Raw genomic sequence first — 57671 nt, 5'->3', positions numbered from 1 at the left:
CCAGAATATACAGTGTTTTGCCTGTGTCCTTCTTGGAGAGTTCTGTTGCCAACTTTACGCGCTGCGCTTCTCCACCTGATAAAGTGGTAGCCTGCTGACCGAGTGTAATATATCCCAAGCCAACGTCATTCAGGGTCTGTATTTTGCGGAGTATGCGCGGCTGGCTCTCAAAAAAGTCTACAGCTTGCTCTACCGTCATATCCAGCACGTCGGTTATACTTTTGCCTTTAAAGCGAACTTCCAATGTTTCGCGGTTGTAGCGTTTGCCTTTGCACACTTCGCATGGCACATACACATCCGGCAGGAAATTCATTTCAATGGTACGCATACCAGCACCCTCACATGCTTCGCAGCGTCCACCCTTCACGTTAAATGAGAAGCGGCCCGGTGAGTAGCCTCTGATCTTGGCCTCCGGCAATTGCGCAAACAACGTACGGATATCTGTAAACACTCCGGTATAAGTAGCCGGGTTAGAGCGAGGAGTACGGCCAATCGGCGACTGGTCCACTTCTATTACTTTGTCCAGGTGCTCTAGGCCTTCTATACTTTTATAAGGTAATGGCTCACGCTTGGCTCTGAAGAAGTGTGTGTTAAGTATAGGGTACAGCGTATCGTGTATCAGCGACGACTTGCCACTACCCGACACACCCGTTACACAGATCATCTTACCTAATGGCAGCTCCAGCTTCACGTTTTTCAGGTTATGGCCGGTTGCGCCTTTGAGTACAAGCTTTTCGCCGTTGCCCTCGCGCTTTTTACGCGGTACAGGTATGCCTCTGCGGTTGCTCAGGAAGTCTGCAGTAGTCGTTCCGGCTTTCATCATCTGCTCAGGTGTGCCTGCTGTAACTACCTGGCCTCCATGTATACCTGCTCCCGGGCCAATATCCACGACATAATCCGACTGCATGATCATATCTTTGTCGTGCTCCACTACAATAATGGAGTTACCCAGATCGCGGAGATCTTGTAAGGCTTTTATCAGACGTTCGTTGTCGCGCTGGTGCAGGCCTATACTTGGCTCGTCCATGATATAAAGCACACCAACCAGCTGCGTACCAATCTGGGTAGCTAAACGGATACGCTGGCTCTCGCCACCCGAAAGCGTTTTTACAGGGCGGTGCAGGCTCAAATAATCTAAACCAACATCCAGCAAAAAGCCGATACGCTTACGAATTTCCTTTAGCAGCTCCCGCGCAATTACGTTCTGGCGTTCACTCAGTCTTTCCTCCAGTCCCTCAAACCAAGCGGCTAGTTTAGTGATATCCAATACAGAAAGCTCACCGATGTTCTTGCCGTCAATCTTAAAGTGCAGCGATTCTTTTTTGAGCCTGTGGCCATTACATTCTGGGCAAACGCTGTTCTGCGTAAAATCTTCAACCCAAGAACGAATGTTGTCAGAGTCGGAGTCCATCTGGTTTTTGAGGAAATTGATGATGCCCTCAAACTCCACGATGTAGCTGCCCTTCTTGGTATTCACTTCCAGGTCCTCCTCTAAACCATACAGTAGCACCTTCAGCATATCCTCCGGCAGGTCTTTTATAGGCGTAGAAACAGAAATCTTGAAGTGCTTAAACAGCGCCTCTATTTGCTTGAAAATCCAGATGTCGCGGTACTCGCCCAACGGCGCTATACCACCCCGGCGTATACTTAAGTTCTTGTCAGGTATAACTGATTCTTCGGTAATCTCCTGTATCTCTCCCAAGCCGTTACACACTGGGCAGGCACCGTAAGGCGAGTTAAACGAAAAGGAGTTTGGAGCCGGGTCGTCGTAGGCAATGCCAGTGGCAGGGTCCATGAGGTGGCGTGAGAAGAAATGCGTTTTATCAGCATCCACATCAAGTATAAGCACCGTGCCTTTGCCGTGCGTCAGGGCATTCTGGATAGAGCTGGACAGCCGGAAGCGATCTTCTTCCTTCACCACGATCTTGTCCACCACAATTTCGATGTCATGGATCTTGTAGCGATCAACCTGCATCTTTGGCGTTATTTCTACCAGTTCGCCGTCTACGCGGGCACGAATAAAGCCCATTTTGCGGATCTGCTGGAACAACTCGCGGTAGTGACCTTTACGGCCTTTTACCACCGGCGCCAGCACCACAATACGTTTGCTGTCAAAGTTCTCCAAGATGTGGTTTACAATTTGATCATCGCTCTGGCGCACCATTTTATCGCCGGTTACATAACTGAATGCCTCTGCAGTACGTGCCCACAGTAGTCGCATAAAGTCATAAATCTCGGTGATGGTGCCTACGGTAGAGCGTGGGTTGCGGCTGGTAGTTTTCTGCTCAATGGAAATTACCGGCGAAAGCCCCTCTATTTTATCAACGTTCGGCCTCTCAAGTCCGCCCATAAATGAGCGGGCATAGGCCGAGAAGGTTTCCATGTAGCGGCGCTGCCCTTCGGCATAAATCGTATCAAAGGCCAGGGAAGACTTGCCCGAGCCACTGATACCGGTAAACACTACCAGTTGATAGCGCGGTAGCTTAATGGAGATATTTTTCAGATTATGTTCACGGGCACCGTATACTTCTATCTGTTGCGCATCGCCGTTTATACTTGGGGTTTGTGCGCTGGTTGCTGTGCCTGTTAAAGCAGTTTGTTGCTCTTGGTTGAAATCCATTCAGGATAAGTGGTTTTAAATCGCAATTTACAAAAATGCAAGGGTTTTACAGCAGCAAAACCCTAACCACTCTTAACAGAAAACAGAGGTAATTGGTTTACCATTCTGCAGGTAAAGTAGCAGGAGATGCTTAATCTATGTTGCCGTAGCTGCTTGCTTCCTTTTCGTGAATCTCGGCGTGGTGATGGCTGGTTTTGGAGTAATGCTGGTGGTGGTTGAGAATAGTTTTCTGTTTCAGGCGGTAACGGTAAAAGCCATATACTCCAAGCGCTAAGCCTAAAGGAAGCAGTATAAAACCGGCAACTTTCAGGTACAGGTCGTTGGCAAACTTAACAGCCACGATGCTGGCACCTATAATGGCTATGGCCGTGCGTACATAAGCCATAAAAGTACGCTCATTAGCAAAAACAGTGCGTTCCAGAGCCATTTGGTCCCTGATTTCGCTGTTCTTCTTCTCCTGTACTTTCAGCTTTTTCTTCAGCCGCTTTATTTCGTCTTTGTCATGCATGGTTTTGCCGCCTTTAAAAATATACGGCCATAGTAGCGTTAAGTATATTGAACATTACAGCTACTATACTTAGGCTCGGCAATAGCTAAAAGACTACCTCCAGCGATCCCTTATATGTTCTGCCTGTGGCTGGGTGTGTAAGATGATAGAAGTATACACCAGTACCTGCTGCGGCAGGCGGTGCCCAGTCGTTTTTATAATTGTTGGCGCGGTATACTTCCTTTCCCCAGCGGCTATAGATCTTCAGCTCCCAGTTATCTTCCATAAGGCCATGCACAAAGAACACATCGTTTAAGCCATCGCCATTAGGAGTGATGATATTTGGTACAAACAAGCCGCCAACACAATCTTTAAATTTAATCCGTATCTCGTCGTTGGCTTCGCAGTGCTGGTTGTAGGCGCTAAGCTTATATACTCCAGGTTTGGTAACTGTAAGCTTTGCCTCAGTGCTGCCGTCCTGCCATTTATACTTTACGCCTCCTGGTAGTTCCCTGCCTATCACTAGTGTGTCGCCGTAGCAAAGGGTGGTGTCGTTGCCCAGGAAAATGGTAGGGCGTACCAGATAAGGCACCCAAATCTGATCGCGTACAGTGCAGCCAAACTCATTGGTTACATCTACCCAATAGGTACCGCTTTCTTTTACAGTAAAGGTTGGGCTGGTAGAGCCATCCTGCCACAGATAGGTAGAGTTAGGAAAGGTAGCATTAAGCAGCAGTGTTTCGCCGGTGCAAAGGGTCGTATCTCGGCCAAGGTTTACTACAGGTAGAGGCAAATGGTTAATGTTGATGGAGCCAGTAGCACTGCAGCCTTTGCTGTTGGTAAGCGTTACCGAATACTTGCCCGGGGCCCTTACAGTGAAAGTAGGAGCCGTGCTGCCATCCTGCCACCTGTAGGTCATGCCGGATTGAGTGGCATCAAGCGTAATGGTGGTATTGGCGCAGATATCCTTGTCCGGCCCCAGGTTAACAACAGGCAAATCGTTATACTTGATGTTGATTTCGTCGACTACTGTACAGCCTTCTGCATTAGTTACCTCTACACGATATGTGCCGGGGCTCGTAACTCTAAAGGTAGCATCGGTAGAGCCATCTTGCCAACGGTAAGTGGTGCCTTGGTTAAATGCGTTTAATCCTAACACATCTCCTTGGCATAACTCTTTATCCGGACCTAAATTTACAACAGGTAAAGGCAAATGCGACACTTTAACAGTGGCGCGAGTGGTACAGTTGCCAACTTTCACATCCACCCAATATGTACCAGGAGTGGAGGTAGTGATGGTAGGGGAAGTAGCGCCAGTACTCCAGGTATAGTTTGCATTAGCTATAGTAGCACCTAATGTAACTGAAGCGCCCGGACATATTTTTCGCTCAGGACCCAAGTCTACTACCGGCGGAGCTTGAATTTGAAAGGTAATAGCATAGGTTTCAGTTTTGTTGTTGATGTGGCGGGTAAAAGTAACTGTATAGGTACCAGGGGCGCTGAAGTTATGGCTGGCGCTAAGATTGCTGGAGGTATTGTTTGCCCCGGATGCCGGGTCGCCAAAATCCCACTGCATAAAGGTAGGCTGCTCCCATGGCGGTGCGTCAAAAGAGAAGTGGCTGGGTTGGCCAAAGCAGTTAAGTGTATACTTTACATCATATGAATAACTGAAGTAGCTTTGTATAAACGCCGGTAAGCCCATTTGGCTTTTCCTGCCGCCTAAATCAACGCCATTGTCTACGTAGTTGATGGCAGCGCCTGCTGCATTGGGGTTATTAATGACGCCAATATGTGTGTTAGTAACTTTTGCAACGTAAATTTTTCCATCAGGGCCCAACTGAAGACTGTTTCCGACATAGCGAGTGCTGGAATTAAGGTTAATTTGAGCTACTTCTCTGCGGGAAGCGATTATTGTAGCTTCTAAATTAGAGCTAAGGTCGTACTGGATCAGCCTTGTGCCCGCATCTACCGTAACGTAAAGCTTCGTGTTGTCCGGCGAAAACTCAACTCCATAGGGTGAGGTGCCCACAGGCAAACTAACGCTGGAAGAGAGAGAAGGCAGTGACAACAGCATGCCGGTAGTTTTATCAAATGCGAATATCTGCACACTGTTACCTATAAAATTAGTGACTGCTATTTTGCTACCGTCAGGGGATATTTTCATGCACCCAATAGCAGATACGCCGTTTAGGTCAGAAGGAATAGTATTGCCGATACTGCTTTTAGTGGCAACAGTCTTGATGCCATTTTCAGTAACCAAGTAGGAATAGTAAGTGTTGGAACCATACTCGTGCGATACCACCCAGATATCCTTTTTGTTTTGATGCAGTGTGGCTGTAAGCTTTTCTGCTGTAGGGGTGTAAAGAAGTATGTTTTTCTCTGTTACTTCACCTAAACCACCTGCTCTGGACATATCAATGGTGCTGTAGCGTAAGCCATTGGAGCGACCGTTATTGTCGGTTGTAAAAAGGTAGTAGATAGTTTTGCTACCGGGTTTAGGTACTATAAGGCAGGATTGCGCTGAGCTTGAGTGGCCCAGTAAGCCGCTGCCATTGGCCATTACCTGGTGCTGCTTGTTCCAAACAGTGGTGCCATCAGAGTAAAAAAGCAAGTTGCCCTGATCATCAGCAATAGAAGCAGTACCTTCGAAAGCGTCCATGGCGCTGTTAGTAAGTGGAACTGGTTTGCCGCTGTTAAAGTCGAGGCCAGCAGTGCCAAAGTACCAGATGTTGGTGTGCTTTTGATCTTGGAACTGTGCCTGTGCCGTTAGCTGAGTTATGCAGCAAAGCAGTAGCATTAATGGCCATTTACACCACGTACGAAAACTGTTACCAAGAGCCATACTATTTTTTTGAGCTGATTTGTCCAATATGCTGTAAATATAGCTGTTGGATTGTAATGGTAAAGAGGTTGTTGCAGATATTTTAGTAAACAAAAGTAAACAAAAAGCCCTTGCCGAAGCGGCAAGGGCTGTACTCAAAAAATCAATCAAACATTTTATTTTATACTAATTCCTGTCATGTCTTCAAACCGTCCCATAATACCCCAACCATTAGCCCTAGACGACAAAGCGACAAGTATGGTATTACTACCTCTTCTAAGCGGGAGGTAAAGAGCGTTGGTGCGGAGATTTTTGTCTATTTCGCCCCTAAAGATCATGTTTTTGGCTCTGAAGCTGTTGTCGCCGAAGAAAATAGGCTGTCCGTTTACCAGCACGTGCGCTTTGTTGCTGTACTCAAAGTATAGCTTCTTTGTCTGCTCCTTATCTGATTTAAGTTCCAGCTTCACCCACACCATATCATCGGTGTTGCTCTCAAACGCTTCCGCTTCCTGCTTGCTGCGGTACTGAGCGATATTTAGTAACCCTTGTGCATCGGTAGGTAACGTCTCCCACTTTAGCTGCTGCAGGTTCGGCCATGATTCGGGCTGTACATCCTTTACCAGAAACGGCTGCGATACTTGCCATCTTTGTATAGCATTGGCCGGCAAATCTGTACTAACTGTTGTGGTAGGTGCTGAGGCGGGATTTAGAGGCGTAAAGTTGAAGTTGCTGAAGTGCGCCCCATTCAAAGTCCAGAGGCCAAACTTGCCGCCTTTGCTGCCGTGAAGCAAGTTAGGTATGACCATAGCCGGTGTGTCGGAGTGGTCGAGGTATACTTTTGCCAGAGCGCCCTGTACGTGTATCTTTAAGTGGATCCACTCACCCGGTTTAAACACCTGCCTTGACTGGTGCTCGGCGTACAGCTGCCACGAACTGCTTCCGTTGAACACAGGTGTGTACTGCAGCGCGTCCGGCTGCCCCGACTTGCCTTGGCGAATGTAAATTTCTTCGTAGTTGTTTTTGCCGTCGTGCCGGAAGATGATGCCAGCCATACCGCGTGCCGGATCTGGCGCAATGTCTACCTCCAGAATTCCATCCTGCATCTCAGCCTCCTGGTAAAGCAAGTGCCCGCGCTGCAGGTACAGGCTTTCCTGCCCCAGGTGCTTTTCTACTTTTGTTTTTTCCCCATCAGCGGCCCAGTTACCTGAGTTAAATGAAAATTTACCTTCACTGGCCATAGCGGTTGCGCTTATGACTAAACTCCACAGAAAAACGAATAGCTTTTTCATAGTCTTACTTTGTACTGTTAATTAAAGCAGTTTTTGCTCGAACTGCATAGTACAAAGGTCGGCTAAAGTATGGCGCTGCAACAGGTCGTTTTGCAGGTTGTTATGGTCAATTTATACTTGGCTGCGATAGATCTTCGGCGACTGCCCCACCTGTGTGCGGAAGAAGCGGTTGAAGTTGGCGGTATCGGAGAAGTTGAGGCTGTAGGCAATCTCAGCTACGGTTTTGGAAGTATACAGCAGTTGCCGTTTCGCCTCCAGTAGCAGGCGGTTTTTGATAAGCGTAGAGGCAGTGGCCCCGAAGTACCGCTGGGTAATACTGTTTAGATGCGCAGGAGTAGTATGCAGCAACTGCGCGTACTCCTGCACCTGGTGCTTTTGCTGGTAATGTTGCTCCAGCAGCTTCCGGAAAGTATAAACAACGTGGTTGCCCTCGGTATCGGCGTTGGTGCTGTGCTGCTGGGCATATAAGCGGTTTAGGCTAATGAGCAACTGGTACAGCAAAGCGCGCAGCATATGAGGGCTGTCGTTCTGCAGTTGCTTTATCTCCTGTTCAATGGCCTGTATGGTTTGCTGGTGCTGCTGGAAACCAGAAGCAGGTGCGAGTATACCGGAAGGTTGCCCTGCATTGTTAAAGAACTGAAACCGGCTCAGGAAAAGCGGATCATTAAAAAAGCTGGTGATAAAATCCTCCTCAAAAAATAAAGTATAGCCAGCCACTTCGCCTTTTGCATTCCACTGACGTACCTGCCCCGGCGAGGTAAATACTATCCTTCCCGGTTCCAAAGTATAAGCCACTCCGTCTAAGCTAAAGGTGCCGCTGCCGTGCTCCAGGAACATGATGTCGTAAAACGAAAGCACATGCGGTGTGTCCGAAAGCACAAAGTTCTGCAGCGATTCCATACGCCCCACATCCAGTAGCAGCTCTTGGCCATACTTATTCCGAAGAAAATCGAAGTGCAGGATGTTTTGTTTGGGCATGGGTGGTTAAAGCAGAATAAGTGATTGTGTGTATGAGATAAAGTTGTCATCTCGAACATCGTGAGAGATCTTTTTAGGATTCTCTTATACAAGTTTTATAGAAATCTCTGACGTTGTTCGATATGACAAATCGTTAAGGCCTTAGTAATGAAAGTTTCTGTATACTTCCCTAACAAATATAGTATAAAAGCGAAAGCCCGCTACCAGGGCAGCGGGCTTTCGTGTAAGTATAAAACCTCTTTCTCTTAGAAGTTTGGAGACAGCAGGTATTTGCTGTAGAAATCGTCAATCACTTTTACAGCTTCCGACGGGTCATCTACGATGTGTACCAGATCCAAATCTTCTGGGCTGATGTTACTTTCCACTTTCAGCATCACATCCTCTACCCACTGCATTAGGCCACTCCAGTACTCACGGCCTACCAGCACGATTGGGAATGCACCGATCTTCTTGGTCTGGATCAGCGTGATCGCCTCGAACAACTCATCAAGCGTACCAAAGCCACCTGGCATAACCACGAAGCCCTGCGCATACTTCACAAACATTACTTTACGCACAAAGAAGTAATCAAAATTGATCAACTTATCTGAGTCGATATAAATATTGTTGAACTGCTCGAACGGCAGGTGGATGTTAAGACCCACAGATTTGCCGCCTTCTGAGTGAGCACCTTTGTTGCCGGCCTCCATAATGCCTGGGCCTCCGCCTGTAATTACACCGTAACCGTGGCGCACCAACTTAGCGGCAATCTCCTCGGCCATAATGTAATACTTGTGTGTGTTTTTAGTACGGGCAGAGCCGAAGATAGAAACGCATGGGCCAATTTTAGCCAGTTTCTCAAATCCTTCCACAAACTCCGACATTACTTTAAATATCTGCCACGAGTCTGCGATCTTTATCTCATTCCAATCTTTGTCTACAAATGCCTGGCGAATCTTTTTGTCCTCTGGCGAGGCAGGAGGCGCAGTAACCTGGCCGCTTTCGCGCAAATCAGTTACTGATCTTGCCTTGTTCTCGTTTACATCCGGCTTCAGGATAGTTTGCCCGCTGCCTGTGTTCAGCTCCTGATCCTGGAGCTTTGTTTTGCTTGTCTTTCTAAGCTTTGTCATAATTTTTCGTCATCTTCATCATAGAGGCACGCGTGCCTCCAGGCGCCAGCATATGTCGGCGCACATCATCTCTATAAAATAAAATTTAAGGGTGTTTTGCATCAAGTGAGGAAGCACTGCAAATCAACCAAGGGTGTAAATATATCTATTTGGAGCGTATTGCAATAACAGGATCCAAATTTGAGGCTAAAACAGCTGGAATTATCCCTGAGAGCATACCTATCACCGCCGATACGCCAAGCCCAAGTATAATGTTGCCCACCGACAAAGATACCTCCATCATATCCTGCGGGATGAGCGTGAGCAGGAAAACAAGCAAAATGCCTATGCCTCCGCCAATTAAGCTCAGGAATACTGACTCGAACAGGAACTGGAAAAGTATGAAATAATTTTTAGCTCCCAATGATTTCTGTATTCCGATAATGTTGGTGCGCTCTTTCACAGACACGAACATGATGTTAGCGATGCCAAAGCCGCCCACAAGTATGGCAAAACCACCGATTACCCAACCCGCCAGACCTACTACCTCAAAGAAACCGCCAATTGCCTGTGTAGCCATCTCTGGCCGGTTCAGAGCAAAATTATCTTCATCGCGCGGCCGCAGGCCACGTATGTTTCGCATCAAACCACGTATTTCGTACTCTAACTCCAGCAGGCCAGCATCCTCTTCGCGGCCTTTTACAGAAATAGTAGATCCGAGCCCATCTGGGCCAACATCAAACATTTTAGCGAAGGCACCATACGGAATAATACCCATTTGGTCGTAGTTAGGCAAACCAAACATGCTTTCGCCCTGCTTTTCCATTACCCCGATTACAACAAGCTTTTGCCCTGCCACCTTTACCTGCTGCCCCAATGGCTCTGTGTAGGGGAAAAGCGCGGTGGCCATTTCGCTGCCGATAATTACTACATTACGCCCTCCGTCAACTTCCTGAGGTATGAAATAGCGGCCGGTTTCGATCGGAATTTCAGCTACTTTGTTATACTCAAAGGTTACTCCCATTAAGTTGGCGTCAGAGAAGCTGTTGCTGCCCTGCTTAAAAGTGTTGTTTCCTTTGTCTACAAAAATAGCTGCTCCGGCATCATTTGTAAGGTTGCGCTCCAGCAGCCTGAACTCACGCATATTAGGCTCAGGTCGCTGAAAATACTTCCACCACGGATAGTTGCCCCCAAAAGACCAAGGCCACTTTTGCACATAAATTACCTTATCACCTATAAAGCTCATGCTATCGCGCACATTCTTCTCAAGCGAATCTACCAGCGTAAAAACTGAGATGATGGCAAATATACCTATGGTAACCCCTAGTAATGATAGAATAGTACGCAGCAGGTTAGAGCGCAGCGCTTGCCATGCAAAACGGAAGCTCTCAGCTATCAAGCGCAGGTATATCATAGTTTTCTGGTAATATTATCTGGTTGGGCAGAAGTAATTTTCTTAAAAGTAAGAATAATTCGGGCAAACTAAGTAAATTTGCGGCTCGATTTTTTGTTTTTTTGCTGGGTTAAGCTTGTTAAACCCCGGTGGGGTATTTGCCTGTTTTATAGCCAGACACATTTACTTAAAGTTTAATACCGTAATATTAAATTTATGAAATTATCAGAATTTAAGTTTGACCTCCCTGAGAACCTGTTAGCAACGCACCCAAGCGAAAACCGCGATGAGTCGCGCATGATGGTAGTGCACCGCGACACAGGCAAAATAGAGCACCGCATTTTTAAAGACATCCTGGAGTACTTCGATGATGGCGATGTGATGGTGGTAAATGACACGAAGGTGTTCCCAGCCCGCCTGTATGGCAACAAAGAGAAAACAGGTGCCAAAATTGAGGTTTTCCTGCTGCGCGAGCTAAACAAAGATATTCACCTGTGGGATGTGCTGGTAGATCCGGCGCGTAAGATACGAGTAGGTAATAAGTTATACTTTGGCGACAGCGACCTGGTAGCCGAGGTAATTGACAATACAACATCGCGTGGGCGTACCATCAAGTTCTTGTTTGATGGTACTGACGAGGAGTTCTATAAAACCATTAACGATTTGGGCGAAACGCCGCTTCCGAAATACATTAAGCGTGAGGCTGAGCCGGAAGACAGAGATCGTTACCAGACAGTTTACGCTAAAAACGTAGGTGCTGTGGCTGCTCCAACGGCAGGTTTGCACTTTACAAAAGAGGTAATGAAGCGCCTGGAGATCAAAGGCGTTGACATGGCTCCAATAACACTGCACGTAGGCTTGGGTACTTTCCGTCCGGTAGATGTGGAAGACCTGACCAAGCACAAAATGGACTCAGAGAACTTTATGGTTCCTGCCGATACTGCTGAGCTTGTAAACAAAGCACTGGATAACAAGAAGCGTGTTTGCGCCATTGGTACTACTACTATGCGTGCACTGGAGTCTTCGGTATCAGCGAACAACCGCCTGAAGCCGAACGAAGGCTGGACAGATCGTTTTATCTTCCCTCCATATGACTTTAAGATTGCGAACGCCCTGGTAACTAACTTCCATATGCCTGAGAGCACGCTCCTGATGATGGCTGCTGCCTTTGGTGGCTATGAACTGATCATGAAAGCTTACGGAGAGGCGGTAAAAGAGAAATATCGTTTCTTTAGCTACGGCGACGTAATGCTTATCCTGTAACTTTATTCGTTACCTAAAATATAGATGCCCCAACCTGACTGGTTGGGGCATTTTTTATACTTTTAGTTCTGACAAAAACCATAAAACTATGACTGGACCAGATCCAACTATCACTTACCCGCTGCCGCACTACAAAAAGCTGGTTTTCTTGAAAAACATCATCCAGAACCCTAACATTGAAGTAGGAGATTATACTTACTACGACGACCTGGAGGACCCAAGCAACTTTGAAAAGAACGTGCTCTACCACTTCGATTTTATCGGGGATAAGCTGCTGATCGGTAAATTCTGTGCCATTGCATCCGGTGTAAAGTTTATCATGAACGGCGGTAACCACGAAACCAAGCCTATTTCCAGCTACCCGTTTCAGATCTTCGGGAGTGGCTGGGAAAGTATATCAAATCGTGTGGCCTATCCTATGAAAGGAGACACTGTGGTGGAAAATGATGTGTGGATAGGCACCGAAGCAGTGATCATGCCGGGCGTTAGAATAGGCAACGGAGCAATAGTGGCAACTAAGGCAGTTGTAACCAAAGACGTACCAGACTATGCCATAGTAGCCGGGAACCCTGCCGTGGTGGTAAAAATGCGCTTCACGGAGGATCAAGTCCAGCAGTTGCTAAATATAGGCTGGTGGAACTGGAATGTGGAAAAGATAACCCGTAACCTGCACCTGATCCATGCTACAGACGTGGAGGCACTTGCAACCTGTGAGTAAAGTATAGCCAGAACTCATCATTCGGAACTCGGCACTGTAAAACTTATCTTTGTTGTATGGCTCAACTCCCGGAATATGCAATTATTGTAGCTGGCGGCACCGGTGCCCGCATGCAGCACGACCTTCCCAAGCAGTTTATAGAAGTGGCTGGTAAACCTATACTTATGCACACGATAGAGCGCTTCTATAAGTATAACCCTGCTATCAGGTTGATAGTGGTACTGCCGCAGGAGCAGTTAACTACTTGGCGTGAATTGTGCCGCAAGCATAACTTTAAGCTTTTCCATATGACAGTGGCCGGAGGCACAACACGTTTTGGCTCGGTAAAAAATGGACTAGGTGCCGTAATGGGAGATGGTTTGATTGCTGTGCATGACGGTGTGCGCCCATTTGTAGAGGTTGAGACAATACAGGCAGCCTATGTAGCCGCGACAAAGTATGGCAGCGCTGTGGTAGCCGTTTCACCAAAAGACTCCATCAGGGAACTGACAGAAGAAGGAAGCCGCGCAGTGCCGCGCACAAAGTATAAACTGGTGCAAACGCCGCAGGTTTTCCAGGCAAGTATACTTCGCAAAGCCTACGAGCAGCCAGAGCAGGAGTACTTCACCGACGACGCCTCGGTAGTGGAAAGTATAGGCGAGAGTATAACTTTAGTAGAAGGCAGCTATCGCAACATCAAAATCACCACACCAGAAGATTTGATCTTGGCAGAATCTTTCGCGAGTGGTAATTAAGGAGGATTGGGTTGATTACTAGGAGTGATTTGTAAAAAGGATTCCAACCCCTAACCCCTCCTTATCCAAGGCAGGGAACTCTCGCATTACTCCAGTAAAAGTATAGGCATAGTAGCTTCTGCTTGACCTCCTTTAAACTGCGTTCCCCGGAACAAGTCTGGGATGTGCCACTTGCAGGATGACAAATGAAAAACAATTGCTATTATGATTGCAAGTAGTAAGTAAAATTCCCTGCCTTGGATAAGAAGGGGTTAGGGGTGGTTGGCCCGGTACTGCAATACAATCCTCCTGATCCTATAATCCTGAAAATCCTGATTCAGACAGGCTATGAAATTACCTGCCGCCCAGCCTCCAGAAAAACTTGATTCTCCTGAACAACCTCAGCTGAAATAGGTTCAAGTATAGGTTCAGGCTTAGAAAGGTTTAGCAGGTAGCCCTGCAGAGGGACCAGGTTACTCAAGTCGTGTGTGATGCAAAGTATGGTTTTGCCCTTTGTTATCGCCCAATCCTGCAGCAGGCTAAATACCTTATTTTTATAGTATACATCCAACTGTTGGGTCGGCTCATCTAAAAATATGATCTCAGCGTCCTGCAGCATCAGTTGTGCCAGCCATACTAGCTGTTGCTCTCCTCCGGATAAAGTCGTGAAGTCGTGGTCGATGAGGTGGGAGAGTTGCAATTGCTCTAATATTTGAGCTGCCTGTGTATAATCTGCGGTATCGTAATTCTCAAAAAATCGCTTCTTCCGGAATAAGCCCATCACTACCAGGTCGTGCACCTTTATCGGGAAGTTTATTACGTTTTTCTGCGGGAGGTAAGAGAGCAGGCCTTTTTCAGCAGGATTGGAAAGTTGCTTCAGGTCTTGGTTATGTAGCAGCAGTTGCCCTTCATAATCGATTTTCTGCTGAAAAGCTTTGAAAAAGGTTGTTTTGCCTGCACCGTTATGGCCAATAATTGCCACAAAGGCAGGAGAGGGTACAGAAAAAGAAAGGTTGCGAATCAGGACCCTATGGCCATAACCCGCAACCAAGTTTTTTACTTCAACGATCAAGATCAGATTAATTAAAAATTAGAGATTCAAAATTAGAAATGTGAGTATCCTTTAAGAGCAATTTCTAATTCCTAATTCGTAATTTCTAATTAGCCTTAGTACTCGTCTTCGTTAAACATGAAATCCTCTTTCGTAGGATAATCAGGCCAGATCTCTTCGATGTTCTCGTAAGGCTGTCCGTCGTCTTCCAGGGCTTGTAGGTTTTCTACAACTTCCATTGGGGCACCTGAGCGAATTGAAAAGTCGATTAACTCGTCTTTTGTTGCTGGCCAGGGTGCATCTTCCAGGTATGAGGCTAATTCAAGTGTCCAGTACATAGTATTTTCTCCTTTAACTTATTGGCTGTTTTGAATGGATTGCAAAAGTATGAATAAATATAAAAACTAAAATTTTTTACTCAAATAAATTGCTTTTTTGTCTGTTTTTAACAACACAACGCAAATAAGGCACAAATGTTCAAAAACGCACATATTTTTTCGTGCAATTCTAACAAGAGGTGAAGTGCTTGTGTTTGAGCAAAAAAAAACGCCTGCTACAGCTGTAGCAGGCGCTTCTATACTATGTTTGCAATTACTTAGTTATGGCGCTCAACTGGCCCTGAAACATCTCGATTAGTTCCTGCTTGGTGTTGATCTTGCGGTTAAAGTTACGGATTTTACCCTTCAACATGTTGCGGAACGAGTCGTTGCCAGGCGCATCACTCAACTTGCCTAAGTTGTCTTCTAAAAGGCTCAGCTCGTTTTTGTCGGATTTGATGAAATCCCTTAGTGCGTTGATGCGTGCCTGTAAACCGTCTGTTTCAGTAAAGGTTTCGTTTCCGGCTTGCTGGCGCTTACGGATGTAATGCTCTAGGCTGCTCATCTCAAATACCCTGTCGCAGGCTTTGATAAAGCGTTCCCAGATCATATCTGACACACTTGGGTGCACAGGTCCTACCTTTTTCCACTCGGCCTGCAGTTCTTTAGCGCCTTTAACGGCATCATTCAGGCTGTTTTGCTGCAGCAGCTTTTCGGCTTGTATAGCCAATTCTTTCTTGCGCTCGAAGTTAACCTCGTAGTACTTCTCCCTCGACTCGTTCTTCTCGTTGTTTATTTTCTGCTTCAGGCGGTCAAAGAAATGGTTGTGTGCCTTGCGGAACTCCGTCCACAGGTTAGTGGTGGTTTTGCGTGGCAGGTTGCCGCCTACTTCTTTCCACTGGTTTTGGAGTTGCTTTAGTTTGGCTGTAGTGCCTTCCCAGTCCTCTGAGTTCTGTAAAGCCACCGATTGCCTGATAAGGTCTCTGTACCGCTCGTATGTGCGGTTGAGCATGCGCTTCTTGTCCTCGAAGTAGTTTTTCTTACGCTCAAAAAACTTATCGATGGCATTCCGGAAACGCTCTTCTATTTCGTCGGTCAGTTCTTTTTCTACAGGGCCGGTTTTGATCCAGGTGCTGCGCAGGTCTTTCAGCTTTTCAGTGGCTTCTTTCCACTCAATGCTGTTGCTGTGTGCCTCTGCTTCCTGTATCAGGGCAATTTTTGTAGAGAGATTTTTTTCGCGATTCTGTTTTATGGTTTCGTTGATGTCTTCCTCTGCCTTGGTAAGCGTATGGTAGACCTGCTCAAAATCGCCAAGAGCATCATAGTTGCCTACCTGCTCTTTCATGTGCAGCACCTTCATCAAAAAGGAGCCTTTGTTTTCGGAGGTTGCGATACGCTCCAGCAGGCTGTTTACCTTGCCTTGGAACATTTCGAAACGCTTAGCGAAGTATACCAGCGAATCATCTTCTGACTCTTTTACCTCACCCACCTGTCTGGCTGGGTAATTCATAAAGGGCTTTAACCACACTTGCTGGTCTTGAATAAAGCCATATTTTTTGGCTTCTTCCAATAGGTTGTTGTTTTCCATGTTACTGGATTGGGTTATGGATCGAAAAAAGGGTAAGGCGTTTAGTTTAAACTAACTGTAACATACGCAGGTTGGCTATCAGCGTTCTCTAAATTCTGCTTGTAGTGCAGCAGCCATAGGAACAAGATAAAGCCGGGCCTGGTGCTAAAGTAAGTTTGGGCACACTTTACCCATACAGTTTTTACAAGTTTAATCATTTCAAATCAATTTTGTGAAGCACAAAGACATGATTTTTTGCGATATTTGTGATTCAGTACGAAATATTTAGGGAAATTTTAGTGAATGTGGTGCCCTCGCGTATAACCACGTCCAACAGCAGCAAAAAATAAGCAAACAATCATAAAGCTAAAGTATGAGTAACGAAACCATTATTTTCTCGATGGCTGGGGTAAGCAAAATCTACCCGCCTCAGAAACAAGTGCTTAAAAATATTTACCTGTCTTTTTTCTACGGCGCTAAGATTGGCGTGCTGGGCCTGAACGGTTCTGGTAAGTCGAGCTTGTTGAAAATCATTGCCGGAGTTGATAAGCAGATTCAGGGTGAAGTAGTCTGGAGTCCAGGATACAGTGTTGGCTACCTGGAGCAGGAGCCGCAGCTAGACCCAACCAAAACAGTGCGTGAGGTTGTAGAAGAAGGCGTAAGCGAAGTGGTGGCTTTGTTGAAGGAGTTCGACGAGATAAACATGAAGTTTGCCGAGGAGATGACCGACGATGAGATGAACAAGCTTATTCAGCGCCAGGGTGAGGTGCAGGAGAAACTTGACCACTATAACGCCTGGGAATTGGATAACCGCCTGGAGCGTGCCATGGATGCCTTGCGCACACCACCGGAAGATGCTATCATCGGTAACCTGTCGGGTGGTGAGAAGCGCCGCGTGGCCCTTTGCCGCCTGTTGTTGCAGGAGCCAGACGTGCTATTGCTGGACGAGCCTACCAACCACCTGGACGCTGAGTCTGTTGACTGGTTGGAGCAGCACCTGCAGCAGTACAAAGGTACTGTTATCGCCGTAACCCACGACCGTTACTTCCTGGACAACGTGGCCGGATGGATTCTGGAACTGGACCGTGGCGAAGGTATTCCGTGGAAAGGCAACTATAGCAGCTGGTTAGAGCAGAAGGCTGCCCGCCTTGCCAAAGAGGAGAAAACCGAAAGCAAGCGCCAGAAAACATTACAGCGCGAGTTGGAGTGGGTGCGTATGGCCCCGAAAGCCCGTCATGCCAAATCTAAGGCGCGTATTAGCCAATATGATAAACTAGCCAGCGAAGATGCATCCAAGAAAGAAGAGAAACTGGAGCTTTTCATACCTGATGGCCCACGTTTGGGTAGCCAGGTCGTAGAGGCGCACCATGTAAGCAAAGCCTACGGCGATAAGCTGCTGTTCGAAGACCTTAACTTTGCCCTTCCGCAAGGTGGTATCGTGGGTATCATCGGCCCGAACGGCGCCGGTAAAACTACTCTGTTTAAGCTGATAACTGGCCAGGAAAAGCCGGATGCAGGCAACTTTGAGGTGGGCTCTACGGTGCAGACTTCTTACGTAGATCAGGAGCACGTTAACCTTGACTCGACTAAGTCGGTGTTTGAGGTGATCTCAGGTGGTACGGAGCATATGATGATGGCCGGACGCCAGGTTAACTCACGTGCCTATGTTAGCAAGTTCAACTTCTCGGGTGGTGACCAGGAGAAGAAGGTAGAGAAGCTGTCGGGTGGTGAGCGTAACCGCGTGCACCTGGCCATGACGCTGAAAGAAGGCGGCAACTTACTATTACTCGATGAGCCAACCAACGACCTGGACGTGAACGCGATCCGTGCGCTGGAAGACGCGCTTGAGAACTTCGCCGGTTGCGCCGTTATCATCTCTCACGACCGTTGGTTCCTGGACCGTATCTGTACGCACATCCTTGCTTTTGAAGGCGACTCGCAGGTATACTGGTTTGAGGGTAACTACACTGAGTACGAAGAGAATAAGAAGAAGCGTATGGGCGACATTGAGCCGAAGCGAATCCGCTATAAGAAGCTTGCTTAAGCTTATTTTAAGCTATAATGTAAAAGGAAAGGCCCCTGCTAAATAGCAGGGGCCTTTCCTTTTACTGCAGGTGCAGGCGTTGATCAAACTCCAAGATGGGAAATAAAGCTACCTCACAATTTTGTTTGATAGAGCTTGAGCGAAGATGTTGCGAATCTACTGTAGAGGGAAAAGAGGATGCGCTCTTAATAATGTCCTATTAATTAAGTCGGTTGGTTGTCCGTGGGTGTTCAGAAAGTAGTTACTGTAAATTATTGATTTACAGTATTATATATTTTTAAAAATATAGTTTTGTATCTATGTTATATGTTGTACATGTTTCTGAAAAGAAATGTGGTGCATTGGAATAAACATATCTTTTGTTATAGCCGTATACTATTAATACTAAAGCACTTAGGTGTTTTAACATTAATGTATTATTCAAATATAAAATTGAACGGTTATGAAAAAAGTTTACCCAACCAGTAGTGAAGCAATAGCTTACTGGGTAATAGCAGGATGGCTAGCTGCTATAAGCGTGGTAGCAGCAATTGCAGTTTAAGTTTTAAAGACTTTGCTGCAGGGCCCGTAAGCCCTGCAGCAAAGTATAAACTCATGTTATCGTTGAGCAGAAGCTCCAGCCGGTACTCTTACAAACTCAAGTTCATCAAAGTGAAAATCAGGGTTGTTTGAGTCAAGGCGCATTTGTGCTATACTTCCATCTTCTCCCACCAGAAAGCGCACCTTTGTCGGATGCAGCAGGGCAAAGTCATTTCTCCAGTCTAAATCAAAGATCTCGTGCTGCCAGAAATTTAATGTGCCCCCTAAGGCAGGTGCCGGCAACAACTGTAACTCCAGCTTTCCGTTTTTAAGTGTTATAGTGGCGTCGCCGTACAACTGGCTGCGGTAAGTGCCTACATAGTCATTCAAATCACGCGTTGGCTTACCGGCTTTCTTCTTCTCTTTTGGTTTATTCTCTTCAGCTTTTGCCTGTGCTTTTTTGGCCTGTGCTGCGGCATCCAGGTTAAAACGGCTCCAGTCACGCCCATTGTTAATTCCTAAAAACTGATCGATGGTATAGTTGGCAAGCGGCGCCATAATGCTGCTCATGCTGTTGGTAAGTATAACGATGCCTAGTTTTTCCTCAGGCACCAGTACAGTGCGGCTGTTCATGCCTTCGTGGCCACCGCCGTGGTAAATCAGCTTACGTCCCTCATAGTCGCTCACGAACCAACCTAAGGCTGCAGCGGCAAAGTGTGTGGAAGGCGTTATTTCCTCGGCTCTTTTAGAAATAGGCATCGGGTTGTGCGGAGCCCACATGTTGCGGCTGGCGTTCTCACTGAAAATGCGCTTGCCTTTGTAGGTGCCCCTGTTTAGCTGCAGGCGCATCCACTGTGCCTGTTGGTTAACGCTGGTAAAGATACCTGCAGCAGGGTTCCAGTTATCCCAGGCAACCTGTGTGGTAGCATAGGGCTTGCTATTCTCGTCAAAGCCATGCGGAGAGGCCACGTTGTTAACACCCTTCAGATCATTAACAGAAGTATAGGTGCGGCTCATGCCCAGCGGCTGCAGGAAAGTTTCTTTGATGTAGTTCTCCCAGCTTTTGCCGCTTACGTTCTCAATTACCTGGCCAGCTGTTATAAACATGAGGTTCGAGTAGCCGTAACCGTCGCGGAAATTGTAGGTCGGTTTCAGGTAGCGCATGCGGTGGATGATCTCTTCGCGGCTGTAGGTGGTGTTGTACCAGAGTAAATCGCCGCTGTAGGTCTTAAATCCAACTCTGTGGCTCAACAAATCTTCTATGGTCAGGTTTTCGGTAACGAAAGGATCATAAAGCTGCAGGTTAGGTACATATTTCTTCACCTTGTCTTTCCAACTGATTTTGCCGGCATCTACGAGAGTAGCAAGCGCAGCAGCAGTGTAGGCTTTGGAGTTAGAGGCTATTCCGAAAACCGTATTGGCATCTACCTGGCCACCTTTCTTATTATCTAGCACACCGTAGCCTTTTGCAAAAATCACAGAGTCGTCTTTTACGATGGCAATGGCCATGCCCGGCACATCCCAATCCTTGAGGGCTTTCTGGTAATAGGCATCCAGTTTATTCAGGTCAGCTTTTGTTTGCGCCTGCGCCTGTGGCAGCACAAGTATAGCGCAAAGCAGCAACAGCACTTTAAGCCTTAAAAGGCTTGTATAGGTTAGTATCATGGGTTGTTTTGCTTAAATGAATGCAGCAAGTTACTCATTTTTAAAGAACAGCGGAAATGGTGTGCTGTAGCATAATACTATACTTTGTATCTTGCTGTAACCAAACAAGCCTATAAGGAAAATGTGGAGGCAAACAGTAGACCCCGGACTTGGAGAAAAGTATAATAGCCGGACCAAACGCCTGATAAATAAGGATGGTACGTTTAACATTGTGAAACGAGGCAGTGAACCACGCCTGTATGATGCTTATCAGTATTTGAGTAATGTGTCTGTGGGAAAACTCCTACTCATCATACTGAGTTTTTATCTTCTGATCAATGTTATGTTTGCGTTGCTGTATGTAGGTTGCGGTGTCGAGAACCTGCATGGTGTAGACCCGAATCTTCCACCCTTCCTGAATGCCTTTTTCTTCAGCGTACAGACTTTTACCACGGTTGGCTATGGCGTACTGTCGCCGCACGGAATGGCTGTAAATCTGATAGTAACGCTGGAGTCGTTATTGGGTTGGGTAGGGTTTGCTATTATTACGGGGTTGGTATACGGACGCTTTGCCAAGCCTAATGTACGGATATTGTACAGTAACCATGCGCTTATCACCCCTACTACAGAGGGTAAAATATTACAGTTCCGTCTTGCAAACAAGCGTAACAATATGCTAATGGAGCTAGAGGCAAAAGTTATATTGATGGTGCAGGATGTTAACTACGTGCGACATTACTATAATCTTAAGCTGGAGCAGTCTTCTAAACATTTTTTCCCGCTAAACTGGACCATTGTGCACCACATCGATAAAGATAGTCCGCTTCATGGTCTAACGCCTAAGCAGTTGGAGAAACAGCGCGCAGAGGTGCTGGTGCTGATAAAAGGATATGACGATGCTTTTGGGCATCATATTCACTCGCGGTTTTCTTACCTGTATGATGAGATACTCTGGAACGTGAGGTTTAAAAAACCCTATGATGCAGATGACACCGGAGAGATAATATTTAACCTGTTGCAACTGCATGAGACAGAGCCAGTGGAAGGGGAGTTGCCTGTATGATTCAATACCTGCAGCATCACAAGATTGATAAATCGCAATGGGACGTTTTGATTGAAAAATCGGAGCAGGGGCAAGTGTATGCGCTAAGCTGGTACTTGGATGTGGTAGCACCCAACTGGGAGGCTGTGGTAGAGCTGAACAAAGCCGGAAAGTATAAAACAGTAATGCCGATACCATGGCGTACCAAGCTAGGCATACGCTATGTGCTGCAGCCTCTTTTTTGCCAGCAGTTAGGAATTTATAGTTTGAAAGAAAGTATAGTAGCAGCAACTTACCAAAAATTCTGGGCAGAGGTGCAGCAGCGCTTTAGGTATGTGGTAGGCTATCAGTTCAACACTGACAACCAATTACCGCCGCAGCTGGAGCAGGAATATACTTATACTTTATACTTGGATTTGAACAAGCCCTACCAGGAAATAAAGCAGCACTATACACGAGACAGGAAGCTAAACCTGAAACGTTCTCAAAATGCAGGGTTGCTGCTACATCAAAGCAATAACCTAGAGCCACTGATACAGTTTTTTAAGGATGAGACTGCAGATAAAATTTATGGCGGCGTATCAGAAAAGGCATATATGCTGCTGCGACAGCTCTACGAGGCGTTGCAGGAGAGGGGGCTGGCGCAGTTATACTATACTGTAGATGCCGGAGGCAGAGAGAATGCCGGATGCTTGTTTACAGTGTGGCGAAACCGGATCGTGTATATCTTTAACGCTGCTCCTTCACATGGCCGCAAGCAAAATGGCCGCACCCTTATACTTGACCATATCATCCAAAAGTACGCTACACAGAAGTTTATACTTGACTTTGAAAGCCCTGACGACCGTGAGCCGGATATTGTGCACTTTTACCGTAGTTTCGGCTCCCAAACGATGCTTATACCAGTACTAAAGTATAACAGGTTGCCCAAAAGTATAAAGTGGATCCGGGAGCTGCGGATGCGGCTGGTGCAGCGGTTAAGAGGCTAGTGGTCGTGCTCTTCGCGTGGTTTGTGGTTGCCGGTTTCGTATTCCTTCTTCTCCATTTCCAGGCGGTGCAGCTCCTCCGGTGATAGTTTAGATTTAAGTGTACCCAAGTTCGGCTGACCAGCATCTACCCAGGCAGTGTACCAGTAACTAGCCGTCATTTTAATAGCCAGCCTCATCTGCCGCTCCACCTGCCCATTAAGTTTGTTGCTGTAGGCTTGTGAAAAGGCGCGAGAGTATACGCGGGTGGTCAGGTTGTTGCGCACCTCAAAGCTATACTTCTTCTCTTCGTCAAACTCCTGTGTAAGCTGCCGCTCAAAACTAAAAACAGAGTCCAGAGCAAGGTGCGAACTGGCAACTAAATCCCAGGCTTTTAGCTGTGGCTGCTCTATGTACTGCGCCTGCCCCACAAAAAAATCATAGTTATCTGAAAACAGCTCTGGCAACCGCGATTCCCAAAAACCATGGATACCGCGTTGCCCTGTTAGCTGTCCGTTGTAGTTTTGGGTGGTGTGCAGCGGAACACAGGCATCGGCTACATAGTGGCCCAACTCCGCACTTAGTCTCAATATCTTATCCACGTTCCGCTCTTTGAAAGCTTGGGTTAGCTGGTACTTCATAAAGTTGATATGCCACGGCACGATCCCGTACGCCTGTAGGGTATCTTCGGTATACTTGTCGATGGCCTGTTGCCAGAAGCGTGGCATTTTATATAAAGCGCTGTCGCCGTAAACATCCAGATCTATGTAGTGGCGAGGGGCTTCGTTGGCTACGGCATAGCGGCGTTTATCAGGGTTAACGGCATTTTCGGTGATGTAGCGGATGTGTTTTTTGTAGAAGCCAACCATCTCAGGCGGCAAGGCGAAAACAGCTAGTCGGTTTATCCGCTGGTGCGCGTAAAAACCCCAGCTGTATCCTTGCAGAGGTAGGAGGAAACACAGTGTCAGAAATATATACTTTGTTCTGATGGCCATACTTGCTGCTTACGTTTTTTGAGCAGGTGAGGTAGCAATGGTATAAGTTACTACAGCATTTATACTTTCTTAGGCATTAACTATGTATAGTACATGTGGCACAATTTTGTGCTACTAAGTAAGAACGGATAGAAGTGTAACAACGCATCAATATGGCTTTGTAACTCCCTTCTACTTTAGCTAGCTAATTAAAAAATCAAAATATTATGAAAATATTATATTAAACTATAACTATTTTTGTATATTTTCGTTTTCTCAGCTTGCAATCCCACTAATGTTTAGCTGAATGAAAGAACTATACCTAATGCTTACCTTGCTGCTAGCTGGCCAGGCACTGGAGTTTATATCTGTACCGGAAGCCTCTGTTGCTGCAAGAAAGGAAGTAACTACTGTAGGTAACAATGCGTCTGACGTTGGATGCCAGAAGTGCGCTGCATCTGAGTTTGGCACCAAGCTGGAACCTGATACCGCTTTCAATTTTACGAACGGCAGAAGGCTATTAATTTGTGGCTACTATGACGTGGAGGCAGGCAGAAAGGTATTCTCGGAGTTTGTGCTGTCGGAGTGCGGCGATAGGCGCATTATCGATTTTTGGGAGGCTGCGGAGCGCTACGAGATAGAGTTTAAGCAGGATACTTTAAAACTACATAAGGTGGAACTACTGGCTTTGGGAGATAACCGGGAGTTGGTAAATAGCCACTGGCTTACAGAGTATTATTACTACAAAGGAAATAGGCTAAAGCGCGATGTAAAACTCAGTTCAGGTATAAAATATAGCCAGCACCAGATCATGGAAACGCTGCGCGAATATGAAAATATGGAGTGGCAGGCGCAGGATTCCGGATCAGAAACCGACATGCAGGAGAAAATGGCGTTAGGCATCCGGCTCCTGATAGCGTCAATGTCAGGGAGCTACACCGCAGAAACTTACCTGGAGGAGTATAACAACAGGCTTAAAGCAGAGGCCACTTATACTGAGAAGTATAGACAGTTACTGGCGATGCAAAAAGCGGCAAAGCGAGGGAAGTAGCTGCTGTCGTGAGGCACTTTGGTTAATAACATTCAGTAAACTATACTACCAGGTCTTCGGGAACAGTTATAATATAGTATAAGCTCTATACTATAATGAGACTAAAATTCTGGAAGAAGAAAACCGAAGCACCTATAAAGAAAAGCGCAGCCCGGGAGTGGGCCGATGCCGTTATGTTTGCCGTAGTGGCGGCAAGTATAATAAGGTGGGCAACTTTTGAGGCCTACGCCATTCCGACTTCCTCTATGGAGAAGTCGTTGCTGGTCGGCGATTACCTGTTTGTAAGCAAGCTACATTATGGCGCACGAACTCCGGGAACGCCGCTACAGGTACCGCTCACGCACCAAACCATCTGGGGCACCGAAATCCCTTCTTACCTGGATGCCTTGCAACTGCCATCTTTTCGCCTGCCAGGTTTTTCAGAGGTTAAACGTAACGATGCCGTGGTGTTTAACTATCCGGTAGAAGACGGCCACCCCGACGACCTCAAAACATACTATATAAAACGGGCTATTGGTATTGCCGGAGACTACATCAATATCCGAAGTGGGCAGGTGTATATCAACGGCAAAGTTGTAGAAAACCCTGAGCAGCGACAGTTCTCTTACCACATCAGCACAGACAGGGTGTTGAACGAGAAGTTTTTCCGGAGCCATAACATTACTGACTATTATCGCACGCCAACTGGTTACGAGGTGCATACTTCACCGGGTAAGGCCGCACAGCTGGCGGCTCTGGACATTATGAAGGAGGTGAAGCTGCTACAGGCAGGTGCAGGCGTGGGAACAGCAGAAGTTTTCCCGCAAGTGCCAGGCAAGTATGGGTGGAACAAAGATAACTTAGGTCCGCTGTACATCCCGAAAGAGGGCGCTACGGTAGATATTAACGAGCAGACGCTGCCGCTCTACGAGCATGTGATCCTGAAGTACGAGCACAACGAAAACACTGAGGTAAGAGACGGTAAACTGTACATCGACGGCAAACAGGTGAGCCATTACACTTTTAAGCAAAACTATTACTTCATGATGGGAGACAACCGCCACAACTCCCTCGACTCTCGCTATTGGGGATTCGTGCCTGAGGACCATGTGGTGGGCAAGGCCGTGTTTGTATGGATGTCTGTAGACCCTAATGGAGATTTGTTGGATAAGGTAAGGTGGAGCAGGGTGTTTAGTATGGTGGAGTAGTGCTTGAAGCGTTAGCGTCGATCTTTATTGCGGTATTGTATAAATATGTAATATTGCTTGCTAAATTGTATATTAGTTGGTCAATTTGTGATTATCTGTTGATTTTAGCAAATAGTTGTTGTTATTATATTTAGCCGCAGCCTTTTCCCTATAGTTGTACCTGACCTAGACTTTAGCTGCGCTACAGTTTATAGAAAAAAGCACCATAACTGAAAAACCTAACTATGAAAAAGATTTTTTTACTTGCCATTTTAGCTTGTAGTATGCTGCACGTCTGTGCACAAAACACTGCGCCTTTAAATACACCTCTATCTTGGTTGCGGGAAGCTAGAAGCAAAGCGTCTGTCAATGATGCTTCAGGTACATTTACGGCCTTAGAAAACGCAGTAAAGTTCGGCCTGTTTGACACTGCTGCTGTTTCTAGAAATAAGCAGTTTGTTAACACGCTATCTCCCCGTCAGATGCAGCAAATTAAAGCCGGCGTTCTTACAAACAGGAAAAAGCTAGCCAAACCATCTGCAATAAAAGTCCATACTCACGACATTAACAATTTCTGGGATACATACGCATTGCGGACAGACCCGGTATTTAAGGACAGTCTGTTTAACAATTACATTTTAGACGGCACTGTGGGTTTGAAAACGTTCTATCAAATCCGAATGAATAATAGTTTGGATGGCCTTGTGAAGAAGGTTAATAACTCGCCTAGCTTTTACAACAGCATAAGGGATGTTTCAAAACAATTTGACAGTATGAAGCCGCAGTTTGTTGCTGCTGCTAAAAAGCTTGAAAAACTGTACCCTGAGTCCATCTTTCCCCCAATTTACTTCATAATGGGGCACCTGAATAATGTAGGTACTGCTGATGGTTACGCAGGTTTGTTAATTGGTACAGAGCATTTGTGCAGGTCTTATGGCACAGACACTACCCAATTATCAGATTTCGACAAGATGGTGCTGTTTGATAGTACCCTTGCCGTACCACTGATCGTGCACGAGTATGTTCATTTTCAACAGAGCAATAAGCCTGAATCGAGTTTGCTGGAGCTTACTATTATGGAAGGTGTCGCAGACTTTATCACATATCAGATTACGGGCAGGTACACAAATCCAGATGTATTTAAGTATGGTTTTAAAAACGAAACAACGTTAAAGAAACACTTTTCGCAGGATATGCAGGGAGAAAATACTGATAACTGGCTTTTTAACGGATATAACTCCCAGACGGGCTACCCCGGAAACCTAGGCTATTTTATAGGATTTAGGATTTGTGAAAACTATTACCAAAAGTCAGCAAATAAGAAGGAAGCCATAAAAGAGCTCCTAAATATCAGAGACTTTAATCAGCTATTATTAAAAAGTGGATATTTGAATATCTAAAAGGATTGATGTAGACACTGCTACTGCTGATTAAGAAAGTATATAAAAGCTCCTCATAAACTATGAAAAAACTATTAAGCCTAACTCTACTGCTTCTGCTTAGTGCCCCTGCCTGGAGCCAAAGCGAAGCATACCAAAAACAAAAAGCAGCAAAGATTGCGGAGGGCTCTATCTTCACAAAGATTATAAAAAGAGAAGCTCCTGCCACTATTGTGTATGAAGATGATGATGTGATTGCCTTCGTTCCAAACAGGCTACAGGCTCCGGTGCACTTGCTCATTGTACCTAAGAAAGAGATTCCTACCATTAACGATGTAACCGAAGAAGACGCAGCGATGCTGGGCAAGCTCTTCCTGGTAGCTAAAAAGCTGGCTAAGGAAAAAGGAATTGCCGAAACAGGCTACCGGCTAACCATGAACATGAATGAAGATGCGGGGCAGTCGGTGTTTCATTTGCACATGCACCTGCTGGGCGGCCGTAAGTTAGGCCCTATGGTTACGCAGGAAGAAAGCAATGGAGAGCAGGAGAAGAATAAAAAGCCTGGTAAAGACAAATAAAGATATCAGAATTACGGGAAGTATACCTGCGGGAGAAGGGTGTTTAGTTTAGTTGATGCTAGCGTGGCAAAGTCTCATGGCCGGGGCAAGTATGGAGTTAGGACTCAAGCTGACCTATCTTAAACCAGGCTTCTGCGGCTTCGTCGTCGTCAAATGCTTTAACCTCTAGTATATCTTTGAGTTTAGGGTAGAGGGCCTCAAAAGACCGCTGCCCATAGATGCCCGGAGAGACCACGTGTGCAAAATAGCGCAGGCCCAGCATTTTTGCACTAGGAGCCCACTTATAAGCCAGCCAGTTAACAGCAGAGTCCCAAGGGCCTATCAGCTCTCTGTTGCTGTTCAGCAGCCCTTGGCAAGGCTGCTCCCGTAGCATAGCGAGTATGTGGTTGCCTCCCATTACAACTGTTTCCATAGATTGTATGCCAATCCAGTTGACAACTATAAAGTTGCTGTCGGGGCTTCTTCGAGCCTCGAAGAAAACGTCCCCATTTGCCTTCTTAAGTTTGGTGCTATTTTTATTATCTATCAATTGCGGATTGTCAAATAAACGAGATAGATCGATTCATCTTAATCGATTTATCTAGATGCTGTTTTAATTTGTACGGTGGCTTTTATAAAAAGCTTTTAATGGCTGCTATTGTTTCCTCCGGTGCACTCAGGTTTGGGCAATGGCCAGTGGCTTCAAGCACAACAAGCTGGCTGCCGGCTATACTTTTACTTGTATACTCGCCAACGGTTAAGGGTGCAATGGCATCTTCGGAGCACTGCAAGATCAGGGTGGGTACTTTAACTTTAGCCAAATCCTTTTTATGATCCGAAAGGAAAGTAACATGGGCAAAGTCACGGGCTACTTCTTCGTTGCTGCTGCAGAAGCTTTGAGCCAGTTCTTGGCCTAGCTCCGGCTTATCAGGATTACCCATAATAACAGGAGCAATTGTGTTTGACCAGCCCAGGTAATCACTGTCCAGAGAGCTAAGCAGGCCCTCAATATCCTCCCGGTTAAAGCCGCCAATATAGTCTCCTTCGTTAATAAAGCTGGGAGAAGGACTGACCAGGATGAGTTTTGAGAAGCGCTCCGGCTCCTTTGTTGCCGCCAGAACGCCAATCATAGCACTAACGGAGTGGCCTACAAAAACTACATCCTGCAGCTCCAGTTCATGGCAGATTTTTAATACGTCTTCAGCGTACCCATGTAAGGAGGCATACCGCTCTTTGTTATATTCGGAGATGTCTGAGCTACCAAAACCAATGTGGTCAAAAAGAACAATCTTGTAGTCTTCCTCGAAAGCAGGTGTGATGAATCGCCACATATTTTGGTCGCAGCCGTAGCCGTGCGCAAACAGCATTGGTTTTTCTCCCTTTCCGATAACTTTAACATTGTTCCTCTTTACAGCATCCATAAGTTTGACAGTTTAAAGCAGTTAATTATCAGCCAATTTTAGTAAAGCTACACATCAATTCGTTAAAACATAAGTTATCTGTATTTTTAATGTGTAAACATGGGAATATTGGCAACAGCATTTTGCTTTTAATCTACAAGAACACCTACATCCTATATATCATAAGGTACTTTAGCAAATGGTTTGGGTTATCTAAATGGTTTTCTTGACGGTGAAAAGGTCAGAATGTTGAAGCATGGCTGTATCTAAATTAAAGAGTTCCCGTTTCTGCTTGTATAATTCAGAAACATGCAATCCATCCTAAATAAACAACAATTGATTAGTGCTGTGGTGTTAGTGGTAGCGCTTTTCATATTTCCAACTCAATATCTAATGTCTCAGGGAGTTAAGCCTGTTCAAGGTGGGTTTCTGCTACAGAATGGCAGCGATACGTTAACAATTGAGCGTTACACTAGAAAGGGTAACACGTTGGAAGGGAGAGTTCTGGTACGAAACCAAGTGCCTTTTGTGTATAAGGCAGCTATTAAAAACAATAAAGCAATTGAGAGAATAAGTATAGAAGTGCTGCAGCGAGGTGCGCCAGAAGGCGCTGCCCCTCAACAGGAGGCAATATTAGTTTTTAAGGGGGACAGCATATACAGTATATCAAAAAAAGGGCAAAATACTGAGCGAGATACAATAAAGACTAGTACTGGTGCAATGACTTATCACCCTAACTTGCCTATGCTCTCGTTACTGGAGCAAATCGTGATAAGGGCTCGAACAATGGGAGGTAACAAAGTTGAGTTACCCGTTTTTCTGCTTAGCTCCAAAGGCCAGACAATACAGGTACCCGTCAATTTTTCACATAAAGACTCTGCCCATCTGACGCTTGGGAACGTGAGTATACATTTAAAAGTGAGTGAAGACGGTAAAATACTATCGGGTAAAACCTCTAATGGGCAAACTATAAAAAGGCTGGAGAAAATACCGGATGCAGCCTTTGCCACACATCCCCCGGATTATTCTGCGCCTCCTGGTGCGCCATATACAGCAGAGGATGTACGCATACAAACGAAAGCGGGCCATGTGCTGGCAGGCACTTTAACGATACCGAAAAATGCTGTAAAGCCTGTACCTGTAGTAGTGACAATTACTGGATCAAGTCCGCAGGACAGGGACCACAATACTCCTTTTGGCGGAGATTATCGCATATTTCGCCAGCTTGCAGATGAGTTGGGGCGAAATGGAGTAGCCGTTTTGCGTATGGATGATCGTGGCGTGGGAAAATCTACTGGTAATTTTGAAAGCGCCACTACCCCTGAAAGAGCAGATGACATAAGGGAGGGTATCGCGTTTGTAAAGCAGCATAAGGCAATCGACAAGAACAGAGTAGCTTTAGTTGGACTTAGTGAGGGTGGAATGATCGCACCAATGATAGCCAAGACAAACAGCACCCTAAACGGAATTGTAATTATGGCGGGGCCGGCCAGTACCGGTAAAGACATTCTGAAGTACCAGTTGTTAAACAGTCTGGACCAGTCGAAGGAGATTTCACAGGAAAAGAAGGAGGAGGCTTTTCAGCAGGCTATGAAGGAGTATACTAAGGAAGCAGAGAACAACCCTTGGCTCCGCTACTTTTTAACTTACGATCCTTTGGCAACAGCGAAGCAGGTAAAGCAAGTCCCGGTTCTGATTCTACAGGGTACAACAGATAAAAATGTGCCGCCGGGGGATGCGAAAGAGTTGGAAAAGGCTTTTAAACAAGCTGGAAACAAAGATGTAACTCTCAAGATGTTTAATAACTTCAACCACGTCTTTTTACATGACCCGAACGGTAACCCGAAGAACTACCAGAACCTGAAATCTTTTGAGGTATCTCCAGAGGTGCTTCAAACTATTATTGGTTGGGTTGTTGATAAAACAAATGCTAAGTAATGAAGTACGTAAAAGATAGAATAATGCGTGCTGCAAGTGAGTATCGTGTGTAGGATAATTGGTGCCTGATGAAGTATAAAAGCAAAACCGCCTGCTACTTTCATATAACAGGCGGTTTTGCTTTTATACTTTATAGCCTTAGCGCTTCTTTGCCAGTGCCGGAAACTTCATTTTATAATCAGCATCTACCTCACCTTTCGAGATCTTTGCCAGCTTGTTCTTAATAAGGCGTTTCTTCAGGCCGTTCAGGTGGTCTGTGAAAAGTATGCCCTCGATGTGGTCATACTCGTGCTGGATAACGCGTGCCGTCATGCCATCATAGGTGTCTTCGTGCTCGTTCCACTCTTCATCAAAGTAACGAATCACCAGGCGCTCCGGGCGGTAAACCACTTCGCGCACACCTGGTATACTTAAGCAGCCTTCTTCAAAGCCCCATTCTTCGCCACTTTCCTCAATAATCTCCGGGTTAATAAATGCTTTCTTTACGCCTTTGCCTTCGTCTTTCTCATCCATCATTGGCTCTGAGTCAATTACAAAAAGGCGGATGCTCTTGCTGATTTGCGGAGCCGCCAGGCCAACTCCATGCGCATAGTACATGGTGTCAAACATATCCTGTACCAGTTCCTTCAGGTTCGGATAGTCCTGCGGAATGTCTTGTGCTTCTTCTTTTAAAACTGGATCGCCGTAAGCGGTGATTGGGTAAATCATATGGTTCTGCTATCTAAATACGATTGTAAAATTATGGCCGCGCTTATGCGGTCTACGTTGCCTTTGTCCTGGCGATCTTTCTTCTTCATGCCCCCGGCCAGCATCGCCTGCTGGGCCATTTTAGAAGTAAAGCGTTCGTCCACTAAATGCACCGGTATACCCGGAAACGTTTTCTGCAACAGCCTGTGGAAACCCACCACATGCTGCGTCGCGTCTGTGTCTTCGCCGGACAGGCGCTTGGGCATGCCCAGCACAAATGCCTCTACCGGCTCGCGCTGCACATAGTCCTTCAGGTAGGCTAACACATCTTTGGCATGAACGGTTTCTAAAGGGTTGGCGATTATCTGCAGCACATCGGTTGCAGCCAGTCCCACACGCTTCGTTCCGTAATCAATTGCCAGTATTCTGCCCATAAATATAAATTGGATTACAAAGGTAAGAATTTTAATCTTATGCGCACTTACAGGCATTTACAGCTGCGCAGCTATACTTGCAGCAGAGCAAAAGCAGCATCATAAGGAAAATGAAATAAGATAAGTTTAGTAACCAGCGCAGTCGGAAGCGGGCATGTTTACGCCGCCACCTTGCTCATATACTACCTGTGCCCCTTTATGTCCGGTTTCTACCAGGTAGTAAGTACCGGCTATCATAAGCAGCACTACCAGAATGCGCAGGGTTTTGTGGTACAGGTTAATGATGTTCAGGGAAAGCGTAAGTGCCGTTGCGGCCGTGAAAAGATAGGCAAGGTTAAAGGCGGCATTCTCATGGCTCTTCAGCACGGTGGGGTCGCATATTTTACGCGAAACAATGCCATCAGCCATATCGCCGGTATAGATGGCTACCCAAGCAGCGAGGCAGCCAGCGTAAAGTGAATAAGAACCGACCTTTTGCCAGAAGATCTTCTTGTCGCCGCTTAGAAACAGCACCACCACCATTACCACTGTGGCTACAAGCAACAGCGTTATCGGGAAGTGCAGCGTAAGCGGGTGCCAGATCTCAGCGCGCCAAAAGGTCGGTTCAGTCATGCTTGTTATTCCAGTATTCTAACTGCCACTGGGTCCAGACGATTGCCTACTTTCTCAACCTCAACTTCTACTTTGCCGCCTTCTTGTAGCTGGTCAAATGCTACAGTTTCGCCGTTTTTAGTAAGCGTGGTAGACTCCGTGAAATATAGCTCCAGCAGTTTGTCGTCGTCAGTTTTTACATAGATCTCTGTTTTCTCAGGCTCTACCTCGTGCAGCGTGCCCTGGTATGTGCCAGACTCTACTACATCAGTTTTTTCTTCGCAGCTGTAAAGGAAAGGCACTGCAGCTATAAGGGCAGGCATAAATAGTTTAGATAGTTTCATGATTAGTTATTGTGGTTTATGATGATCAATTAAATATAGTAAAATTAAAATGAAGTACTTAAGCTAGAGCTTTACCTGCAGCGTTACATAATAGTTCCTGGCATCCGAAGGTATAATGCCTGGCCCCGGATAAGCTGTGGCACGGCGTGTAAAATAACGCTCATCTGTCAGGTTATTAAGGCCGGTTTCTAATGTAAAGCGCTTATAAGTATAGCTGCCCGAGAGGTCCATTACCCAATAGGCTGGCACTTTGCCAAACACAGCGGTTGGCTCTGAAATACTGTTGGTGGCATCGGTAAACTGCTCCGAAGTATAGGCATACTGGTACGACAGCTTTAGGTTGTTGCGCTTAAAGGCTATACCTGCTTTGGCGATAAGTGCAGGAGCTAATTCGACCTTTTTGTCCTTAAACACCTGCTCTTCTATCAGGTAATCGGCATCTACAAACGTAAGGTTGGAGAACACAGACAAGCTGTAGCGGTTATACCCTTTACCATAAAGCAACTTCAGCACATCGGTTTCTACATAGGTCTCTACACCGCGGTTACGCGACTTGCCAATGTTGGTGCGCAGCAGGTAGTTCATATAGGTAACAGTGTCTTTGGCCGGCTGCAGACCAATGCGGTTATCGTACGCTAAATGGAAAAGACTGATGTCGAAGTTTACCAACTCTGCAATGCCGCCGCGCAAGCCAAGGTCGGCGCTGTAGCCTTTCTCGTCCTGTAACTTTTGGTCAATGCGGATGTTGGCGTTTACCACGCGCATGTCGTTAAAATTGATGGCGCGGTAGTTTTGCGAGAAATTACCGTAAATCTCGAAGTTCTCAGTGTGCTTATAGCTTGCACCTAGTCCAAAAAGTATAAGATCGCGGGTGTTGGTGCGATTCTCCTGCACACGTTCCTCATATATGATGTTGCCTGCCAAGTCTTTGTTTACCACGTCGTAGCGGCCATCGGCTATGGTGCGAATCCACTCGTAACGAATTCCGGGCGTTATGCTTAGCTTAGGAGAGATGTTAAAGATGTTCTCTGCAAACAAAGCCAGGTTGCGGCTAGGGTAATCGTAGTCGGAGATGCTAGGGTTGCCATTGTCTGGGTAGTACCTAAAGTTAGCATCAGCGGCGGCAGAGCCCATGCCTTGTTTCTGGTCTGTAAAGCCGTGGTAGTAGCGTGCCCCCACCAGTATAGTAGAAAAAGCATTCAGGAAATCGTAGCGGTGAACCAGGCGTGTTTCGTTACCGAAGTTGCGGAATTGGTCCTGTAGCAGGAGGCGCTCCACGTTCGGGTCCGGTCGGTTGATTTTTTCTAGGTAACCTAAGGCGCTACGTTCTGCAATAAGGCCAAAATTGCGCATGTTCAGTTTGGTTCGTTCGCCCAAGCGGTAATCCATGGTAAGTGCAAACAAGTTCCAGTTAACGTTAAACCAGTTCCTGTCGCGCACCGATTGGCGCGGGTCTGCGGCAAAGGCGGCATCAGTTAATCCTCCCGGTTGCTGTGCCAGGTAGTTCATGTATGTATAGTTGGCGCCTATCTCCAGCTTATCTGTTGGCTTATAGTGTACAGAGGCAAAGGCTGTGTGTGCATCAAAACCGGAGTTTCTGCGCCAACCATCGCCGCGCTTATATTGGTAGAAAGTATAGTAGTGCAGTTTGCCTTTGGTGCCGCCAATGCTGTTAAAAGAGTTGAACAGGCCCCACGATCCGGCAGTCTGGCGACTGGTCAGTTCAAAAGGCTTATCTTCCGGACCTTCCTTCATCACAAAGTTGATCATACCGCCGAACTGCGTGCCGTACTGTAAAGAGGCTGCTCCGCGTACTACCTCTATTCTGTCCAGTGCTTCGGTAGGAGGGGTGTAGTAACTTTCCGGGTAACCAAGTGCATCGGCAGAGATGTCATAGCCGTTTTGGCGGGTATTAAAGTTGGAGGTGCGATTCGGGCTGAGGCCACGGCCGCCAATGCCAAGTTGCAGGCCGGCACCGTCGCTTTCCCAGATGTTAAGACCAGCCACGCGGCCAAATACCTGACGGCTGTTGTTGGTAGCCAAGTTAGCAGTGATATCATTCAGCACCACTACTTCGCTTTTCTTCGCCTCGTAAATTGCGGCACCTTCCACAGAGTTAAGTCGTGTAACGCTAAAGGTTTTCTCCACTTCACCTTTTACATTTACTTCCTTTAGCTGCCCCTCCAGCGGTTTCAGTTCCAGGTTAAGTATAACGTTGCTGTTGCTGATGGTAACAGGCTGTGTGGAAGAACCCAAGCCAACGCTGTAGGCCGTTAAAGTATAAGTGCCAGGGGCCAGGTTGTTGATTTGATAGTTACCTTTTGCATCAGCCTGGTACAAGCCTCCTGTGTTTACCAACAGTATCTCTGCCTGTGGCACCGGCTGTTTAGTACTGACATTTGTTACCCTACCGGAGATGGAAAAGGTCTGCGCCAGCGCCAGGTGCAGGCTGCAAAGTATAAACACAAGCGTTAGCGGAATGCGATACATCATATTATTTCTGCCCTACAGCCTCCTGCTGCAGCTTATCGTCATTAAAAGGTAAAATCCAGGTCTTGGGTAAAAAGCTTTCCTGCTCAGCGGCTAGGTTCACGTTTGGGTCCAGAAATAGCCTGCTGCCGCGGCCGTTCATACTTATGTAAGTTTCGGTGCGTACCTCAGGGGCAGAAATGCCTTTGCGCTTAAAGTCATCGCGGAGCATGTGCGCGAACTGCAGCAGCATATCGGGCTGCGTTGACATCTGCTTTTCCTGTGCTACCGTCAGGTAATCTCTGTTGTTGATTTCTGTTTCTCCGCCCGTTTCAGGATCACGCACATAAAAGAAGGCAGTACCTGTTTTTTCCATCAGCATCACGCGCCAGGAGAAGCGATAGCCTTGTTCGGTCCAGAATAGTTTGTCGGGGTACAGCATAAAGCGCCATGGCACCAGCACCTGAAGTATAAAATGCAGCGCCAGCAGGTTCAGTAGCAGTGGCTGTGCAGACAGCTCCGCAAACTTTGGGAATGCAGGCTGACGCACGTTGGCTATACTTCGGAACCAGTTCAGTACTTTCTCATGGAAACCGGCAGAAAAGAATATCAGCGTGCTTACCATCATGATATAAGGGAACATCCCAATCTGGAACAGCACCGCCGTCAGCACATGAAACACGACAACTGTGAAGTATGCCAGTAACCTGCTTTTTCGCCAGTTCAGGAAGAACGGAATCGTCAGGTCGTAAAAGGCTCCGAACCAGCAGAACAGGTAAGCCACCCATACTTTGTCGAGCAGCGGACCGATGAGCGGCAAGTGCGTGTGTGCTGGCAGCCAGTAGCGCAGTGGCATGGCCTCCAGCAGCCAATCAGGATTAAGTTTGGCTACACCGGCGTAAAAGTATACCAGTCCCAGTTGTAACTGAAAGATCAGCACTGCCCAGCGTGGCACATGGCTTACCCAGGTATGCGGCTTGCGCAGTACATCCAGCGAAAAATGGCGCTGCGCCGGCACCAATATCATTAAAAAAGCTACTACACTAACAAAGTAGTAGTGGTTAAGGTAGTTGGTCTTATCGATCAGCTCAACATAGGTAAAGCTCAGGAAAAACAGCACAGCAGACCAGCGGTAAAACAGCCCTAGCATAATGCCCAAGGCTGATAGTGCCATCAGGCCGAACAGCGCGTACATGCCTGTTTCGCCAAGCGGCTTTACCCACTCAAAACCGTAGTATGGGAAATATACTTTGGGCAGCACATACAGCTCCGTCACCCAGCCCTTCAGCATAAAGCGCACAATGCTGGCCAGCATCATCCCGCCAAAGATAATGCGGAACACTGCCAGCGGTGCCGCAGACACAGGTGCAGTAAGGTATGACGTTAGCTTTTGTGAGGCCACGTTGAATTTTGATTAATCGCCGTCATTATCGTTGTAGGTAATGGCTACGCCAAGCGCAGATGGCATATCTGTTTTGGTAAGCACAATCAGCTTCTGCAGCTCTTCGTACAGCTTGCTTACTGCCTGCGGATTAGATGTAACAGCCTGTGACAAAGGTACAGTAACTCCATCTATGGCTGCAATGGCAGCATCGAACTGCGCCTCAATGGCATCGGAAAGCAGCATGTTGTTATACTTAGCGTCAACATGATCCAAGTAATCATCGAGTCCCGGGCCATTGGTGCCGGAAGTGCTTACACCCATAAATATTGCCTTCTGAGCCATAAGAGCACGCTTTAGCAGCTCCAGTGAGTTTTTGCTGTAGTAAGCCTCCACAGTTTCCGGCCTGGCTATGTTAGCTGACTGGCGTCCGGATGGAATGCCCACCTTGGCGCGTTTAGTCAGGTCTATTTCAAAGTTAAGCTGGTTTACCAGGTTGCCTACAGCGCTGCCTACAGCCGTACCCGCCGACTCTTTAAATGTTGTGGCATAGTTGGCGGTGGTCCAGCTGTTATAGGTAGCTTCGGCACGCTGTTTTATCAGGTTTGCCAAGTCCTGCAGGTATTTCTTTCTTTTAGCAGCATTGGCATCAGAAGTATAAAGCGCTGTTACCTCGGCATCTGTTGGTTTGCCATAAAGCAGGTAGTCCAGTGCCGGGAAACCTTTGGCATCGATGTTGGCAGCTGCCTGAAGGTCATAAGAGCCAGCGGAAACATTGCTCTCGATCTTTGAGGCGTTGGTAGGATAGATGTTCAGGTTGCTACGCAGCATCTGGTCATCAGCAGGGCCAAACTCATAAGTCATAACGTCCTGCCATACTTTATAAGCATCCAAGTACTCTTTTCTGGCATTGGCCAGCGTAGCCTCAGAAGGACTGGCCGTGAAAGCCGAGACAGCCGTGCTTAACTCAGTCGTCTCTGTTTTAAACTTCTCATACCCCGGCACGATCAGGTTATCGGCATAGTTCGCCAGCATAGCCTGGCGGTCATACTCTGTTTTTGGCCCTGAATCTCCGTCTGAGTCACAAGCTGTTAACATGGTAAAGCCTGCAAGTATGGCCAAAGTATAGTTTCTTAAAGCTTTCATTCTGTACCTGTTGTTAAGCGAAAGGCAGCAGCTAAGGCATATGGCGGTGCCGAAACTGCTGCTTCTCTAAAAATTAAAAACGTTTCTTTTTACTATAACTGGGCTTTTACGCTATCCAGGTTATAGGCAGTGCTGATAATGTCTACAGCAGCGGCGATATCTGTACCGGTTGTGTTGTAGAAGTTAGTGCCGATCTTCGCCATCACTTCGTTATACTTTGCATCAGATAATTTGCGGTCGCCTTTATACTTCAGGCTCATCACAAAGCCAAGGGCCTCAGAAAGGTAGTGGCTCTTAAGTGACTGGTCTGCTATGTTCTTCTTTGCTGCGTTCAGTTCAAGTATGGCAGAGGCTGCTACCAAACGCTCCCACTCAGTTTTGATGATAGCGGCTGCGGCGTCTTTTCCTGCCATGTCTTTCGCAGAGATAGCAGCACGGCCTTTAATAAAAGCATCCATTATGGCTTTGTTGCTGCCAATGGCTGCACTTACTTTATTGCTGTAGTTAGCCCAGTACTTCAGGTTGTTCAGGTTAGTAGGGAAGTCTTTTGGTGCGCCGAAGTAACCGAAAGCCTCATCCCAGTGGTGCTCCATGGTGGTGCCAACATTTGGCGTTACGTTTGTGTTGTCTACAGTCGGGCCTATTTTTTCTGCTGATAGATAACCTTCTACAGCCTGGTTATAGAATACCGCGCCCATCAGGCCTTTAGAAATTACCTGGCCGTACTCTACACCGTTAGCATCCACTAAATATTTTTTAGAAGGATCAGTAGTTGACGTTAAGATACCTGCTGTACCGTTGCTGGCAGCTGCACCCGCCGATTGGCTAGCAGCCGCTACTTTGTCGAACATGCTTTCGAATTCTGCTACCGCAACAGATATAGTCTTATTTTTAAGCTGTTTAGAAGTAGCTGCATTTAAACTGGCATCAGAGAACGGGCTGTTTGTATTGGCATACATATTTTTCAGCTTCTGCGCATTTAGCACTGTTCCGTTATTGCCTATCTTAATGTATGTGTCAATCTCACCCAACATGGCAATACGCTGCTCCTGTCCGGTATAATCAACGTTAGCGAAGTTGTAAGTTTCTGGAACGTTGTAAGATGGAGTATCCTCTTTATCATCAGAACAAGACGTGAAAGCGACGCAGGCCGCAAGTGCCGCAAACGCAACAGCTTTGTTTTTAAATGTAGAAAGCATTGTGTATGTATTTTTATTTAGACTTATTTTAAATAGTGAGGCAAAGCTAAGCACCATCTTAATATTAGGCAAGCCTTATTTAAAATTATTTTAAATAAGCTTTTGTTGATTAAATAAAGGAGCGTGAATCAGGCGCAGGGGCAAATCGCAACCTTCGCAATTTTCTACTTGTATAGATGATTAACTCCACACAAGAAATTACTAAATTGTAGCATCTGTTGCTTTTGGGCTTAACAGGCTTCGCTACACTTATTAAAGTATACTATGGAAAATACCGAACACGGAGAGGAGAGAGGCAAGGTTCGTAACTCACCGTTCCAGATTAAGCTGCCGCTGTTTATTTCGCTGGCGCTGGTGGTGGGTGTGTTGATCGGCGCCACCACGTTTTCCCCGTCAACCAATAATCCGCAGGGCACTGCAAAAAGCTACCTGAAGTTTCGCGATATACTTAGCTACATTGATCGCGATTATGTGGATACTGTGGATATTGAAGAACTGGCAGACTACGGCATTACTAAAATGCTGGAGAAGCTGGATCCCCACACTTCCTACATCCCAGCCGACGAAATGGCCATGGCCCGCTCATACTTAGAAGGTGACTTCGAGGGAATTGGCGTGGAGTTCAATATTTTTAAAGATACCATCTATGTGATTAGTCCGCTTAGCGGAGGCCCATCAGAGGCAGCTGGTATACAAGCCGGCGATAAGATTGTGAAGGTAGACGGCGAAACAGTAGCTGGCATCGAAATAAACAATGAGGGTGTGTTTAAGCGCTTGCGTGGCCCTAAAGGCTCTAAAGTGAATCTGGGCATCATCCGCAAGGGCAACAAAAAGCCACTCAGCATCACGATTGTTCGCAGCAAGATTCCTACCTATTCTGTTGATGTAAGCTACATGGTGAACGATAAAGTGGGTTATATCAAGGTTAGCCGCTTCTCGGCCACTACTTTTGAAGAGTTTAAGAAAGCACTAACTGAGTTGAAGCAGAAAGGAATGCAGCAACTGGTGCTGGACCTGCGCGGCAACCCCGGCGGTTACATGGACCATGCCATACGTATGGCCGATGAGCTTATTGCCGGCGAGAAAATGATTGTATATACTGATGGAAAAGGCGAGAAGTATGACTCCGAAACATTTGCCAACACCAAAGGCGATTTCGAGAAAGGACCTGTAATTGTTCTACTAGACGAAGGCAGTGCCTCTGCCTCTGAGATTGTGGCTGGCGCCTTGCAGGACAATGATCGCGCCCTGATTGTAGGACGCCGTTCATTTGGTAAAGGCTTAGTGCAAATGCCGATACCTTTGAACGATGGGTCTGAGTTGCGCCTGACTATTTCGCGCTACTACACACCAAGCGGCCGCTCCATCCAGAAACCATATACTGGCAAACCAGAAGAATACCAGCAGGATATTTTGAACCGTTATGAGAACGGAGAGTACTTTCACCCGGACAGTAGCCTGTTTGTAGACTCGCTGAAGTATAAAACAGCCAAAGGCCGTGCTGTATATGGCGGTGGTGGTATAATGCCGGATGTGTTCGTTCCACGCGATACCATGGCCCTGACACAGTACCTGAGCCAGCTCTACAATAATAATATTCTGCGAGAGTATAGCCTGAACTACTACCGCGACAATCGCAAGGCGCTGGAGAAAATGACCTTCGATAAGTTTAACAAAGATTTTGTAGTGTCGGATAAAATGTTGCAGGACATAGTGCAGATGGCCACAAAGGCCGGTGTAGAGTATAACGCTGCAGAATATAACCGTTCCAAAGAACTTATACGCAACAACCTGAAAGCATTTATTGCCCGCAGTTTGTACGGCAACAAAGGCTTTTTCCCGGTGTTGCACGAGCAGGACGAAGAGTTTCAGAAGGCACTAAAGCATTTTAACCAGGCACAGCGTTTGGCAAAGGGAGGCGCCTAGCCGTTATCTGTAGCTATACTTTCATAAATTGCCTAGGCAAGGCACTAAACCGATTTAGAACTAAGAAAGCATCCTAAGCATGGCATTTTATTATAAACTGGGAGAGATCCCACATAAAAGACACACGCAGTTCCGGCAGCCCGACGGCTCGCTTTACGCAGAGCAGTTGGTAGGTACCTTAGGGTTTAGCGGCGTATCATCGCTGCTGTACCACATAAACCCGCCAACCAAAATGAGCCGTATTGGAGAGCCCAAGCCATATGCACCCAAAAAGGCAGAAGGTATAAAGCTCCAGCCACACCACTTGCGCACGCTAAACGCCGGAACTACAGGTAAAGATTATCTGGATGCGCGTAAAACCATGCTTTTCAACAGCGATGTGGCTATCAGCATCTGCAACCCTTCGGAGCATGAAATGGACTACTATTATAAAAATGGCCAAGCTGATGAGGTGGTGTTTGTACACGATGGCACTGGTGATCTGCTTACCCAGATGGGTCGAATTCCGTTTGGCCCTGGCGATTACCTGGTTATCCCACGCACAGTTATCCACAAGTTCAGGTTCGATGAAGGAGATGCAAGGCTGCTGGTTATTGAGTCTTTTAGCCCGATAGAGACGCCGCGCCGCTACCGCAACCACTTCGGCCAATTGCTGGAGCACTCGCCGTTCTGTGAGCGCGACATGCGTCCGCCGGTAGAGCTGATCACCGAAAGAGAAAAAGGAGAGTACCTGGTACAGGTGAAAAAAGAAGGAGAGCTGCACCAGTTCTATTACGAGTTCAGTCCTTTTGATGCCGTAGGTTGGGATGGTTATTTCTATCCGTATGCCTTCAATATTAAAGATTTTGAGCCGATAACAGGCCGAATTCACCAACCACCTCCGGTGCACCAGAACTTTGAAGCACATAATTTTGTGATCTGCTCTTTTGTACCGCGCCTGTTCGATTACCACCCGGATTCTATACCTGCACCATACAACCACTCCAATGTAGACTCCGATGAGGTGCTATACTATGTGGAGGGTGACTTTATGAGCCGCAAAGGCGTAGACCGGGCTTCTTTTACGATACATCCGGGAGGTATACCGCACGGTCCGCACCCAGGCACCGTGGAGGCAAGTATAGGCAAAAAAGAAACGCATGAGTATGCCGTGATGATCGACACGTTTAAGCCTTTATACTTGACCGAGGATGCTGTTCAGTTTATGGACCAGAACTACCCAATGAGCTGGAACGAGGATGGCAACGGCAGTGTCCGAAAAGGTGATATGTTTGATTAATCCAATCAGGATTTTGTAAATTTGCGGCTGGGTAAGCAGTTTATACTTGCTTTTCCAGCCGCATTTATATTTTATGCTGATATTTCACCTTAATTAACTATAATGAAACGAGTACTTTTTGCCCTTACGTTGCTGCTTGCCTTTACAAGTATGGCTTGCGACAAAATTGATGACCTGCTTACCTTTTACATCAACCACGACGAGACTATTGAGATCAAATCATACTTTCCGGTAGGCACGGTAGCTCCGATTTCGCCAATTCCGGTAACTACCAACTCCAGCGAAGACTTTAAAAATAATAAAACCAAGGCTGAGCTGGTTAAGAATGTAGTGTTGGATAAGTTGGCACTGGAGATTACAGACCCACAGACGGAGAATTTCGATTTTCTGAAGAAGATTGAAATTTATATTTCTGCAGAGGGCAAGCCGGTAATTAAAATTGCTTACCTGGAGCAGATTCCGCAGAACGTGAACAAGATCGAACTAATCTCTACCAATGTAAAGCTGGATGAGTACATTAAAGGCGAATCATATACCATCGGCACCCGCGCTACTTTGGCAAAAGCGGTAACCAATGATATTACCATCAAAGCCAACATGCGATTTAAAGTAACCGCAGATCCTTTATAAGATGCACACATTACCCATGAGGATTTCTGAAAAGAATAAACTGGAGAAGATCATTATTGTAGGAGACAGAGTGCTGATAAAGCCGAAGTCTTCGAAAGAACAGACCAAAAGCGGTTTATACTTGCCGCCGGGCGTGCAGGAAAAAGAGAAGGTGCAGGAAGGGTATATTATGAAAGTAGGCCCTGGCTACCCGATACCTGCTGACTACGGATTTGAAGAAGAAGCCTGGGGTCAGGAAGAGGAAGAGCAGGTACGCTACATCCCACTTCAGGCCAAAGAAGGCGATCTGGCCATTTACCTGCAACGCGATGCCATCGAAATCAATTACCTCGGCGAGAAGTACTTTATCGTGCCACAGTCGGCGGTGCTGATGCTGGTGCGCGAAGAGGACCTGTAGTTTATACTTTAAGATAAGCCAAAAAAGGCGCTGCTTTTACCGAGGCAGCGCCTTTTTGTTTTATACTTTCCGTAGCTACGGAGCAACTATTGCCAGACCGGATACATCTTTATTAACATAATCCAGTCACAGGATTTCCAAAGTATAAATGTAAGCTTATGCGATTAACTTCTACAGCCCTATTTCGAAAGAACGCTTTGCTGGTGTTTTTCCTGTTGCAGTTAACTTTTGTGGCTAATGCACAGCCTAGAGTATTAACGGCAGAGCAGTGGCAGCAAGACCTGCAGCACCTGGCTAGTGAGTTACCTAAAAAGCATCGGGAACCATTTCATAAAATAACCAGAGTTGCTTTCGACAGTGCTGTTGCAGAGCTAAGCCAACAGATTCCTATGCTGGAAGACCATAAAATTATAGTAGGCTTTGCACGCTTGATAGCAATGCTAGGTGACGGGCACACCCGCCTCACGCTGCCTCAGGACCTTGCCGTAGCCCACAGCCGTGCACATACTACTACGCCTCCTCCTTCGGATTCTGCACTCTTCTTTCATCAGTTGCCGGTCAGGTTTGAGTGGTTTGACGATGGACTTTATATAAAGGAGGCTGCCCCAAAGTATAAAGATTTGATTAGTGCTAAAGTAATTGAGGTAGGAACCGTTCCTGCCGAGGATGCCTTAGAAAAGATCAGACCTGCCACACACTACGATAATGAGATTGGCTTTAAGTTTCAGGCCTCTAAGTACCTGGAGGTGCCGGAGATACTGCATACATTCAACTTGGCTAAAACGAGAACACAGGTACAGCTAAAGATAAAGGACACTAAGGGGAAGCTACGTACAGTAGAATTGGATGCCCTTCCTATGTTTAAAGCAGTACAGTTTGTAGGTGCTCCTGCAGCCCTTAAAATACCGGTGGCTCTAAGCGAAAGCAGGTTGAAAGATAAGTTCTGGATGACCTATCTGCCAAACCACAGGGCGCTGTATGTTCAGCTAAATGAAGTATATGATAAAGAAGACGAGCTGCTGGTAGACTTTACTAAAAGGATAGAGCAGGCAGTTGCAGAAAACAAAGTAGAACGCCTTGTGCTCGATTTGCGGCATAACCCTGGCGGAAATAATTTCCTATCGCGCCCACTGGTGCTGGCATTGGTTCGGCTAAATGAGCTTAACCAATTTGGCAAGCTTTATACTTTAATAGGCCGCGAAACTTTCTCTGCCGCACAAATGCTGGCTAACAACCTGGAGTATTTTACCAATACTTTATTTGTAGGTGAACCATCCGGCGCCTCGCCAAGCGGCTATGGCGACTCTAAAAAGTTTCAGCTGCCCAATAGCAAACTTACCGTAAGGGCTTCTAGCATTTACTGGCGCGACTGGAACGGTAATGAAAATCGCCCTTGGACTACACCTGATATTCCGGTTGCTTATACTGCATCAACCTATTTTAAAGGACAGGACCCTGTATTGGATGCAGCGCTTACCTTTAATGGTAATATGGCTGACATTGTAAAAGCGGTGTTTGATAAAAGCGGCTTTAACAGCGCCACATGGACCTACATCCGTTACAAAAACGACAGCAGGTACAATGCCCAGGTACTAGAGACCACGGAGAAGGAGTTTGGTAAGCACTTATTAGAGCAGAAGAAGTTTAACGAAGCGGCTGGTTGGTACTCGTATGTAAGTAGCCTGCACCCAAAAGAAGTATGGCCATTGCTGGGGTTGGCAAAAGCGCAGCTTCTTAATAATAAACCTATCGATGCAAGGAATACTGTTGAAAAAGCACTTGCTCTAAACCCTGACCACAAAGAAGTTAAAGAGCTGCAGAGAGAAATAAATTCAAAGCAGTAAGAGGCACAGTATCATATAAAGCAAAACTGCTACAGCCTATATTATTAGCATTGTGCCTTTTGTTATAAGGGGTATATCTATTCTATTAGCCAGATTTTTGCAGTTGGTATACCTTGCAGCCATTTTAAAAGAATCGCGTGCCGGAGCATTAAAAAAAAGCTAAGCAAAAGCAACCCTTGCTATACCCGCTGCATCTTTTATTTTACTTAGTTCCTATTTCTGATTGTACCTATACTAAACTATGAAGAAACCGCTACTCCTGTTGTGCAACACGCAGCAGCTCCTCGTTCTGTTACTCTTCTTTGCCTCCTGCTTTACATTTAAAGCCAATGCTCAGGAACAAAAGAAAGAGTATAATTATCCTCAAAAACAACTAAACGCGCTGCGCATCAGCGAGCCTCCTAAAATTGACGGTACCCTTGATGAAGCCATCTGGCAAAGTGCGCAGGTAGCAACAGATTTTATTCAGAACAGGCCCACGCCCGGGCCACTGGAAAAGCACAAAACTGAAGTGCGCATACTTTATGATGACGTAGCTATTTATGTAGGCGCCGTTATGCACGACGTTTCGCAGGATAGCATACTGCGGCAGTTAGGCAGCCGCGACAACTTTGGCAACACAGACTTTTTCGGGGTTTTCTTGGATACTTATAACGATGAGATAAACGGATTTGGCTTTTTTACAACGCCTGCGGGGGTGCAGCTGGATGCCCGTTACTCTTCCAATGGAGAAGATTTTAGCTGGAATGCCGTATGGGAAAGTAATACTAGCCTACAGGGCAACAGCTGGGTGGCAGAGTTTAAAATTCCGTATTCAGCCATTCGTTTCGGCAGCAAACCAGAGCAGCTATGGGGGCTAAACTTTATGCGTAACCGCCAGTCTACCAGACAGGGTTATTTCTGGAACTTTGTAAATCCAGCTAAAAACGGTTTTGTGAACCAGTGGGGCAAGTTAACAGGAATAAAGAACGTGGAAGCTCCTTTGCGCTTATCGCTTACGCCTTATGTTGCCGGCCAGGCAAACAGCTATCCAAACGGTAGCGGAGAGAATGTTAACTATAAAGAGGACTTTAACTTTAGTGGCGGCTTGGACCTGAAGTATGGCATTAACGATGCTTTTACGCTGGATATGACGCTAATCCCGGATTTTAGTCAGGTACAATCTGATAACCAGGTGCTCAACCTGAGCCCTTTTGAAATTCAGTTCAATGAGAACCGTCCTTTCTTTATAGAAGGCACAGAGCTTTTCAGTAAAGGAGGCTTTCTTTATTCCAGACGCATTGGGGGCAGACCTATTAATTCCTACATCGACACAAAAGAAAAATATGCAGGCTATACTGTAATCGATAATCCTGCCGAGACCAAAATGATCAACGGTACAAAAATTTCTGGGCGTACACAGTCTGGTTTAGGTATAGGTGTGTTTAATGCTGTGGTAGGGCGTCAGTTTGCCACTTTAGAGAATGAGGAAGGAGACAGGCTTGAAGTAGAAACACAGCCACTAACCAACTACAACATTACAGTGCTGGACCAGTCGCTTAAAAATAACTCTTATGTTACGCTGATAAACACAAACGTAACGCGGCAAGGCAGCACCTATGATGCCAACTTAACCGGCATGGTATTCAGGTTAGCAAACAAGGAGAACAAGTATGCCATAAACGGTAAAGCAGCCCTTAGCCAACGTTACTTCTCCGATAGCACCGACTTAGGCTACATGTACCGCATTGGGGCTGGAAAGGTAAGCGGCAATTTTACCTACAATATTAACCACACGGTTGAGTCGGATACTTATAACCCAAACGATCTGGGCTTACTTTTTACGCCTAACAATATTGAGGAGAATGTGCATCTACAGTACAACAAGTACAAGCCGTTCTGGAAACTACTGAATATGTACAGCAACATAGGTGCAATTTATGAGCGCAGGTATGAGCCTAATACCTTTCAAAACTTTTTTATCTACAGCAATCTGAGCGGTACTTTTAAAAATTTCTGGAACGCAGGCATGTGGTTAAATGTGGCGCCTGTTAAAGCAAATGATTTTTTTGAGCCCCGTGTACAAGGTCGCCACTATGTATACCCGGTAAACAACAGCGTTGGGGTTTGGATGTCTACAGATTATCGCAAAAAGCTAGCACTGGATGTAAATGGCAGCTATCGTGTTTTTGATGAGAATGACCGACGCAACATCAGTTTTTCTGTTTCGCCACGCTATCGGGTAAATAACCAGCTGTCTTTTAATTATAGCTTTAGCCGCAACATGATGTACGATGACATGGGCTATGCTAACAGCTTTGGTTACGAAAATGGGGTGGGTAGTACAACCAGGGTTATATTTGGTTTGCGAGATCGTTTAACTACATCTAACACGCTTTCAGGCAGCTACATCTTTAACAACAAGATGTCCTTATCTCTGAGAGCGCGCCATTATTGGTCTAGTGCTAAGTATAACCGCTTCTATAATTTAACGCCGGAGGGTGAGTTACAACCTGATAGCTACCCACAAGGCTATAACGGAAGGTTTGTTGACAGAAATCACAATGTTAACTTCAACGCTTTTAACATAGATATGGTGTATTCGTGGTGGTTTGCACCAGGCAGCGAGATAAGTATAGTTTGGAAGAACGCCATATCGGAGGGCGGTAACAGAGTTATACCGGAGTATTTCGACAACTTCTCCCGAACTTTATCAACTCCGCAAACTAACTCATTATCTGTTAAGATTTTATACTACATCGATTACTTAACTGTAAAGGATAAGCTCAAGAAATCATAGAATACTGTAAATATAAAGACACGAAAGCCGGAGCAAGTATAGCCCCGGCTTTCGTGTCTTTATACTTTGCTGTTTTATAGCGGTTTGGCGAGGTCAAAATCAGCCCGGAAGCGGAGCTGGTTGTCCCGTTTAAGTATATAGCTAAACGTTTTACCGTCGGGACTCAACGCCAATGTCCACTCATTAGTGGCGGCTGCAGGTATCAGTTTTGCTGTATGGGCATCAGCCGGGAAACGTTGCTCCAGCTTGCTATCAGAGGCCAGGGCCATACCGCCATACATAGTTATTTCGTCAGGGGTACCATCTTTGTGGCGGTGGTCATGCTTTAGCTGCAGTCCCTCCTCTGTTTTTCGCAGCACCCATGTTCTAGATTTATCCTCCCCCACATGAAAAGGAATACGGATAGTAGTGTCGGAGCAACTGGCTACATGCATTGTGAGAGGCTGGCCCGCAAAAGGGTCTTTGCCATCGGCAGGAAAGATAACTTTGCCCGCATAAGACTTGCCGCAATGGCTGGCTATACTTTTATAAAACGACTGCTGTGGTTTGCTTAACTGGTAAGGCTGTTTAGCGCAGGCAAGTATAAACAGCAGGCACAGAGAGAGGAGGAGGTGTTTCATAGAGCCAAATTAGAGAATAGTGGCTAAATAACAAGTATAAACAGAAAGCCCCGGCACTTGTGCCGGGGCTTTCTGTTTATACTTGTGCCTATTAGTGCTGCACCAGTATTTTTTCTGAATATGACTTGTCGCCGTGTCGTAGCCTGAATATGTACAGACCGGAGGCTTTGTCGCTTAGGTTAATAAAGCCTTCGTACTGGCCGTAGTAGTTCTCCACTTTACCAGAAAGTATAAAGTTGCCCAGCATATCCACTACCTCAAAGTTAATGTCTTCTGGCTGGCTTGTCTCCAGCTCAAACCTGAAGCGGCCTGTGGTAGGGTTAGGCGATACAACCAATTCTGTTCCCAACTCACGAATACCCGGCTTATAAGAGAAGTTGTAAGCCATCGACATTTCCGAGATACAGCCGTCTTTAAATACTTTCACGCTGTAGTTGCCGCTCTCAGTTGGTGAGAACTCTTTTCCGGTCGCACCAGCTACTGGCTTATCATCTTTGTACCACTGGTTGCCCTCTGCAGCGCTGGATACAAGTTTCTGCTCGCTGCGCGATATAGCAGGCTGCTGAAGCGGAGTGCCTCCTTTGATAATGGCTTCTACACGTGGTCCGGCGCAGCCCAGGGCACGCACCTTCATGTCGTAGAAGTAGTAGTAGTAAGACTCTGGCGTGGTAGTAGCCGTATTGCCTGTTATCGATACCACATTACCTACCTGGAATGGATAACCTGTAACGCCGGCGTTATTCCTGAAAATGGTAGCGCCGTTTTCGTAGGAAATAGCAATGTTATAAGTGCCGGCTGCAGGTAACTCTAATCCCAGATAATAAATAGCGCCTTGGTCGCTCGGATCATCTGTTTGTGGTCCCGGAGCTGGAGTAGAGCGTGTAGCGGTTACATATAATGTTTTGGCTGAAACAGGGGCACCCTCCTCATTAAATACAGTAAAGGTGATTTTTCCGCTATTGCCAATGTATAGCCTGGCGCTTTCTAAAATAACAGGAGCTTTTGTGTTGATTATCACATCCGGTGAGAAAGTATTATAGCCACCACCTGATGCAAACTTCTTGTTTGCTGGCCCTATCGTTCCAGCAAAATCATTATAGGCTGCAAATAGTTTTCCGTTAATCTGTGAAGCAGGTACTAAGATCTGATTGCCGGCGGCAATTGGTGTTGTGCTGGTGGCAGAGTTGTACCAGTAAACAGCGCCATTGCCTGTGGCCGAAAGCGCATAGTTCGGGTCAGTGCCGCAGCGAAACGCAGAGGCATTAACTGGTGTGCCGGCTGGAGTGCCAACGCTAAAGGCGCGTATCTTGCGGTTGTTCTCCTCTACCGGATCGCCCTGTAAAGCAGCAGTGGCTACAAACTCATACGTTGCGCCTGCTTCTGTAGCAAATGTCTCGCTTAACAGCACTTCTACCTGTGCATTAGGCTCTAGCACTGGTATGTATATAAATGATATTTGCTTTATCTCTGCGTTGTTTTTAAGTACACTAACTGTAACTGGGATATTGCTCTGAGAAGTAGTGCCATAGTTCTTTATGTTCACCACAATCTGCTGTGCCGGGTTTGCGCATAGCGAAGTACCAACTGGCAGTACAGCCGACACACCTACATCTTTCTTCGGCTGGACAAACTGCACTAGATAATCCTGCGTTTCGCCTCTGCTATAGGTGCCACAAGAAGTTACATCTGCGCTGTTGCTTGTTTCCTGCACTACAATGCGCATACGTGCCGAAGTACCTACCTGAGCCGTGGCTGGTGCTGTAATAGATCCTGTAAAGGTAGCATTGCCATTTAATACTGTTGAGGCAGCTACTTCTTCTCCGGCATCTGTAAAGCTTCCGTTGCGATTCCAGTCAATGTATACTTTTGCAATCTTTGCAGCATCCGTAGTGCACGTGCCAAGCTCCAAGCTAAGGTTTTGCTGCTGTCCTGGCTCAAACATAAAAATTCTGTCTGTCAGGTTCATGTAAGTCCTGCAGCCACCTATAAAAGAATAGAACGTATTGCCAAGCGTTACTTTTGTTAGTTGCGTACCCTGATCCGAGGTTGCCTTGCTTTCGCAAACAGCTGTACCACCAATGCCGCTAACGATCATTGAGTAAGCCTGCGGGCCTTTTAGCAAAGTGCCTTTATGATTAACAGTTATAGTATAAGTTTCGCCAGGCACAGCGTTCATGATCTTTACCTGCTCCACATTGTCCAGCTTATTATCGCCGGTGGTGGCCGCGCTCGCCGGACTTGCCGGATCAAGCACCCAAGGCTGGTAAATTGTGCTGCCCTTAGCTACACGGACATCAATATCGTTAATGAGTCGTGCTGTGCGGTTGTTAAGTGCAGAAGAGCCTATAGCAAAAGGAGTAGCCTCCGGATCTGTCCAGGAAATAGTTACCACTAATGGCCCAGAGCCTGAGGCAACAACCTGGTAAGTATAGGTCTGTCCTTGCGCCAAGGAGTTCTCCTGGATAAGGTTTGTATTGTTTGTGTTAGATATAACAGAAGCCGCGCGCTTCACATTGAGCAATCCCCAGCCGAACTTATAGTCTGGACCAGCAGTTTTGCCGGCTTCGTCTGTGGTATGTATAGCCAGACCTTTTAAAGTGGCGGCTCGCATTACCTGGCCGTTCTTCAGGTTAGCATAGTGCTCCTGTAACAGCAGTAAGCTGCCGGCTACGTTCGGAGATGCCATAGAAGTACCGCTCAGCGAAGTATAAGCTGTATTACTTTTATCTGATGTAGATAGTACCGACACGCCGTTTCCCACCAGATCTGGCTTAATACGGCCATCGTCTGTAGGTCCAAAGCTGCTGAATGAGGAGATCACCACGTCAGAAGTATCTCTGTAACCCTCCGAAATAGGGTTCACAGCGCCTACAGTCAGTATATTTTTAGCAGTGCCGTAGGTAGAGATGATGTCAAAGCCGTTGTTGAAGTTCATGCCGGCTGGGCGTGCATCTATTTTGGTGAACTTGCCAGCGTTATCGCGCTGGTAGTATGGCTGACCTACGGCAGGGCCATTTTCTACACGGTTGTTGCCTGCAGATTTAACAATTAGGTAGTAAGGAGCATTGTAAGCAATGCGATCCCAACTAGAGGCAGTTTCGTTGTAGTAGCCAAACCTGTAGTCTTCAGTAGCGCTTATTTCCGTATCACCCCACCATTCCCAATAAGGATCTTCGGTGGTGCCTTTGCGATCAGAGTTGTAGCGCCAACCGGTAATAGCCCCATACGAGTGGTTAGAGATTAGTAACTCGCTTGCCGCCGCCGCCATCTCCGATACATCGTTGCTAAAGTCGTATGCTGCGAGTTTCTTTAAGCCAAACGACATGCCTTTTGCCAGTGGGTTAACGCCTTTGGCCATCATGGTTCCGGCTACGTGCGTTGCGTGTTCGCTCGAAGAAGAAGGATTGTCTTTTTGTATTACCCTGCCGGTTAGCTCCTGATGCGATTCTCTTACGCGGCCGCCATCCCAAACACCCAGTTTTTCTGCTACCGAATTGCTGGCACCACTCAAGCTAAGCCCAAGCGAACCGCCGGCCCAAAGCTCAGTTGTGCCCACAGATGCAGCTGCTCTGGAGTTATTGTACGTGATGTAGTAAATAGGCATGCCTTTGGCATCCAGGCCCTGCAAGGAAATGAATGTACCGTCAGAATAGGTTTTTTCTACTACCCAACCATGCTTTTTGGCGAGCTGTAATGCCTTGTTCCGGCTAGCTTTGTAGTCTTTTTCTGCTGCCACGGCAATACGGCCCAGCTCCGATACATTAGCGCGAACACTAGGTGCATCGCCACGCTGTGCAAACGCCGTTGTGGCTGTTGCCATTGCTGTAGCAACAAGCCATAGGCTTAATCTTCTCATAAAGTTATGCTTGGGTAGATATTATAATCTCTCAATTTATAACAAAATGCTAATAAAGGCAAAGCAGTTCCTTATTTCTTCATGGTATTTTTCATGCGCTTAACCTCTGGGGCACCGTGTGTTACAGGCTTAGTTCTAAAGACAGTGCAAAAGCAAAGCCGCCTTAGCGTTTGCTAAGGCGGCTCTAAGTATAAATTCAATAATGCATTCTACTTTTTCAAGTACTGCGCAAACTCTTTGGCAAAGTATGAAAGTATAACGTCGGCGCCAGCGCGCTTGATGCTAAGCAGTATCTCCAGCATGCCTTTTTCGGCATCTAACCATCCGTTTTGGGCTGCGGCTTTAACCATGGCATACTCACCGCTTACGTTATAGGCAGCGATTGGCAGGTGCGAACTGTCGCGCAGCATTTTGATCACATCCAGGTAAGCCAATGCAGGTTTTACCATCAGGAAGTCTGCACCTTCGGCAGTGTCCAGTTCAGCCTCTATCAGAGCCTCGCGGCTGTTGGCTGGGTTCATCTGGTAGGTTTTCTTGTCACCTTTTTTAGGCGCAGAGTCCAGGGCATCGCGGAACGGGCCATAGAAAGCACTGGCATACTTGGCGGTGTAAGCCATAATCCCCACCTTCGTAAAGCCGTTCTCGTCAAGCACCTTACGGATGTGGCCAACGCGTCCGTCCATCATATCTGAGGGGCCAATTATATCGGCTCCGGCCTGCGCCTGGGTAAGAGCCATTTTGCCTAATACCTCCAGCGTCTCGTCGTTAATGATCTCATCATTCTCTACAATGCCGTCGTGTCCATCGGAGCTATAAGGGTCCATGGCTACGTCTGTCATCAGCACCACCTCCGGAAAGTTCTTCTTTATCTCACGGATTGCTCTTGGGAAAAGTCCATCGGGGTTATGGCTTTCAGTGGCATATTTGTCTTTTAGCGGCTCAGGTATGCTCGGAAAAGGGGCAAAGGTTTTGATACCCAGATCCACACAAGAAGCAATCTCGTCCTGCAACTTGTCGATGGAGTAGCGCGCGATGCCTGGCATGGAAGCCACATCAATACGCTGGTTTTGACCTTCTATAATGAAAAGTGGAAATATAAAGTCGTTGAGGCTCAGGGATGTTTCCTGCACCATGTTTCGGATCACCTCGGACTGGCGATTACGTCTTGGTCTTCTGTTCATAAGTATAAATTCTGTTACAGAAATTATTCAAAATCAAGTTGCTGTAAAGGTACGGTTTAATTGTTGATTATCGAATTGATAAATTGATGTGGGCTTGGGTGAAGACTGGAATTGTGAAGCTGGCATATGACTTTCTTTGATAAGAAGTATAAAAAGTAAGTAGCAGAAAGTCCCTCTTTGAAGGGGGTAGAGGATGATTACTCCTGCTGCAAACTCCCCTCCTTGGACTAGTGAGAACGAGAGTTCGAAACTAGTGAGCCTAGCTCTGAGGGATAGGGGTGGTTGGACCCGGTACTGCAGAGAAGTCCATTGAACCTCCTAATCCACCGGTTAAAGATCCTAATTCACAAAAAAGGCGAAGCCATTACAGCCTCGCCTTTTCAACATCAATAAGTATACTTTAGAAATTCAGGATCACATTCTCAATGATATCGCAGCACTCGTGCAGCTGGTCCTCTGTCATTACCAACGGAGGTGCAAAGCGAATGATGTCGCCGTGAGTTGGTTTAGCAAGCAGGCCTCTATTCATCATTTCCACGCAAACATCCCAGGCAGTGCGTCCGTCGGCAGTAGGCTCCACCACAATGGCGTTTAACAAGCCGCGGCCTCGTACCAGCGTTACCAGTTCGGGGCGTTTCTCCATCAGGCGGCGCATACGCTCTCTGAAAACCTCTCCCAATTTGTAGGCATTTTCCGTTAGGTTCTCTTCTTTGATAACCTCAAGCGCAGCAATGGCGACCTGGGCAGCTAGTGGATTACCGCCAAACGTAGAACCGTGCTCACCTGGCTGGATGCACAGCATAATATCATCGTTAGCCAACACGCAGGAAACCGGCAGCACGCCACCAGACAGTGCTTTGCCAAGTATAAGAATGTCTGCTTTTACATCGTCATAGTAGCTTGCCAGTAATTTACCGGTGCGGCCAATACCTGTCTGTATCTCGTCGGCCATTAGTAGCACGCTATACTCTTTACACAGGGCGTGAGCTTTTGCCAGGTAACCTTCGTCAGGCACAACCACGCCGGCCTCACCTTGTATCGGCTCAACCATAAAGCCGCACACATTCGGGTTTTCCTGCAGGGCCTGCTCCAATGCATCAATATCATTGTAAGGGATTACTTTATAGCCTGGCATATAAGGGCCAAAGCCTTTGGTAGAATCCGGATCAGTGGAGAAGGAGATGATGCCAGTGGTGCGGCCATGGAAGTTATGCTCTACCACGATGATCTCGGCATTATGCGGAGCGATTCCTTTTTTAAGGTAGCCCCACTTACGAGCCAGCTTTATAGCCGTTTCTACAGCCTCAGCGCCAGAGTTCATGTACAGGGACTTGTCATAGCCGAGGAGCTCACAGATATACTTTTCGGCGAGGCCAAGCTTATCGTTATAAAAAGCACGTGAAGTAAGCGTGAGTTGTTGTGCCTGCTCAATCAGGGCATTTACGATTTTAGGGTGGCAATGCCCCTGGTTTACGGCACTGTAGGCAGACAGGAAATCATAATATTGTTTGCCTTCCACATCCCAAAGGTGCACGCCCTCGCCACGGCTAAGCACCACAGGCAGGGGGTGATAATTATGGGCTCCGTACTTATGCTCGGTATCAATAGCCTGCTGGCTGGAGGTGATTGTTTGCGTACTCATAGTTCTAAGTTAACGGGTTATTCCTGTTTCATACTACGGCTGCGCGCACTAGGGCAGCAGCATAGTATAAGTACAGATGCTATTATTTATTGTTGTAAAAATAGTGAAAATAGTGCCGCTTGCGAAACAGATTTGTAACGGCATGCCTAGCCTCTCCTGCTTTGTGACTTTCTGCAGCGGCTGAAAATGTTATTAAAACCCTCAGGATCATAGGCTGCATATGTGCTGGTCATCAGCCCTAAGATATTGTCATCTGTTTTAAGGCCGTATACATCGCGTTCTTCGCTGCCTGCTCCGTCAACTGTAACATGATGCTGCTCCACAAGTGTTAGCTTCTCTGGCGAAATTACGGCATTAAGCTCGGGGCAGAACAGCTGCTGGTTCTGTATACTAAAAGTGTGGGTAAAGCCGCGGTCTCGCATATCAGACAGGGCTTCTCTAAAGGTATGGTAACTAGACATAGGCTTCTTCTCTAAATTTCGATCTATAAACGCATTATTAATTATAACGCTCTGCCAGTGTAATTGTGTACGAAGTATAGCCGCTATTAGGGCAGCTGATTTTGGTGGTTGACAAGTAATTAGCGTAATTTGCAGTTAAACAAAAGTGAATAATGTGAGTCAGAAGCTGACAGAAGGGGAGGACTTTTACTTTAACGAGCACGGCTTAATGGTGCTGACGGCAAAATATCTGCTAAAGCGCGGGTACTGCTGCAAGAACGCCTGCAAGAACTGCCCTTACGGATTTAATAAGGACAGAAAACCCGTAGAAAAGCAAAAGCAAGTATAAAATTTGTGTCAGAAATGCGCCTTACTGCGGCAGAATACACAATTACAGGAAAAATATTCTCTATGCTTTTGAATTTCTGTATCTTTTTGCAGATATTTGCACCCCTATTGAAATAATTTAGAAGAAAATACAAGATGGCACGAGTTTGCGACATTACAGGAAAAAGACCACGCGTAGGTAACAACGTATCTCACGCTAACAATAAGACGAAGCGTAAGTTTTATCCAAACCTTCAGAAGAAGCGTTTCTACATCCCGGAAGAGGATGCTTGGGTAACACTTAAAGTTTCTACATCTGCTTTGAGAACTATCAACAAAAACGGTATCACAGCAGTATTGAAGAAAGCAGTAGAGCAAGGCTATATCCTGTACTAATGGCAGCCTTCCGGCTGTGCGTGCTGCTGGTTTGGGCAACAATAACTGCTGCCACGGCCCAGGTACGTACCACCCCGGATAAGCCATCTGATACTTTAGATAAAACATTTCACCAGCAACGGAGAGAGCAACTGCGTAAGCAGCTTCCGCCTCGCTCCGTTGCTGTTTTTTTTGCATCTCCCGTTCGCAACCGTGCCAACGATGTAGACTACTATTACCACCCTGATCCTGATTTCTACTACCTGACTGGGTACAAGGAGCCGAACTCAGTGTTGGTGCTTTTCTCGGAGCCGCAAAGTGTAAATGGTAAGCAGGCAAATGAAGTTTTGTTTGTGCAGCCAAACGATCCGCAAGAGGAACTTTGGAATGGAGAGCGTTTAGGTGTAGAAGGTGCGGGCAAAGCTACAGGTATTGCTACACAACCTAACACCGCCTTTTCCGCTTTTAAGTTAGACACAGCTAATCTTCAGCATATCCTTTTTAAAGGACTGCCTCATGATGTACGAGACAATGCTTCTGATGAAGCTGACCTGTACAGCCTGATAAAGCAGTTTAAGCAAAAAGTTAAAGTGCCGGCAGATTTTGACCCCCAGCGCAATATGCTGTATAGTGCAGTGCAAGAGCAGGGGCCGGCACAGCCAGAGGCGGTAAAAAATTACCTAAGGCAATTAATGCAGTCTAACCCATCTTTGCGCCAGGATAGCTACCTGAACAACTACCTTAAAGCCAACGATGCCTCTAGCCAGAAAAAAGCGTTAGCTGCCTTTCCAATAGGTAAGTTTGATCCTTACTTCTTAAAGCGCGCCATGGAGTACCTGCGCGAAGTTAAAACAGAGGAGGAATTGCAACTGCTGCGCAAGGCTATTACTATTTCTGCTTTGGGGCAGATAGAGGTAATGAAGGCTGTGCACCCGAAGATGTCGGAGATGGAGCTGCAGGGGATACATGAATTTGTGCATAAAAAGTACGGTGCGCAGCATGTAGGATATCCTTCTATAGTTGGTGCTGGTAAAAATGCCTGTGTATTACATTACATAGATAGCAAGAAACCGACTGTAGGCGACGATTTGGTTTTAATGGATGTAGGGGCTGAATATAAAGGCTATACCGCCGATGTTA

At 46.5% G+C, this 57671-nt stretch carries 47 protein-coding genes (2 of these 47 cut by a window edge); 20 read left to right on the top strand and 27 right to left on the bottom strand.

The genetic code is table 11. From position 1 onward, the window contains the following. The 7 genes from uvrA to H8S84_RS18970 form a co-directional block, all read right to left on the bottom strand. A protein-coding gene (gene uvrA / locus H8S84_RS19000) for an excinuclease ABC subunit UvrA (protein ID WP_187068967.1) crosses the window boundary here: on the bottom strand, positions 1–2620 show its 5' portion. Its footprint begins 287 nt before the window's first position; the window shows 2620 of its 2907 coding nt (coding positions 1–2620); it begins with the start codon at positions 2618–2620; its stop codon lies beyond the left edge, outside the window. 130 nt (positions 2621–2750) lie between these two features. Next, positions 2751–3128 carry a YidH family protein gene (locus tag H8S84_RS18995; protein ID WP_187068966.1) on the bottom strand — a complete coding sequence of 126 codons (378 nt, stop codon included), beginning with the start codon at positions 3126–3128 and terminating at the stop codon, positions 2751–2753. An 85-nt stretch (positions 3129–3213) separates the two neighbouring features. Further along, a complete protein-coding gene (locus H8S84_RS18990) occupies positions 3214–5904 on the bottom strand; it encodes a T9SS type B sorting domain-containing protein (protein ID WP_187068965.1) in 2691 nt (896 codons plus the stop codon). A 200-nt stretch (positions 5905–6104) separates the two neighbouring features. Then, positions 6105–7217: a family 16 glycoside hydrolase gene (locus tag H8S84_RS18985; RefSeq protein WP_187068964.1), complete on the bottom strand. Its 1113-nt coding sequence runs from the start codon at positions 7215–7217 to the stop codon at positions 6105–6107. Positions 7218–7328: 111 nt separating this feature from the next. Next, positions 7329–8195, bottom strand: a complete 867-nt coding sequence (locus H8S84_RS18980; protein ID WP_187068963.1) for a helix-turn-helix domain-containing protein — start codon at positions 8193–8195, stop codon at positions 7329–7331. 245 nt (positions 8196–8440) lie between these two features. Next, positions 8441–9304 carry an LOG family protein gene (locus H8S84_RS18975; RefSeq protein ID WP_230407261.1) on the bottom strand — a complete coding sequence of 288 codons (864 nt, stop codon included), beginning with the start codon at positions 9302–9304 and terminating at the stop codon, positions 8441–8443. Between the two features lie 145 nt (positions 9305–9449). Further along, complete coding sequence (locus H8S84_RS18970; RefSeq protein ID WP_187068962.1) at positions 9450–10697, bottom strand: ABC transporter permease; 1248 nt, start codon at positions 10695–10697, stop codon at positions 9450–9452. A gap of 195 nt (positions 10698–10892) precedes the next feature. Between H8S84_RS18970 and queA the strand changes: the two genes are divergently transcribed. The 3 genes from queA to H8S84_RS18955 all read left to right on the top strand — a co-directional run bounded on the left by queA (position 10893) and on the right by H8S84_RS18955 (position 13391). Further along, entirely contained in the window at positions 10893–11939 is a 1047-nt protein-coding gene (queA, locus tag H8S84_RS18965) for a tRNA preQ1(34) S-adenosylmethionine ribosyltransferase-isomerase QueA (protein WP_187068961.1), read from the top strand. 88 nt (positions 11940–12027) lie between these two features. Beyond that, positions 12028–12657: a CatB-related O-acetyltransferase gene (locus H8S84_RS18960; RefSeq protein WP_187068960.1), complete on the top strand. Its 630-nt coding sequence runs from the start codon at positions 12028–12030 to the stop codon at positions 12655–12657. A gap of 56 nt (positions 12658–12713) precedes the next feature. Then, positions 12714–13391 (top strand): 2-C-methyl-D-erythritol 4-phosphate cytidylyltransferase, encoded by a 678-nt coding sequence (locus tag H8S84_RS18955; protein ID WP_187068959.1) that lies wholly within the window; start codon positions 12714–12716, stop codon positions 13389–13391. Between the two features lie 325 nt (positions 13392–13716). Here the strand turns inward: H8S84_RS18955 and H8S84_RS18950 are convergent, their stop codons facing one another. The 3 genes from H8S84_RS18950 to H8S84_RS18940 all read right to left on the bottom strand — a co-directional run bounded on the left by H8S84_RS18950 (position 13717) and on the right by H8S84_RS18940 (position 16326). Continuing rightward, positions 13717–14442: an ABC transporter ATP-binding protein gene (locus tag H8S84_RS18950; RefSeq protein WP_187068958.1), complete on the bottom strand. Its 726-nt coding sequence runs from the start codon at positions 14440–14442 to the stop codon at positions 13717–13719. 95 nt (positions 14443–14537) lie between these two features. Next, positions 14538–14759 (bottom strand): DUF2795 domain-containing protein, encoded by a 222-nt coding sequence (locus tag H8S84_RS18945; protein WP_025608825.1) that lies wholly within the window; start codon positions 14757–14759, stop codon positions 14538–14540. 253 nt (positions 14760–15012) lie between these two features. Continuing rightward, entirely contained in the window at positions 15013–16326 is a 1314-nt protein-coding gene (locus H8S84_RS18940) for a DUF349 domain-containing protein (RefSeq protein ID WP_187068957.1), read from the bottom strand. Between the two features lie 352 nt (positions 16327–16678). Here H8S84_RS18940 and ettA point away from each other — a divergent pair, with 352 nt between their 5' ends. Further along, entirely contained in the window at positions 16679–18349 is a 1671-nt protein-coding gene (gene ettA, locus H8S84_RS18935) for an energy-dependent translational throttle protein EttA (RefSeq protein ID WP_187068956.1), read from the top strand. Positions 18350–18946: 597 nt separating this feature from the next. On the opposite strand, the gene H8S84_RS18930 is transcribed toward ettA, so the two are convergent. Next, positions 18947–20533 carry a serine hydrolase gene (locus tag H8S84_RS18930; protein WP_187068955.1) on the bottom strand — a complete coding sequence of 529 codons (1587 nt, stop codon included), beginning with the start codon at positions 20531–20533 and terminating at the stop codon, positions 18947–18949. 121 nt (positions 20534–20654) lie between these two features. Here H8S84_RS18930 and H8S84_RS18925 point away from each other — a divergent pair, with 121 nt between their 5' ends. Both H8S84_RS18925 and H8S84_RS18920 read left to right on the top strand, forming a co-directional pair. Continuing rightward, positions 20655–21575: an ion channel gene (locus tag H8S84_RS18925; RefSeq protein WP_187068954.1), complete on the top strand. Its 921-nt coding sequence runs from the start codon at positions 20655–20657 to the stop codon at positions 21573–21575. Beyond that, on the top strand, positions 21572–22543 hold the full coding sequence (locus H8S84_RS18920; protein ID WP_187068953.1) for a GNAT family N-acetyltransferase: 972 nt from the start codon (positions 21572–21574) through the stop codon (positions 22541–22543). The genes H8S84_RS18925 and H8S84_RS18920 overlap by 4 nt, the downstream gene beginning before the upstream one ends. Here H8S84_RS18920 and H8S84_RS18915 read toward each other — a convergent pair. After that, positions 22540–23514 carry a zinc dependent phospholipase C family protein gene (locus H8S84_RS18915; RefSeq protein ID WP_187068952.1) on the bottom strand — a complete coding sequence of 325 codons (975 nt, stop codon included), beginning with the start codon at positions 23512–23514 and terminating at the stop codon, positions 22540–22542. The two genes, H8S84_RS18920 and H8S84_RS18915, sit on opposite strands and share 4 nt — an antisense overlap. 286 nt (positions 23515–23800) lie before the next feature. Here H8S84_RS18915 and H8S84_RS18910 point away from each other — a divergent pair, with 286 nt between their 5' ends. The 4 genes from H8S84_RS18910 (at position 23801) to H8S84_RS18895 (ending at position 27667) form a co-directional block, all read left to right on the top strand. Then, positions 23801–24544 carry a hypothetical protein gene (locus tag H8S84_RS18910; protein ID WP_187068951.1) on the top strand — a complete coding sequence of 248 codons (744 nt, stop codon included), beginning with the start codon at positions 23801–23803 and terminating at the stop codon, positions 24542–24544. A gap of 95 nt (positions 24545–24639) precedes the next feature. Further along, a complete protein-coding gene (gene lepB / locus H8S84_RS18905; protein ID WP_187068950.1) occupies positions 24640–25731 on the top strand; it encodes a signal peptidase I in 1092 nt (363 codons plus the stop codon). Positions 25732–25955: 224 nt separating this feature from the next. Continuing rightward, entirely contained in the window at positions 25956–27110 is a 1155-nt protein-coding gene (locus H8S84_RS18900; RefSeq protein ID WP_187068949.1) for a gliding motility protein GldB-related protein, read from the top strand. A gap of 62 nt (positions 27111–27172) precedes the next feature. Next, positions 27173–27667, top strand: coding sequence for a histidine triad nucleotide-binding protein (locus H8S84_RS18895; protein ID WP_222621709.1), 495 nt, complete (start codon positions 27173–27175; stop codon positions 27665–27667). A gap of 97 nt (positions 27668–27764) precedes the next feature. Here the strand turns inward: H8S84_RS18895 and H8S84_RS18890 are convergent, their stop codons facing one another. Beyond that, the gene (locus H8S84_RS18890) at positions 27765–28079 is read right to left on the bottom strand and encodes a hypothetical protein (protein ID WP_187068948.1); all 315 of its coding nucleotides are present in this window, start codon (positions 28077–28079) and stop codon (positions 27765–27767) included. Between the two features lie 199 nt (positions 28080–28278). Next, positions 28279–29067, bottom strand: a complete 789-nt coding sequence (locus H8S84_RS18885; RefSeq protein WP_187068947.1) for an alpha/beta fold hydrolase — start codon at positions 29065–29067, stop codon at positions 28279–28281. Between the two features lie 288 nt (positions 29068–29355). On the opposite strand from H8S84_RS18885, the gene H8S84_RS18880 reads away from it, so the two are divergent. Further along, the gene (locus H8S84_RS18880; protein WP_222621708.1) at positions 29356–30984 is read left to right on the top strand and encodes an alpha/beta hydrolase family protein; all 1629 of its coding nucleotides are present in this window, start codon (positions 29356–29358) and stop codon (positions 30982–30984) included. A gap of 138 nt (positions 30985–31122) precedes the next feature. Here H8S84_RS18880 and def read toward each other — a convergent pair whose 3' ends face one another. The 8 genes from def to H8S84_RS18840 all read right to left on the bottom strand — a co-directional run bounded on the left by def (position 31123) and on the right by H8S84_RS18840 (position 39235). Continuing rightward, complete coding sequence (gene def / locus H8S84_RS18875) at positions 31123–31692, bottom strand: peptide deformylase (protein ID WP_187068945.1); 570 nt, start codon at positions 31690–31692, stop codon at positions 31123–31125. Then, the gene (gene ruvX, locus H8S84_RS18870) at positions 31689–32105 is read right to left on the bottom strand and encodes a Holliday junction resolvase RuvX (RefSeq protein ID WP_187068944.1); all 417 of its coding nucleotides are present in this window, start codon (positions 32103–32105) and stop codon (positions 31689–31691) included. Before ruvX ends, def begins: the two co-directional genes overlap by 4 nt. Before the next feature lie 126 nt (positions 32106–32231). After that, positions 32232–32717, bottom strand: a complete 486-nt coding sequence (locus tag H8S84_RS18865) for a DUF2231 domain-containing protein (protein ID WP_187068943.1) — start codon at positions 32715–32717, stop codon at positions 32232–32234. 5 nt (positions 32718–32722) lie between these two features. Further along, positions 32723–33040, bottom strand: coding sequence for a hypothetical protein (locus H8S84_RS18860; RefSeq protein ID WP_187068942.1), 318 nt, complete (start codon positions 33038–33040; stop codon positions 32723–32725). Between the two features lie 63 nt (positions 33041–33103). Further along, positions 33104–35533 (bottom strand): TonB-dependent receptor, encoded by a 2430-nt coding sequence (locus H8S84_RS18855; RefSeq protein WP_230407260.1) that lies wholly within the window; start codon positions 35531–35533, stop codon positions 33104–33106. A 1-nt stretch (position 35534) separates the two neighbouring features. After that, positions 35535–36911: an HTTM domain-containing protein gene (locus tag H8S84_RS18850; RefSeq protein ID WP_317175459.1), complete on the bottom strand. Its 1377-nt coding sequence runs from the start codon at positions 36909–36911 to the stop codon at positions 35535–35537. A 12-nt stretch (positions 36912–36923) separates the two neighbouring features. Further along, positions 36924–38036 (bottom strand): imelysin family protein, encoded by a 1113-nt coding sequence (locus H8S84_RS18845; protein WP_187068941.1) that lies wholly within the window; start codon positions 38034–38036, stop codon positions 36924–36926. A 92-nt stretch (positions 38037–38128) separates the two neighbouring features. Then, on the bottom strand, positions 38129–39235 hold the full coding sequence (locus H8S84_RS18840; RefSeq protein WP_187068940.1) for a DUF4856 domain-containing protein: 1107 nt from the start codon (positions 39233–39235) through the stop codon (positions 38129–38131). A 264-nt stretch (positions 39236–39499) separates the two neighbouring features. Here H8S84_RS18840 and H8S84_RS18835 point away from each other — a divergent pair, with 264 nt between their 5' ends. The 6 genes from H8S84_RS18835 to H8S84_RS18810 all read left to right on the top strand — a co-directional run bounded on the left by H8S84_RS18835 (position 39500) and on the right by H8S84_RS18810 (position 48090). After that, the gene (locus tag H8S84_RS18835; protein ID WP_187068939.1) at positions 39500–41161 is read left to right on the top strand and encodes a S41 family peptidase; all 1662 of its coding nucleotides are present in this window, start codon (positions 39500–39502) and stop codon (positions 41159–41161) included. Positions 41162–41240: 79 nt separating this feature from the next. Beyond that, positions 41241–42440 (top strand): homogentisate 1,2-dioxygenase, encoded by a 1200-nt coding sequence (locus H8S84_RS18830; RefSeq protein ID WP_187068938.1) that lies wholly within the window; start codon positions 41241–41243, stop codon positions 42438–42440. 102 nt (positions 42441–42542) lie between these two features. Beyond that, positions 42543–43070 (top strand): hypothetical protein, encoded by a 528-nt coding sequence (locus H8S84_RS18825; RefSeq protein ID WP_187068937.1) that lies wholly within the window; start codon positions 42543–42545, stop codon positions 43068–43070. Between the two features lie 16 nt (positions 43071–43086). Beyond that, positions 43087–43467 (top strand): co-chaperone GroES, encoded by a 381-nt coding sequence (locus H8S84_RS18820; protein WP_187068936.1) that lies wholly within the window; start codon positions 43087–43089, stop codon positions 43465–43467. Positions 43468–43625: 158 nt separating this feature from the next. Further along, the gene (locus H8S84_RS18815; RefSeq protein WP_187068935.1) at positions 43626–45311 is read left to right on the top strand and encodes a tetratricopeptide repeat protein; all 1686 of its coding nucleotides are present in this window, start codon (positions 43626–43628) and stop codon (positions 45309–45311) included. Between the two features lie 241 nt (positions 45312–45552). Next, positions 45553–48090 (top strand): DUF5916 domain-containing protein, encoded by a 2538-nt coding sequence (locus H8S84_RS18810; RefSeq protein WP_187068934.1) that lies wholly within the window; start codon positions 45553–45555, stop codon positions 48088–48090. A gap of 74 nt (positions 48091–48164) precedes the next feature. Here the strand turns inward: H8S84_RS18810 and H8S84_RS18805 are convergent, their stop codons facing one another. The 5 genes from H8S84_RS18805 to H8S84_RS18785 all read right to left on the bottom strand — a co-directional run bounded on the left by H8S84_RS18805 (position 48165) and on the right by H8S84_RS18785 (position 55850). Further along, complete coding sequence (locus H8S84_RS18805; protein WP_187068933.1) at positions 48165–48710, bottom strand: hypothetical protein; 546 nt, start codon at positions 48708–48710, stop codon at positions 48165–48167. 91 nt (positions 48711–48801) lie between these two features. After that, the gene (locus H8S84_RS18800; protein WP_187068932.1) at positions 48802–52566 is read right to left on the bottom strand and encodes a S8 family serine peptidase; all 3765 of its coding nucleotides are present in this window, start codon (positions 52564–52566) and stop codon (positions 48802–48804) included. Between the two features lie 209 nt (positions 52567–52775). Then, positions 52776–53747, bottom strand: coding sequence for a porphobilinogen synthase (gene hemB / locus H8S84_RS18795; protein ID WP_187068931.1), 972 nt, complete (start codon positions 53745–53747; stop codon positions 52776–52778). Positions 53748–54147: 400 nt separating this feature from the next. Beyond that, positions 54148–55389 carry an ornithine--oxo-acid transaminase gene (gene rocD / locus H8S84_RS18790; protein WP_187068930.1) on the bottom strand — a complete coding sequence of 414 codons (1242 nt, stop codon included), beginning with the start codon at positions 55387–55389 and terminating at the stop codon, positions 54148–54150. A 146-nt stretch (positions 55390–55535) separates the two neighbouring features. Further along, positions 55536–55850 carry a hypothetical protein gene (locus tag H8S84_RS18785; protein WP_187068929.1) on the bottom strand — a complete coding sequence of 105 codons (315 nt, stop codon included), beginning with the start codon at positions 55848–55850 and terminating at the stop codon, positions 55536–55538. A gap of 154 nt (positions 55851–56004) precedes the next feature. Here H8S84_RS18785 and H8S84_RS18780 point away from each other — a divergent pair, with 154 nt between their 5' ends. From H8S84_RS18780 to H8S84_RS18770, 3 genes are all read left to right on the top strand, one after another. Further along, positions 56005–56178, top strand: a complete 174-nt coding sequence (locus H8S84_RS18780) for a DUF5522 domain-containing protein (RefSeq protein ID WP_317175458.1) — start codon at positions 56005–56007, stop codon at positions 56176–56178. Between the two features lie 134 nt (positions 56179–56312). Next, on the top strand, positions 56313–56552 hold the full coding sequence (gene rpmB, locus H8S84_RS18775; RefSeq protein ID WP_187068928.1) for a 50S ribosomal protein L28: 240 nt from the start codon (positions 56313–56315) through the stop codon (positions 56550–56552). Next, positions 56552–57671: the 5' portion of an aminopeptidase P family protein gene (locus tag H8S84_RS18770; protein ID WP_187068927.1), read on the top strand. It continues 497 nt past the right edge of the window; only the first 1120 of its 1617 coding nucleotides appear in the window; its start codon is at positions 56552–56554; its stop codon lies beyond the right edge, outside the window. Before rpmB ends, H8S84_RS18770 begins: the two co-directional genes overlap by 1 nt.

It is taken from the genome of Pontibacter cellulosilyticus, assembly GCF_014306105.1.
Taxonomy (GTDB): Bacteria; Bacteroidota; Bacteroidia; order Cytophagales; family Hymenobacteraceae; genus Pontibacter; species Pontibacter cellulosilyticus.
This window is presented reverse-complemented; position numbering and strand designations above follow the sequence as displayed.

Excerpts from the sequence above, each read along its gene's own strand:
- H8S84_RS18995 (WP_187068966.1), bottom strand. The coding sequence starts at position 3,128 with ATGCATGACAAAGACGAAATAAAGCGGCTGAAGAAAAAGCTGAAAGTA.
- H8S84_RS18990 (WP_187068965.1), bottom strand. The coding sequence starts at position 5,904 with ATGCTACTGCTTTGCTGCATAACTCAGCTAACGGCACAGGCACAGTTC.
- H8S84_RS18985 (WP_187068964.1), bottom strand. The coding sequence starts at position 7,217 with ATGAAAAAGCTATTCGTTTTTCTGTGGAGTTTAGTCATAAGCGCAACC.
- H8S84_RS18980 (WP_187068963.1), bottom strand. The coding sequence starts at position 8,195 with ATGCCCAAACAAAACATCCTGCACTTCGATTTTCTTCGGAATAAGTAT.
- H8S84_RS18975 (WP_230407261.1), bottom strand. The coding sequence starts at position 9,304 with ATGACAAAGCTTAGAAAGACAAGCAAAACAAAGCTCCAGGATCAGGAG.
- H8S84_RS18970 (WP_187068962.1), bottom strand. The coding sequence starts at position 10,697 with ATGATATACCTGCGCTTGATAGCTGAGAGCTTCCGTTTTGCATGGCAA.
- queA (WP_187068961.1), top strand. The coding sequence starts at position 10,893 with ATGAAATTATCAGAATTTAAGTTTGACCTCCCTGAGAACCTGTTAGCA.
- H8S84_RS18960 (WP_187068960.1), top strand. The coding sequence starts at position 12,028 with ATGACTGGACCAGATCCAACTATCACTTACCCGCTGCCGCACTACAAA.
- H8S84_RS18955 (WP_187068959.1), top strand. The coding sequence starts at position 12,714 with ATGGCTCAACTCCCGGAATATGCAATTATTGTAGCTGGCGGCACCGGT.
- H8S84_RS18945 (WP_025608825.1), bottom strand. The coding sequence starts at position 14,759 with ATGTACTGGACACTTGAATTAGCCTCATACCTGGAAGATGCACCCTGG.
- H8S84_RS18940 (WP_187068957.1), bottom strand. The coding sequence starts at position 16,326 with ATGGAAAACAACAACCTATTGGAAGAAGCCAAAAAATATGGCTTTATT.
- ettA (WP_187068956.1), top strand. The coding sequence starts at position 16,679 with ATGAGTAACGAAACCATTATTTTCTCGATGGCTGGGGTAAGCAAAATC.
- H8S84_RS18930 (WP_187068955.1), bottom strand. The coding sequence starts at position 20,533 with ATGATACTAACCTATACAAGCCTTTTAAGGCTTAAAGTGCTGTTGCTG.
- H8S84_RS18925 (WP_187068954.1), top strand. The coding sequence starts at position 20,655 with ATGTGGAGGCAAACAGTAGACCCCGGACTTGGAGAAAAGTATAATAGC.
- H8S84_RS18920 (WP_187068953.1), top strand. The coding sequence starts at position 21,572 with ATGATTCAATACCTGCAGCATCACAAGATTGATAAATCGCAATGGGAC.
- H8S84_RS18915 (WP_187068952.1), bottom strand. The coding sequence starts at position 23,514 with ATGGCCATCAGAACAAAGTATATATTTCTGACACTGTGTTTCCTCCTA.
- H8S84_RS18910 (WP_187068951.1), top strand. The coding sequence starts at position 23,801 with ATGAAAGAACTATACCTAATGCTTACCTTGCTGCTAGCTGGCCAGGCA.
- lepB (WP_187068950.1), top strand. The coding sequence starts at position 24,640 with ATGAGACTAAAATTCTGGAAGAAGAAAACCGAAGCACCTATAAAGAAA.
- H8S84_RS18900 (WP_187068949.1), top strand. The coding sequence starts at position 25,956 with ATGAAAAAGATTTTTTTACTTGCCATTTTAGCTTGTAGTATGCTGCAC.
- H8S84_RS18895 (WP_222621709.1), top strand. The coding sequence starts at position 27,173 with ATGAAAAAACTATTAAGCCTAACTCTACTGCTTCTGCTTAGTGCCCCT.
- H8S84_RS18890 (WP_187068948.1), bottom strand. The coding sequence starts at position 28,079 with ATGGAAACAGTTGTAATGGGAGGCAACCACATACTCGCTATGCTACGG.
- H8S84_RS18885 (WP_187068947.1), bottom strand. The coding sequence starts at position 29,067 with ATGGATGCTGTAAAGAGGAACAATGTTAAAGTTATCGGAAAGGGAGAA.
- H8S84_RS18880 (WP_222621708.1), top strand. The coding sequence starts at position 29,356 with ATGCAATCCATCCTAAATAAACAACAATTGATTAGTGCTGTGGTGTTA.
- def (WP_187068945.1), bottom strand. The coding sequence starts at position 31,692 with ATGATTTACCCAATCACCGCTTACGGCGATCCAGTTTTAAAAGAAGAA.
- ruvX (WP_187068944.1), bottom strand. The coding sequence starts at position 32,105 with ATGGGCAGAATACTGGCAATTGATTACGGAACGAAGCGTGTGGGACTG.
- H8S84_RS18865 (WP_187068943.1), bottom strand. The coding sequence starts at position 32,717 with ATGACTGAACCGACCTTTTGGCGCGCTGAGATCTGGCACCCGCTTACG.
- H8S84_RS18860 (WP_187068942.1), bottom strand. The coding sequence starts at position 33,040 with ATGAAACTATCTAAACTATTTATGCCTGCCCTTATAGCTGCAGTGCCT.
- H8S84_RS18855 (WP_230407260.1), bottom strand. The coding sequence starts at position 35,533 with ATGATGTATCGCATTCCGCTAACGCTTGTGTTTATACTTTGCAGCCTG.
- H8S84_RS18845 (WP_187068941.1), bottom strand. The coding sequence starts at position 38,036 with ATGAAAGCTTTAAGAAACTATACTTTGGCCATACTTGCAGGCTTTACC.
- H8S84_RS18840 (WP_187068940.1), bottom strand. The coding sequence starts at position 39,235 with ATGCTTTCTACATTTAAAAACAAAGCTGTTGCGTTTGCGGCACTTGCG.
- H8S84_RS18835 (WP_187068939.1), top strand. The coding sequence starts at position 39,500 with ATGGAAAATACCGAACACGGAGAGGAGAGAGGCAAGGTTCGTAACTCA.
- H8S84_RS18830 (WP_187068938.1), top strand. The coding sequence starts at position 41,241 with ATGGCATTTTATTATAAACTGGGAGAGATCCCACATAAAAGACACACG.
- H8S84_RS18825 (WP_187068937.1), top strand. The coding sequence starts at position 42,543 with ATGAAACGAGTACTTTTTGCCCTTACGTTGCTGCTTGCCTTTACAAGT.
- H8S84_RS18820 (WP_187068936.1), top strand. The coding sequence starts at position 43,087 with ATGAGGATTTCTGAAAAGAATAAACTGGAGAAGATCATTATTGTAGGA.
- H8S84_RS18815 (WP_187068935.1), top strand. The coding sequence starts at position 43,626 with ATGCGATTAACTTCTACAGCCCTATTTCGAAAGAACGCTTTGCTGGTG.
- H8S84_RS18810 (WP_187068934.1), top strand. The coding sequence starts at position 45,553 with ATGAAGAAACCGCTACTCCTGTTGTGCAACACGCAGCAGCTCCTCGTT.
- H8S84_RS18805 (WP_187068933.1), bottom strand. The coding sequence starts at position 48,710 with ATGAAACACCTCCTCCTCTCTCTGTGCCTGCTGTTTATACTTGCCTGC.
- H8S84_RS18800 (WP_187068932.1), bottom strand. The coding sequence starts at position 52,566 with ATGAGAAGATTAAGCCTATGGCTTGTTGCTACAGCAATGGCAACAGCC.
- hemB (WP_187068931.1), bottom strand. The coding sequence starts at position 53,747 with ATGAACAGAAGACCAAGACGTAATCGCCAGTCCGAGGTGATCCGAAAC.
- rocD (WP_187068930.1), bottom strand. The coding sequence starts at position 55,389 with ATGAGTACGCAAACAATCACCTCCAGCCAGCAGGCTATTGATACCGAG.
- H8S84_RS18785 (WP_187068929.1), bottom strand. The coding sequence starts at position 55,850 with ATGTCTAGTTACCATACCTTTAGAGAAGCCCTGTCTGATATGCGAGAC.
- rpmB (WP_187068928.1), top strand. The coding sequence starts at position 56,313 with ATGGCACGAGTTTGCGACATTACAGGAAAAAGACCACGCGTAGGTAAC.